The sequence below is a fragment of the Rhizobium sp. BK275 genome, from assembly GCF_014193555.1.
Taxonomy (GTDB): domain Bacteria; phylum Pseudomonadota; class Alphaproteobacteria; order Rhizobiales; family Rhizobiaceae; genus Rhizobium.
The window spans coordinates 573,392-630,694 of the sequence record NZ_JACHZL010000001.1; the positions used below are offsets into that span (position 1 = coordinate 573,392).

Annotated in this window: 52 protein-coding genes and 3 pseudogenes (2 of these 55 only partly in view); 27 read left to right on the top strand and 28 right to left on the bottom strand. The window is 59.9% G+C overall.

Going from position 1 to position 57,303, the window contains the following annotated elements:
- The 4 genes from hutC to FHT82_RS02595 form a co-directional block, all read left to right on the top strand.
- Window positions 1-304: the final stretch of a histidine utilization repressor gene (gene hutC, locus FHT82_RS02580; protein WP_183726033.1), read on the top strand. 440 nt of this gene lie to the left of the window's left edge; the window shows 304 of its 744 coding nt (coding positions 441-744); its start codon lies beyond the left edge, outside the window; its stop codon occupies window positions 302-304.
- Entirely contained in the window at window positions 301-1,242 is a 942-nt protein-coding gene (locus FHT82_RS02585; protein WP_183726035.1) for a LysR family transcriptional regulator, read from the top strand. The genes hutC and FHT82_RS02585 overlap by 4 nt, the downstream gene beginning before the upstream one ends.
- 109 nt (window positions 1,243-1,351) lie before the next feature.
- The gene (locus FHT82_RS02590; protein ID WP_183726037.1) at window positions 1,352-2,707 is read left to right on the top strand and encodes an LLM class flavin-dependent oxidoreductase; all 1,356 of its coding nucleotides are present in this window, start codon (window positions 1,352-1,354) and stop codon (window positions 2,705-2,707) included.
- The gene (locus FHT82_RS02595; RefSeq protein WP_183726039.1) at window positions 2,704-3,243 is read left to right on the top strand and encodes a flavin reductase family protein; all 540 of its coding nucleotides are present in this window, start codon (window positions 2,704-2,706) and stop codon (window positions 3,241-3,243) included. The genes FHT82_RS02590 and FHT82_RS02595 overlap by 4 nt, the downstream gene beginning before the upstream one ends.
- Here FHT82_RS02595 and FHT82_RS02600 read toward each other — a convergent pair.
- Window positions 3,220-4,383: an aminotransferase gene (locus FHT82_RS02600; RefSeq protein ID WP_183726041.1), complete on the bottom strand. Its 1,164-nt coding sequence runs from the start codon at window positions 4,381-4,383 to the stop codon at window positions 3,220-3,222. The genes FHT82_RS02595 and FHT82_RS02600 overlap by 24 nt on opposite strands.
- A 96-nt stretch (window positions 4,384-4,479) precedes the next feature.
- Between FHT82_RS02600 and speB the strand changes: the two genes are divergently transcribed.
- Window positions 4,480-5,535: an agmatinase gene (speB, locus tag FHT82_RS02605; RefSeq protein WP_183727233.1), complete on the top strand. Its 1,056-nt coding sequence runs from the start codon at window positions 4,480-4,482 to the stop codon at window positions 5,533-5,535.
- Window positions 5,536-5,752: 217 nt separating this feature from the next.
- Here the strand turns inward: speB and FHT82_RS02610 are convergent, their stop codons facing one another.
- Complete coding sequence (locus FHT82_RS02610) at window positions 5,753-6,544, bottom strand: GntR family transcriptional regulator (RefSeq protein WP_183726043.1); 792 nt, start codon at window positions 6,542-6,544, stop codon at window positions 5,753-5,755.
- Between the two features lie 170 nt (window positions 6,545-6,714).
- Here FHT82_RS02610 and FHT82_RS02615 point away from each other — a divergent pair, with 170 nt between their 5' ends.
- From FHT82_RS02615 to FHT82_RS02660, 10 genes are all read left to right on the top strand, one after another.
- Window positions 6,715-7,971, top strand: a complete 1,257-nt coding sequence (locus FHT82_RS02615) for an ABC transporter substrate-binding protein (protein ID WP_183726045.1) — start codon at window positions 6,715-6,717, stop codon at window positions 7,969-7,971.
- A gap of 109 nt (window positions 7,972-8,080) precedes the next feature.
- On the top strand, window positions 8,081-9,175 hold the full coding sequence (locus FHT82_RS02620) for an ABC transporter ATP-binding protein (RefSeq protein WP_183726047.1): 1,095 nt from the start codon (window positions 8,081-8,083) through the stop codon (window positions 9,173-9,175).
- Window positions 9,172-10,062 (top strand): sugar ABC transporter permease, encoded by an 891-nt coding sequence (locus FHT82_RS02625; RefSeq protein ID WP_183726049.1) that lies wholly within the window; start codon window positions 9,172-9,174, stop codon window positions 10,060-10,062. Before FHT82_RS02620 ends, FHT82_RS02625 begins: the two co-directional genes overlap by 4 nt.
- A gap of 59 nt (window positions 10,063-10,121) precedes the next feature.
- Entirely contained in the window at window positions 10,122-10,946 is an 825-nt protein-coding gene (locus FHT82_RS02630; RefSeq protein ID WP_246698073.1) for a carbohydrate ABC transporter permease, read from the top strand.
- A gap of 14 nt (window positions 10,947-10,960) precedes the next feature.
- Window positions 10,961-11,464, top strand: coding sequence for a GNAT family N-acetyltransferase (locus tag FHT82_RS02635; protein ID WP_183726053.1), 504 nt, complete (start codon window positions 10,961-10,963; stop codon window positions 11,462-11,464).
- A 547-nt stretch (window positions 11,465-12,011) separates the two neighbouring features.
- Window positions 12,012-12,728 (top strand): GntR family transcriptional regulator, encoded by a 717-nt coding sequence (locus FHT82_RS02640; protein ID WP_183726055.1) that lies wholly within the window; start codon window positions 12,012-12,014, stop codon window positions 12,726-12,728.
- Window position 12,729: 1 nt separating this feature from the next.
- Window positions 12,730-13,515, top strand: a complete 786-nt coding sequence (locus tag FHT82_RS02645) for a transporter substrate-binding domain-containing protein (RefSeq protein WP_183726057.1) — start codon at window positions 12,730-12,732, stop codon at window positions 13,513-13,515.
- A gap of 79 nt (window positions 13,516-13,594) precedes the next feature.
- On the top strand, window positions 13,595-14,266 hold the full coding sequence (locus FHT82_RS02650; protein ID WP_183726059.1) for an amino acid ABC transporter permease: 672 nt from the start codon (window positions 13,595-13,597) through the stop codon (window positions 14,264-14,266).
- Window positions 14,263-14,922, top strand: coding sequence for an amino acid ABC transporter permease (locus FHT82_RS02655; protein WP_183726060.1), 660 nt, complete (start codon window positions 14,263-14,265; stop codon window positions 14,920-14,922). The genes FHT82_RS02650 and FHT82_RS02655 overlap by 4 nt, the downstream gene beginning before the upstream one ends.
- Window positions 14,900-15,625 (top strand): amino acid ABC transporter ATP-binding protein, encoded by a 726-nt coding sequence (locus tag FHT82_RS02660; protein ID WP_183726062.1) that lies wholly within the window; start codon window positions 14,900-14,902, stop codon window positions 15,623-15,625. Before FHT82_RS02655 ends, FHT82_RS02660 begins: the two co-directional genes overlap by 23 nt.
- A 220-nt stretch (window positions 15,626-15,845) precedes the next feature.
- On the opposite strand, the gene FHT82_RS02665 is transcribed toward FHT82_RS02660, so the two are convergent.
- Window positions 15,846-17,807: an elongation factor G gene (locus FHT82_RS02665; RefSeq protein WP_183727235.1), complete on the bottom strand. Its 1,962-nt coding sequence runs from the start codon at window positions 17,805-17,807 to the stop codon at window positions 15,846-15,848.
- 266 nt (window positions 17,808-18,073) lie between these two features.
- On the opposite strand from FHT82_RS02665, the gene FHT82_RS02670 reads away from it, so the two are divergent.
- The 6 genes and pseudogenes from FHT82_RS02670 (at window position 18,074) to FHT82_RS30500 (ending at window position 21,207) form a co-directional block, all read left to right on the top strand.
- Window positions 18,074-18,643 carry a nucleoside 2-deoxyribosyltransferase gene (locus tag FHT82_RS02670; RefSeq protein WP_183726064.1) on the top strand — a complete coding sequence of 190 codons (570 nt, stop codon included), beginning with the start codon at window positions 18,074-18,076 and terminating at the stop codon, window positions 18,641-18,643.
- 69 nt (window positions 18,644-18,712) lie between these two features.
- Window positions 18,713-18,895, top strand: coding sequence for a hypothetical protein (locus tag FHT82_RS02675; RefSeq protein ID WP_183726065.1), 183 nt, complete (start codon window positions 18,713-18,715; stop codon window positions 18,893-18,895).
- A gap of 470 nt (window positions 18,896-19,365) precedes the next feature.
- Window positions 19,366-20,396: pseudogene (locus tag FHT82_RS02680) on the top strand (DUF3991 and TOPRIM domain-containing protein).
- Window positions 20,397-20,399: 3 nt separating this feature from the next.
- Window positions 20,400-20,543, top strand: a complete 144-nt coding sequence (locus FHT82_RS02685) for a DUF4326 domain-containing protein (RefSeq protein WP_183726067.1) — start codon at window positions 20,400-20,402, stop codon at window positions 20,541-20,543.
- A 269-nt stretch (window positions 20,544-20,812) separates the two neighbouring features.
- On the top strand, window positions 20,813-21,073 hold the full coding sequence (locus FHT82_RS02690) for a type II toxin-antitoxin system prevent-host-death family antitoxin (RefSeq protein WP_183726069.1): 261 nt from the start codon (window positions 20,813-20,815) through the stop codon (window positions 21,071-21,073).
- The gene (locus tag FHT82_RS30500) at window positions 21,073-21,207 is read left to right on the top strand and encodes a hypothetical protein (protein WP_281412271.1); all 135 of its coding nucleotides are present in this window, start codon (window positions 21,073-21,075) and stop codon (window positions 21,205-21,207) included. The genes FHT82_RS02690 and FHT82_RS30500 overlap by 1 nt, the downstream gene beginning before the upstream one ends.
- 156 nt (window positions 21,208-21,363) lie before the next feature.
- Here FHT82_RS30500 and FHT82_RS02695 read toward each other — a convergent pair whose 3' ends face one another.
- The 8 genes from FHT82_RS02695 to FHT82_RS02730 form a co-directional block, all read right to left on the bottom strand.
- Window positions 21,364-22,146, bottom strand: a complete 783-nt coding sequence (locus tag FHT82_RS02695) for an ABC transporter permease (protein WP_183726071.1) — start codon at window positions 22,144-22,146, stop codon at window positions 21,364-21,366.
- Window positions 22,146-23,003: an ABC transporter permease gene (locus tag FHT82_RS02700; protein WP_183726073.1), complete on the bottom strand. Its 858-nt coding sequence runs from the start codon at window positions 23,001-23,003 to the stop codon at window positions 22,146-22,148. Before FHT82_RS02700 ends, FHT82_RS02695 begins: the two co-directional genes overlap by 1 nt.
- On the bottom strand, window positions 23,000-24,064 hold the full coding sequence (locus FHT82_RS02705; protein ID WP_183726075.1) for an ABC transporter ATP-binding protein: 1,065 nt from the start codon (window positions 24,062-24,064) through the stop codon (window positions 23,000-23,002). Before FHT82_RS02705 ends, FHT82_RS02700 begins: the two co-directional genes overlap by 4 nt.
- Before the next feature lie 118 nt (window positions 24,065-24,182).
- The gene (locus FHT82_RS02710) at window positions 24,183-25,217 is read right to left on the bottom strand and encodes an ABC transporter substrate-binding protein (RefSeq protein WP_183726077.1); all 1,035 of its coding nucleotides are present in this window, start codon (window positions 25,215-25,217) and stop codon (window positions 24,183-24,185) included.
- Window positions 25,218-25,285: 68 nt separating this feature from the next.
- The gene (locus FHT82_RS02715) at window positions 25,286-26,251 is read right to left on the bottom strand and encodes a 2-oxoglutarate and iron-dependent oxygenase domain-containing protein (protein WP_183726079.1); all 966 of its coding nucleotides are present in this window, start codon (window positions 26,249-26,251) and stop codon (window positions 25,286-25,288) included.
- A 75-nt stretch (window positions 26,252-26,326) separates the two neighbouring features.
- Window positions 26,327-27,148, bottom strand: a complete 822-nt coding sequence (locus FHT82_RS02720; protein WP_183726081.1) for an enoyl-CoA hydratase/isomerase family protein — start codon at window positions 27,146-27,148, stop codon at window positions 26,327-26,329.
- Entirely contained in the window at window positions 27,145-30,657 is a 3,513-nt protein-coding gene (locus FHT82_RS02725) for an indolepyruvate ferredoxin oxidoreductase family protein (protein ID WP_246698033.1), read from the bottom strand. The genes FHT82_RS02720 and FHT82_RS02725 overlap by 4 nt, the downstream gene beginning before the upstream one ends.
- Entirely contained in the window at window positions 30,658-32,046 is a 1,389-nt protein-coding gene (locus FHT82_RS02730; protein ID WP_246698074.1) for an FAD-binding oxidoreductase, read from the bottom strand.
- A 203-nt stretch (window positions 32,047-32,249) separates the two neighbouring features.
- Between FHT82_RS02730 and FHT82_RS02735 the strand changes: the two genes are divergently transcribed.
- From FHT82_RS02735 to FHT82_RS02755, 5 genes are all read left to right on the top strand, one after another.
- On the top strand, window positions 32,250-33,002 hold the full coding sequence (locus tag FHT82_RS02735) for a FadR/GntR family transcriptional regulator (protein WP_183726083.1): 753 nt from the start codon (window positions 32,250-32,252) through the stop codon (window positions 33,000-33,002).
- 40 nt (window positions 33,003-33,042) lie between these two features.
- Window positions 33,043-34,038, top strand: a complete 996-nt coding sequence (locus tag FHT82_RS02740) for an MDR family oxidoreductase (RefSeq protein WP_183726085.1) — start codon at window positions 33,043-33,045, stop codon at window positions 34,036-34,038.
- Window positions 34,039-34,690: 652 nt separating this feature from the next.
- Window positions 34,691-34,936 carry an SH3 domain-containing protein gene (locus tag FHT82_RS30235; protein WP_246698075.1) on the top strand — a complete coding sequence of 82 codons (246 nt, stop codon included), beginning with the start codon at window positions 34,691-34,693 and terminating at the stop codon, window positions 34,934-34,936.
- Between the two features lie 307 nt (window positions 34,937-35,243).
- Window positions 35,244-36,440, top strand: coding sequence for an efflux RND transporter periplasmic adaptor subunit (locus FHT82_RS02750; RefSeq protein ID WP_183726087.1), 1,197 nt, complete (start codon window positions 35,244-35,246; stop codon window positions 36,438-36,440).
- Window positions 36,437-38,386, top strand: a complete 1,950-nt coding sequence (locus tag FHT82_RS02755; protein WP_183726089.1) for a MacB family efflux pump subunit — start codon at window positions 36,437-36,439, stop codon at window positions 38,384-38,386. Before FHT82_RS02750 ends, FHT82_RS02755 begins: the two co-directional genes overlap by 4 nt.
- 291 nt (window positions 38,387-38,677) lie before the next feature.
- Here FHT82_RS02755 and FHT82_RS02760 read toward each other — a convergent pair whose 3' ends face one another.
- On the bottom strand, window positions 38,678-40,906 hold the full coding sequence (locus FHT82_RS02760) for an EAL domain-containing protein (protein WP_183726091.1): 2,229 nt from the start codon (window positions 40,904-40,906) through the stop codon (window positions 38,678-38,680).
- A 174-nt stretch (window positions 40,907-41,080) separates the two neighbouring features.
- Window positions 41,081-42,868, bottom strand: coding sequence for a PAS domain-containing methyl-accepting chemotaxis protein (locus FHT82_RS02765; protein WP_183726093.1), 1,788 nt, complete (start codon window positions 42,866-42,868; stop codon window positions 41,081-41,083).
- Between the two features lie 110 nt (window positions 42,869-42,978).
- On the opposite strand from FHT82_RS02765, the pseudogene FHT82_RS30240 reads away from it, so the two are divergent.
- Window positions 42,979-43,074: pseudogene (locus FHT82_RS30240) on the top strand (helix-turn-helix domain-containing protein); the annotation flags it as partial.
- Window positions 43,075-43,308: 234 nt separating this feature from the next.
- Here FHT82_RS30240 and FHT82_RS30245 read toward each other — a convergent pair.
- The 15 genes and pseudogenes from FHT82_RS30245 to FHT82_RS02835 form a co-directional block, all read right to left on the bottom strand.
- A pseudogene (locus FHT82_RS30245) lies at window positions 43,309-43,508 on the bottom strand (hypothetical protein); the annotation flags it as partial.
- A 404-nt stretch (window positions 43,509-43,912) separates the two neighbouring features.
- Entirely contained in the window at window positions 43,913-44,422 is a 510-nt protein-coding gene (locus tag FHT82_RS02770; protein ID WP_183726095.1) for a hypothetical protein, read from the bottom strand.
- Window positions 44,415-45,725 carry a hypothetical protein gene (locus FHT82_RS02775; RefSeq protein WP_183726097.1) on the bottom strand — a complete coding sequence of 437 codons (1,311 nt, stop codon included), beginning with the start codon at window positions 45,723-45,725 and terminating at the stop codon, window positions 44,415-44,417. The genes FHT82_RS02770 and FHT82_RS02775 overlap by 8 nt, the downstream gene beginning before the upstream one ends.
- Window positions 45,722-46,480, bottom strand: coding sequence for an ABC transporter ATP-binding protein (locus tag FHT82_RS02780; protein ID WP_183726098.1), 759 nt, complete (start codon window positions 46,478-46,480; stop codon window positions 45,722-45,724). Before FHT82_RS02780 ends, FHT82_RS02775 begins: the two co-directional genes overlap by 4 nt.
- The gene (locus FHT82_RS02785) at window positions 46,477-47,529 is read right to left on the bottom strand and encodes an iron ABC transporter permease (protein ID WP_183726100.1); all 1,053 of its coding nucleotides are present in this window, start codon (window positions 47,527-47,529) and stop codon (window positions 46,477-46,479) included. The genes FHT82_RS02780 and FHT82_RS02785 overlap by 4 nt, the downstream gene beginning before the upstream one ends.
- Before the next feature lies 1 nt (window position 47,530).
- Window positions 47,531-48,616 (bottom strand): ABC transporter substrate-binding protein, encoded by a 1,086-nt coding sequence (locus FHT82_RS02790; RefSeq protein WP_183726102.1) that lies wholly within the window; start codon window positions 48,614-48,616, stop codon window positions 47,531-47,533.
- A gap of 825 nt (window positions 48,617-49,441) precedes the next feature.
- Window positions 49,442-49,825 carry a DUF3307 domain-containing protein gene (locus FHT82_RS02795; RefSeq protein ID WP_183727241.1) on the bottom strand — a complete coding sequence of 128 codons (384 nt, stop codon included), beginning with the start codon at window positions 49,823-49,825 and terminating at the stop codon, window positions 49,442-49,444.
- A gap of 18 nt (window positions 49,826-49,843) precedes the next feature.
- Entirely contained in the window at window positions 49,844-51,703 is a 1,860-nt protein-coding gene (locus tag FHT82_RS02800) for an adenylate/guanylate cyclase domain-containing protein (protein WP_183726104.1), read from the bottom strand.
- Window positions 51,693-53,012 (bottom strand): NAD(P)/FAD-dependent oxidoreductase, encoded by a 1,320-nt coding sequence (locus FHT82_RS02805; RefSeq protein WP_183726106.1) that lies wholly within the window; start codon window positions 53,010-53,012, stop codon window positions 51,693-51,695. Before FHT82_RS02805 ends, FHT82_RS02800 begins: the two co-directional genes overlap by 11 nt.
- Window positions 53,013-53,015: 3 nt before the next feature.
- Window positions 53,016-53,489: a DoxX family protein gene (locus tag FHT82_RS02810; RefSeq protein WP_183726108.1), complete on the bottom strand. Its 474-nt coding sequence runs from the start codon at window positions 53,487-53,489 to the stop codon at window positions 53,016-53,018.
- 14 nt (window positions 53,490-53,503) lie between these two features.
- On the bottom strand, window positions 53,504-54,286 hold the full coding sequence (locus tag FHT82_RS02815) for a putative DNA-binding domain-containing protein (protein ID WP_183726109.1): 783 nt from the start codon (window positions 54,284-54,286) through the stop codon (window positions 53,504-53,506).
- Window positions 54,276-55,301 carry a DUF692 domain-containing protein gene (locus tag FHT82_RS02820; RefSeq protein ID WP_183726111.1) on the bottom strand — a complete coding sequence of 342 codons (1,026 nt, stop codon included), beginning with the start codon at window positions 55,299-55,301 and terminating at the stop codon, window positions 54,276-54,278. Before FHT82_RS02820 ends, FHT82_RS02815 begins: the two co-directional genes overlap by 11 nt.
- Window positions 55,302-55,332: 31 nt before the next feature.
- Window positions 55,333-55,602 carry a DUF2282 domain-containing protein gene (locus tag FHT82_RS02825; protein WP_183726113.1) on the bottom strand — a complete coding sequence of 90 codons (270 nt, stop codon included), beginning with the start codon at window positions 55,600-55,602 and terminating at the stop codon, window positions 55,333-55,335.
- Window positions 55,603-55,826: 224 nt separating this feature from the next.
- On the bottom strand, window positions 55,827-56,870 hold the full coding sequence (locus FHT82_RS02830; RefSeq protein ID WP_246698034.1) for a patatin-like phospholipase family protein: 1,044 nt from the start codon (window positions 56,868-56,870) through the stop codon (window positions 55,827-55,829).
- A gap of 59 nt (window positions 56,871-56,929) precedes the next feature.
- Window positions 56,930-57,303 carry the final stretch of a 3-hydroxybutyrate dehydrogenase gene (locus FHT82_RS02835; RefSeq protein WP_183726117.1) on the bottom strand. 457 nt of this gene lie beyond the right edge of the window, so only the last 374 of its 831 coding nucleotides appear in the window; the start codon falls outside the window, past its right edge — the gene reads right to left on this strand; the stop codon is at window positions 56,930-56,932.

Consider the following 57,303-nt stretch of genomic DNA (forward strand, 5'->3'; position numbering starts at 1 on the left):
CTCGTCTGCCAGAACCGAAAGCTTTGCGTCGGTTCCGCCCGGCAAGTGGTTGCTGGACATGGTGCCTTGGTCGAAGGCAAGGCATGTCATTCGCGCCGTTTCGGCCGATGCCGCCACGGCACGACTGCTTGACATCGAGCGTGGCAAGGCCTGCCTGACCCTGATACGCCAGACATGGCAGAGCAGCCGCACGGTCACTTACGTCGAAATCATCCATCCCGGCGACCGTTTCCAATTCGCCGGCGATTTCCATCCAACGGAGAGAGGCATCCCAGATCAACCGCCGCAGAGAGGCTCCTTTTGACGGTAAAACAGGTTATCCGGACAGTGCCGCTCAAGGGCTTGCAGGCGTTCGAAGCTGTCGGCCGCTGTGGCGGTGTAAGCGCTGCGGCCCTCGAGCTGAAGGTTTCCCCCGGCGCGATAAGTCAGCAGATCCGCAAGATCGAGAGCTTTCTCGGCGTCACCTTGCTGGAGCGCAACGGGCGCACTGTCGAGCTCACCCAATGGGGGCGGCTCTATCATCAGGAAATATCGAAGGGTTTCGAGCAATTCGCGCTCGCGGAACAGGTTTTGGAACGGGCGCGTAATGAGAATGCTCTGGTTCTCAGCGCCCTGTCGTCCGTCGTCAACAAATGGATAGGGCGCCGAATCTTCGACTGGCAGGCCCTTCATCCGAACGCTCATGTCAGGATTGTCGGTCGCGACAACGAACCGCGCATGGGCTTCGACGACGTAGATTTCCGCATCAGCTATGGATCGGATGCGCTGCAGCATGAACACTATACCGAGCTGTTCCGCGATTGGGTCGTGCCAGCCTGCTCGCCGGCGCTGATCAAGGGCAATGCGTCCTCCGTCGCTAGGCTTCTCGAATATCCACTCCTGCATGTCGAATGGGAGCGGCATTTCACGCCCTATCCAAGCTGGCGCGAATTTGCTGTTAAGACGGGCACCACGTTCGAGGAGAGCACAGCCGGTCTTTCTTTCACTCTGTCGAGCAGTGCGATTGACGCAGCCGTCAACAAGCGCGGCGTGGTCCTCGCCCAGATGTCTATGATTGCCGACGAGCTTGAGGCACAGACGCTCGTCATCCCCGTCGACACACGCATAGCACTGCGCGAAAGCTATTATCTCGCTTGGGATCGCGCAGCGTTGCAGAAGCCCCATGGGCGCGAATTCCGCGATTGGCTCGTGGCTGTTTCCCGTCTGCAGGCGCTGGCGTCCGCGCCCAAGCCAACACTTTAGAAAAACTAAAACAGAACTCAGCTGCGAAATATTGATGAAATTTTGCGCCTGACGATAATTTGGGCAGTCGGTTTCCCGAATGGCGTGACCGACATGACAGGAGAGCTCGATGGCGCGAACTGACAAGATGAAACTCGGAACTTTCGTCTATACGTTCGGCTTTCATCCCGCCTCCTGGCTGCATCCGGCAAGCGACGTCAACGGCGCCAACGACTTCGCTCATCTGCTCGATGTCGCCAAACGATCCGAGGCCGCCAAATTCGATTTCATGTTCATGGCGGATTCTCCCGCCGCCGCCGTCGGGGATGCGAATGCGCTTGCCCGCATTCCGACCAAGATGAACCGTTTCGAACCCCTCTCGCTGCTTTCGGCTCTGGCGGTCACAACCGATAATCTCGGCCTCGTGGCGACGGCCTCGACGAGTTATTATGAGCCGTACAATGTCGCGCGTCTGTTCTCTTCAATCGACCATCTGAGCAGGGGACGCGCCTGCTGGAACGTCGTCACCTCCGACCACGACGAAACCGGCTACAACTTCAACCGCGAGGGGCTCGACCCGCATGCCTTGCGCTATGAGCGCGGCAACGAATTCGTCGATGTCGTGTTCGGTCTTTGGGACAGCTTCGAGGAAGGCGCGTTGCTTCTCGACCGTGAAACCGGTGTCTACTACGACAAGAGCAAACACCATACGCTCAATCACAAAGGCAAGCACTTCCAGGTTCGCGGCCCCCTCAATATCGCGCGAACGCCTCAGGGCCGCCCCGTCATCGCTCAGGCGGGCGGTTCGGAACCCGGAATGGACATGGCGGCACGCACGGCCGAGATCGTCTTCAGCCTCGCGTCGAATATCGAGCGCAACCGGGCATTCTACGAAAACGTCAAGCGCCGGATGCCGGCCTATGGCCGCGATGCGGACGACCTGAAGATCATGCCGGGCATCGTTATCAACGTCGGTGAGACCGAAGCCGAGGCAAAGGCAAAGGTGGATTATCTGATCGACAAGATGCATCCGGATGTTGGCCGGCTGATGCTCTCCGAATTCCTCGAGGCCGATCTGCGCGACGTGGCCCTCGACAAGCCTTTCCCCATGGAGCGGCTGCCCGCAACGCCAAAGGGGTCACGCGCTCTGTTCGACGAACTGGTCGACTTCGTCACCAGTGGCCACACCGTCGGCGAACTCATCCGGCACTATGCCGAGAAGCATACCGGAAACGGCATGACAGGCACGCCATCCCAGATTGCCGATTTCATGGAGGAATGGTTCGAGACGCGCGCCGCCGACGGCTTCATCCTGATGTTTCCGACCTTGCCGTCCAGCCTCGACGATTTCGTGCGGCTCGTCCTGCCCGAGCTTCGACGCCGCGGGCTGTTTCGCGAGGAATATGAGGGAAGAACCTTGCGCGAGAACCTGGGCCTCTCAATGCCGGCGAACCGCTTTGCCAAAACGCAAGCAGCAGGCCGATGAGTGCCGAAACCTTGATCAGCGAAGCGGACTTCAAGCTTTCGATGCGTCATCTGGCAGGTGCTGTCAGCGTGATCACCGTCGGCGACGGAGAAGACCGTACCGGCTTCACCGCGACGTCGGTCTCTTCACTTTCGGCGGAGCGGCCCTCCGTCATCGTCAGCGTCAACCGTACATCTTCCTCGTGGCCAGTGCTGCAACGGTACGGCTGCTTCTGTGTCAACGTGCTCGCCGCCGATCAGCAGACTGTGGCGCAATCCTTTGCCGGCCTCGATGGACGCAAAGGCGCCGAACGCTATGGCGATACGGGATGGTATCGCCTGAGGACCGGCGCGGCCGTCCTTGAAAGGGCTCTTGCAGTGCTGGATTGCAGGCTTGAAGCCGCTTTCCACCATCATTCCCATGCAATTTTGATCGGGCATATCTGCGCGATCCAAATCCGAGAGAGCATAGGGCCGCTTCTCTATTGGCGCGGCAGTTATCATCAACTTCCGGCAGAGGCTGAGCGCAGCGGCCTAGAAGAGCCGGTCGGACAATAGGCCTATCGATGCGACATCCGCATTGGCAAAGGCAAGCCTGAGATAACGTTCCTGTCCTTCGCCGAAATAGGCGCCGGGTAAACAAACGATGCCGGATTCCCTGGCGAGTTTTTCGGCCACCTCGGAAGACGATCGATCGGCAAAAGGGTGGCGAACAAAGGCGAAATAGGCGCCGATCGCGCCAATCTCCCAGCCTGGCAGCTTGGACACGACCAGTCTCAGCGCATCCGCCCGGCGAGCGATCTCGGCACGGTTGCCGGCCCGCCAGTCGGCGAGCAACGGGATGGCCGATGCAACAGCGATCTGAGCCGAACGCGGTGCGCAGATCTGCATGTTGTCCATCACTTTCGCGATTTCGGCGACGAGTTTGGGGCCTGCCGTGATCGCACCCAGCCTGTGGCCAGGAATGCAGAAGGATTTCGAGAAGCTGTAGAGCAGAACGAGCGTGTCCTCCCAACCTGGCTCGGACAGCAGAGAGTGCGGCTGCCCGTAATCGGCGCCGAGGAAATCGCGATAGGTCTCATCGAGGATCAGCCAGGCGCCATATTTCCGGCAGAGAACAAAAAGCTCGTGAAGCAGCTTCGGCGGGTATACTGCCCCGGTCGGATTGTTGGGTGTGACGACCGCCAGCATCTTCGCGCCGGCCGCAAGTGCCGCCTCGGCCGAACGCGGATCGGGAAAGAACCCGTTGGCGGGATCGCAGTCGACCAATCGCCGCCCGATCCCCAGCATCGACAGCGTCGTGTCATGATTGAAATAGAAGGGATTGGTGAGCGCTACGGTATCGCCCGCGCCAGCAAGCGCGATCGCGGCACACATGAACGCCTGATTGCAGCCGGCGGTAATGTGGATATTGCCGCCGGAAATGTCGACGCCGTAAAGCTCAGCAACATGGGCAGCGTAGGTCTTGCGTAGTAAAGGTTCGCCCTCGATCGGCCCGTACCCCGTCATCGCCTGTTGTCCGGCCGCCTCGGCGAGAAGCCGCAGCATCTCCGGATGCGCGGGATAGCCGGGCACGGCTTGCGACAGATCGATGAGTGGCCCCTTCAGCCCCTTGTATTCGCGGCCCCAGGCGACGACGGATGGAATGGGCGGGGCAGAAAGGCGGGAAACGAGCGAATTGGATTTTGCAGCGGTCATAACGATTTCTCTTTGATCCCGATTGCTACAACGATAGCAATGGCTTTCTCAACCTCTTTGTTGGGCGAGACGAAACTGAAGCGGAGACGCATGCCGATGGTGTGGGACAAAATGCGGCTTGAGCAACTGCGCGCGGAATTTGCGGATACCGATGGCGGCGAGATTTTCGATGAGAAGTTTCGGAAGGTGGCGGAGAAGATCATCTCCAAAAATGGCACGCGACTGGCGCCGTATTCTGGAGTGCCAACTTTCCTCAGCGCACCCTACATGCAGGTGGCTGCCGACGAGCCGGACTTCGGCAATCTCCAGGTTGCAATCACCGGAATCCCGATGGATCTTGGCGTCACCAATCGCCCAGGCTCCCGTTTTGGACCGCGCGCCCTTCGCGCCATCGAACGGATTGGTCCATACAATCACGTTCTCGGCACGGCCCCGGTTTTTGATCTCCGGGTCGCCGACATCGGCGACGTATCGTTCCAGAGCCGTTATCGGCTGGAGCTCAGCCACGACGACATCGAAAAGCGCATTGGCCAAATCGTCGATGCCGGCGTCGCCCCGCTTTCCGTCGGAGGCGATCATTCCATCACCCATCCGATTTTGAAGGCCGTCGGCCGGCAACAGCCGGTTGGCCTCATTCATATCGATGCCCATTGCGACACAAGTGGTGCATTCGATCAGACAAAGTTTCATCACGGCGGGCCGTTCCGCAATGCCGTGTTGGACGGCGTGCTCGATCCGACGAGGACGATCCAGATCGGCATTCGTGGTTCGGCGGAATATTTATGGGAATTCTCCTATAAGTCGGGAATGACCGTGATCCACGCAGAGGAGATCAGCGGAATGGGGATCGCGGCGGTCGTCGCCAAGGCAAAAACCATCGTCGGCGACGGCCCGACCTATCTTTCATTCGATGTCGACAGTCTCGATCCGAGCTTTGCGCCCGGCACTGGCACACCCGAGATCGGTGGATTGACCACGCGTGAAGTCCTTGAACTGATACGAGGACTGAAAGGGGTAAACCTGGTGGGTGGTGACGTCGTCGAAGTTGCCCCGCAATATGACGCGACGACCAACACAGCGCATGCCGCGGCGCAGGTGCTTTTTGAAGTTCTGAGCCTCATGGTGTTCAGCCCATCGATCGGCAAACACTAAGCATTCTGTTCAACGAATGCGAGGTATGCGGGCAAGTCTCCAGGCGAAGCTGTTGAACGCCATTGACCGGTAAAAGCAGCATCGCCAATAAGCAACTTTTATGGCTGAAAAGCTCAAGAGCTCGCTAATCAGATCTACCCTGGTTCTGGCTGACGTGTCGAGTAACTGAATGCGCGCCATCACCCCGAGCGGCATCCTCGGAGCAGGACAGAGTCGCTCAATATTGCGTGAAATCGCCCGATTCCGACTGAAGCAGCGTCAGCGGATAACGTGCAGGATGATGGACCAGCGCCGTCAGGTTGACCGGGCGATTGCGATCGTCGAAAGCGATCTGATCCACGGTGAGAACCGCAGCTGGCGGAGGCAGCTCGAGCATCGCAGCCTCCTCATCTGTCGCAAGGCGCGCGCTCAGCGTTGTCTGCCCGCGTTTCGGATGAATGCGATAGCGCTCGCGAAGCTCGGCATAGAGCGACCGGTTGGCAACCGCCCAGTCGAGATCAAGCAGACCCGGAACGCGGGCCGCCGGTATCCAATCGGTCTGGACGACGGCTGGTATGTTGTCGAGAAGACGAAGCCTCGAGAGCAGAACCACCTCGGCGCCGGGTGCCAGGAAAAGCGGACGGCTCACCTCAAGCGGCGCATGCACGATACGGGCCTCAATCAGCTTATGGCCAGGACTTCGCCCGTTCGCTATCGCGATGCTTGTGAAGCTTTTCAGAACCTGCAGTTCGAAGCCGCCACCACGCTCGGCGACGTAGAGTCCCTTTCCCGGCTGGCTGTGTATCACGCCCTGTTGGATCAACTCGCGTACGGCATGGCGCACGGTGATCCGGCTGACATTGTAGAGATCGACGAGTTCCCGTTCCGACGGCAGCTTGCCGCGCAACGGCAGCTTGCCATCGCGGATGGACGCCAGAAGGGCATCGTACACCTGCCTGTGCAAGGGGCGAGGATCGTTCCGGTCGATGCCGCCCTGTGGCGCGATGAATGATGCCGGAGCTTGCTGCATCTTTAAAATCCGATCCTGTGCTGTGCGGACCACTCTTGCCGTTTTGTATCTTCGACGCAACCGTCGGCAAAGTCCATGTTGACATGACTGGTCATAACCAGTCCTATTGGAAGCAAGGAGACAGAGAGCTCCGCGTAATGCCGAAGCGTTATCAACGAAGGGAACAATCGATGTTGAAGAAAAGCCTTGCCGCATTGGCGATATCTGCAGCCCTGTGGGGTGGCAGCGCACATGCCGAAACCATTTCCGTATTTTGCGCGCCGACGGAATTCGAGCTCTGCACGAACGTTGCCAATGCCTGGAAGGAAAAGACGGGCAATGAGGCCAAGATCAACAAAATGCCGGCGCTTCTGGACGACGCGATCCCGATCTATCAGCAGCTGCTCGCCGCCAAATCCAAGGATATCGACGTCCTCTTCCTCGATGTGATCTGGCTCGGCATGTTCAAGAGCAACCTGCTCGACCTCAAGACAATGATCCCGCAGGCAGACCAGGACAAGCATTTCGCCTCGACACTCAATGCGGCCAAGCTCGACGGCAATCTTATTGCCATGCCTGCCTATATGGATGTCGGGCTCATGTTCTACCGCAAAGACCTGCTCGAAAAATACGGCAAGGCGGCGCCGAAGACCTGGGACGAGCTGGCTGCCACCGCCAAGGAAATTCAGGACAAGGAGAGGGCTGCAGGTTCGGCCGACATGTGGGGTTATGCCTGGCAGGCCAAAAGCTATGAAGGCCTGACCTGCGACGCGATCGAGCTTGTTGCTTCCAACGGCGGCGGTACCATCATTTCTGACGATGGAAAGGTGACCATCGACAATCCGCAGGCTGCCGCGGCGCTCGAAAAAGCGAAGGGCTGGATCGGCTCGATCAGCCCCGAGGGCGTCCTCAACTATGATGAGGAGCAGTCGCGCGCCGTCTTCGAATCCGGCAACGCAGTCTTCCACCGCAATTGGCCCTATGTCTGGGGCACCTCGCATGAAAAGGGGAGCAATGTCGTCGACAAGGTCGGCGTGATGCCTTTGCCGGTCGGCAAGGAAGGCGAAAAGTCGAGCGGATGCCTTGGCCCGATGTATTACGGTGTCAACAAATACAGCGCCAAGCCCGAGGTCGCGGCCGACTTCGTGAACTTCATCACCGGCCCTGATATGCAGAAGATGCGAGCCCTGAAGGCGGCTCTCAACCCGTCGATCCAGGCGCTCTACAGCGATCCGGAAGTTCTTGAGAAGATACCCTTCCTCAAGGATAACCAGCAGGCCTTCGCCGATAGCGCCGTGCGCCCGTCCGGCTACACCGGCACCAGCTACAACCGCGTTTCGCAGGCTTTCTACCGTTCGGTCCACGACATGCTTTCTGGCGGTGCCGAGGTCAAGTCCAGCCTGACATCGCTGGCCGGGCGGCTTGAGAAACTGAAGGAAAGCCGCTGACGCTCTCCGGATGTCCGGCGGCGGGAACGACCCGCTGCCGGAATGCGTCACTGCCTCGCCACCAAACACGGTGGCGCGCCCTCTGCCGTCTCATACCCTCAGGTGAACAATGGCATCGGTTTCGCTCGAATCCGTTTCGAAGAATTTTGGTACGCACACTGTTATCCAGAATGTCGACCTGCAGATCATCGACGGCGAGTTTGTCGTTTTCGTCGGTCCCTCCGGTTGCGGCAAGTCAACGCTTTTGCGCATCGTCGCCGGCCTGATCTCTGCGTCGAACGGTGTGGTGAGGATCGGCGGCGACGACGTGACTGATGTGCCTGCCTCCCAGAGAGGCGTAGCCTTCGTCTTCCAGTCTTACGCGCTCTATCCGCATATGAACGTTGCGCGCAATATCGGCTTCGCGCTTGAGACCCTCGGCATGAACAGGGCCGCTATCAGCGAGAAAGTGCGGTCGGTCGCACGGATGCTGAAGGTCGATCATCTGCTCGAACGCCGGCCGCGTGAGTTGTCCGGCGGACAGCGCCAGCGCGTGGCGATCGGCCGGGCCCTGGTACGCCAGCCCGAAATCTTCCTCTTCGATGAGCCGCTGTCCAATCTCGATTCGGATCTGCGAATGGAGATGCGCATGGAGATCGCCAAGCTCCACGACGATCTGCAGACGACGATGATCTATGTCACCCATGACCAATCAGAAGCGATGACGCTTGCCGACCGGATCGTCGTTCTCAATCACGGACGCATCGAGCAGGTCGGCACACCGAAGGAACTCTACCACAGCCCCGACAACCGCTTTGTTGCAGGCTTCATCGGCAGCCCCCGCATGAACTTCCTGTCGGTACAGGCAACATCAACCAAAGTGACTGGACCGGGCGGTCTCGTCATCGACGCAGGTACCGAGGGCCAAACCATCACCGAAATCGGCATACGGTCGGAAGCGATCCAGCTGGTGAAGGCTGGGGATGGGCGAATGACCTGCGTGCTCGAACGTATTGAGGATCTTGGCCACGAGCATTTCGCCTATTGCCGCATCAACGGCGACGTCATCTGGGTTGTCCGCGTCAATGTCGAGCCGCCAAAGGAACTGATCGGCAAGGAGGTCGGCCTGAATTTCCGGGATGCTGCGATCTTTGCCTTCGCCGCCGACGGAAAACGCCTCATTCTCAATCGCCAGGCAGGCGTGATCGAAGGAGCGCGGCAATGAGTGCCCGGCTCGCCCGCCGCGACCATCGTGCGGCCTGGCTGTTTCTGCTGCCGGTCATCATCGTCATGCTGGTCGTCGCCCTCTGGCCGCTCGGCCGCACCTTCTTCTTCGCCTTCACCGATGCCTATCTTGACGATCCCTCCGTCTATTCAATGACAGGGATCGACAACTTTCTTGAGGTCATCAACGACCGCAGCTGGTGGATTGCCGTCAAGAACACGCTGATCTTCACGGTCATCTCGGTGGCGATCGAGACAGTTCTCGGCCTGGCGATAGCGCTTCTCGTCAATGAAGCCATTCCGGGCCGCGGGCTGGTGCGCGCCGCGATCCTCGTGCCCTGGGCGATCCCGGTCGTCGTCTCGACGAAGATCTGGGAATGGATGCTGAACGACCAATTCGGCGTTATCAATAAAGTCTTCATCGGCCTCGGCCTCATCGATCACGGCATCCCCTGGACGGCGAGCGGATCGCTGCTGATGGGCGTCGTGATCTTCGTCGACGTGTGGATGACGACCCCGTTCATGGTTCTGCTCATCCTGGCAGGCCTGCAGCTGATATCATCGGAGATATTCGAGGCAGCAGAGGTCGACGGCATTCCCGCATGGAAGCGCTTCTGGTCGATCACCCTGCCGATGCTGCGCCCGGCGATCGGCGTAGCGGTCCTCTTCCGCGTCCTCGATGCGTTGAGGATGTTCGACCTTGCCTATGTGATGGCGGCGAGCAACGAGAGCGTCATGACCGTCTCCATCTACGCACGCGACCGGCTGATCAGCTTCCAGGAGCTCGGCATCGGCTCGGCGGCATCGACCTGGGTCTTCCTGCTCGTCGCGTTTGTCGCCATCATCATCATCGGGGTCCTTCGCCTCGACAGAGCCGCGGGGACCTGAGCGACATGGCCGATGCAATCATCCCGAAGACCGTCCGCAAGCCTGCCTCCTACTTCCGGATGCGGCGACGTGTCGTGCGAAGCCTGCAGATCCTGGCCCTTTTGCTCGTCCTGTTCTATACGCTGTTTCCCTATTATTGGGCCTTCGTTTCCTCGACGAAGCAAGGCTCGGCGCTCTATCAATCCGCGCTGATGCCGGCGTTCGACTTCACCTACTATCGCCAGCTGATCGACAATCCTGTTTTCATGGGCTCGCTGCTGAACTCGGCCTATGTCGCGGTCTCAACCACGTTCCTGTCGCTCGTCATCGGGCTTAGCGCCGCTTACGCATTGGGGCGCATCGACTTTCCGCAACGGCGCACAATCCTGATGATCGTGCTGATGATCTCGATCTTCCCGCAGGTCGTTGTCCTCTCCGGCATGTTCGAGCTGATCAACTGGATGGGCCTGTTCAACCGGCCAAGCGCGCTCGTCCTTACCTATCTCCTGTCGACCGTGCCGTTCACGACCTGGATCCTGACGACCTTCATCCGCGAATTTCCGCGGGAGCTGGAAGAGGCGGCGATCATCGACGGCTGCTCGCATTTCAGAATTCTGACGAAGATCCTGCTGCCGCTCATGGGACCTTCGCTCGCGAGCACCGGCATTCTTGCCTTCATCCTGGCGTGGAATGAGTTTCTCTTCGCGCTGACCTTCACCCTGACGGACGAGAACCGGACCGTGCCGGTTGCGATCGGCCTGATCGCAGGTAACACTCGGTACGAATATCCGTTCGGCCAGATCATGGCCGCATCCGTTACCGTGACGCTGCCGCTGATCATCATCGTTTTGATCTTCCAGAGGCGTATCGTTGCTGGCCTGACAGCAGGTGCCATCAAAGGATGACAAAGGAATAAACCATGGACATGCTGGTAAAACTCTACGAACTGAAGGCCGATCCTGAACTCGATGCGCGCATCGCCGAACAGGGTATCACCATCCGGCGTGTTCTTGCGCCGGAGTTGAGCGCTCTGACGGCCTGGATCGAGCCGCGCTTCGGATCCGGCTGGGTCGCGGAAGCGACGGTCGCCACCATGCGCCAGCCCCCCACTTGCTTCATTGCAATCCGGAACGACGAACTCATCGGCTTTGCCTGCCACGACGCAACCGCCAAGGGCTTCTTCGGGCCGACCGGCGTCGATACGGCCGCCCGCGGCAACGGTGTCGGCCACGCTCTGCTGCTGACCACGCTTCTAGATATGTACGCGCAGGGCTATGCCTACGGGGTAATCGGGGGCGCCGGTCCGATGGAGTTCTACCGTCGAAGCGTCGGGGCAATCCCGATCGAAGGCTCGGACCCGGGCATCTATCGCGGCATGCTGCCGCTTGCCCAACCGAGCGGCATTTCGAATTCGGACCACTAGGTCGTCCCCCATGAAGAACGGGTAACGTATTGAATCAGCGTTTTTGTCCAGAGTTCTGCAGTATTGAACGAAGCCGCTTTCGCGGCATTTGGAGCGCGGGATTTGCATGATGCGCGTTAGAGCGAACGCTATTTGACGGAGAATCGTTCGCGGCAGGGCAACTCGTAAATGTCCTGCCGCGTTGGCCCGTGCCGGCAGGCAGCATCCATGTCGGTTTATCCGAAGGCTCAATTCGTTCACCCAAATTTCCGCGTTCGCAGCCACAGAGACACGCGGGACGGCTGCTCACCGGTCGTGATCCAATCGCCAAACCAACTTCTCTCGCTCCAGGGTCAGGTCGCGAAGGCTGGGTTCAGGCATCCGCATCGCGACAGGTGGATTGGCAAGCTGCCGTACCTTTTGGGAGTTAGCTGAAATCGATGATCATATTTTGAGCAGCTCTTACTAAATTGGCGAATTCCCTGTGCTTTTTTGAGCATTCGGGATGTCCGCATCGTGGCCTTCCTCGCGATTTCAAACTGGCATGAAAGCTGCGTGTCAGCTTTGTATGCAAGATGGAAATACACAACAGCCGACGCAGATCAACATCGAGGCGTCCATTGTCTCCGGCATCTTGTCGGCGCGTATTCGTCCCGGCACACGGCTTGGTGAAAGCCAACTAGCCACACTATTCGATGTGTCTCGTACCCGCATCCGCGAAGCTATGATGAGGCTGGAAACACGCGGCATCGTTACGGTGTTTCCCCGGCGGGGTTGGTACGTCGTCGAACCCTCCGCCGAAGAGGCGATGAAGGTTTATTCGGCGCGGCGCGTTATCGAATTCGGTCTTTTACGCAATATGAGCCATCTGCCGGATGCCGGCCTCAAGATGTTATCCGATCACCTTGCCGAGGAGAGGCAAGCGATGGCCGAAGGCGATCGCCAGCGATTGACTGTGCTGATGGCCGACTTCCACATCCGCATTGCTGAAATCGCTGGCAATGAGATCATTGTAGAAACACTGCGTGACCTCACGGCACGCACAATCCTCATCTCGATGCTGTATCAGTCCGATTTTCACGCCAGCCAATCACACGACGGGCACTGCCGCATTTTCGCGGCCATGCAGGTGGGAGACTTCAGCGGTGCCGCCGAATATGCCGTCCAGCACCTCAACGAGGTGGAAACGGGTCTCGATCTGACACGTCGTCCCGATCCTTTGGCAGCCCTGCGCACGTCACTCTCACTTCCCCCATCGAACTGGAAAACCAAGAAGGAACAATAGCATGCTAACGAAACGTCTTTTTATTGTTACCGCAACATTGGCAGCCGGAATTTGCTTCGCCGCCCCGTCCTTTGCCGATGTTCTGAGCGACATCGCCGGTCGCGGGACGATCCGCGTTGCGGTCCCGCAGGATTTTCCGCCCTTCGGTAGCGTTGGCACGGATATGGCTCCGCAGGGATACGATATCGATGTCGCCAATCTGATCGGTGACAAGCTCGGTGTGAAAGTCGAGTTGGTGCCGGTCACCAGTGCCAACCGCGTTCCTTATCTGCAGACCAACAAGGTCGATCTGGTCATCTCGAGCCTTGGCAAGAACCCGGACCGTGAAAAGGTCATCGACTTCTCGACCGCCTATGCGCCTTTCTTCAACGGCGTCTTCGCTCCGGACTCGGTTGCCGTCGCCAAGGCGGAAGATTTGTCCGGCAAGACCATTGGAGTCACCCGTGGCGCCGTCGAGGACCTGGAATTGACTAAGGTAGCTCCGGCCGATGCGACCATCAAGCGCTACGAGGACAATAACGGAACGATCTCGGCCTTCCTCGCCGGTCAGGTAGAAGCCGTGGCGACGGGCAATGTCGTGGCCGCCGCCATTCTCGCCAAGAACCCGCCAAAGCGTCCAGAGCTGAAGTTCCTGATTAAGAACTCCCCCTGCTATATCGGCCTGAACAAGGAACAGCCAGCGTTGCTGGAAAAGGTCAACGCTATCATCGCTACTGCAAAGACCGATGGTTCGCTGAATGCCATCGCGCAGAAATGGCTGAAAACCGATCTTCCGAAAGATCTCTGACCAACCCGTCAATGCACGCGCCGGCCTCGTCTGATCCGGATCCGGCGCATGCTTTGTCCTCCCCGAAAGGAAATATCGGGTGAAATATACATTCGATTTTGGATGGCTTTTCGAATATTATCCGCAGATCATCAGGGGCATCGCCGTCACGCTGGAATTGATTGCGGTCGGCGGGGTTCTCGGTATCGCACTTGGCATATTCTGCGCTTGGGTGCGCGCGCTCGGCCCGAAATGGCTGCGGCCGCCTGTTGCCGCCTATGTGGAACTCATTCGTAATACGCCATTCCTCATACAATTGTTTTTTGTCTTTTTCGGCCTGCCGTCGCTCGGTCTGCAACTGTCGGAACTGAGCGCGGCCAACATCGCCATGGTCGTCAACCTCGGCGCCTATAGCTGCGAGATCATCCGCGCCGGTATTCAGGCGACGCCCAAAGGGCAATTCGAGGCGGGCGCCAGTCTGGCTATGAGCCGCTTCGAGACCTTCCGGCATGTAGTACTAGTGCCGTCGTTGCAGCGCATATGGCCAGCACTTTCCTCCCAAGTGGTGATCGTCATGCTCGGCTCGTCTGTGGTATCGCAGATTGCTGCTGAAGATTTGACATTTGCTGCCAACTTCATCCAGTCGCGCACGTTCCGCGCTTTCGAAGCCTATATGGTTTCTACCGCCATCTATCTTGTGCTCGCAATTTTTCTCCGGCAGGCACTCGGCGTTGTCGGCGGCTTCATCTTCCCGCGCAGGATTGCAACATGATCGAATTTACCACCTGGGATATCCTCAGAAATCTCCTGCTGGCGACTCGTTGGACCGTCCTGCTTTCCCTCGTCTCTTTCATCGGCGGTGGTATCGTCGGGCTGTTGCTGCTCTTCGCGCGAATTTCTCTGAAAAAGTGGCTCCGGACATTCGCGAAATACTATGTCGAACTGTTTCAGGGCACGCCGCTGTTGATGCAACTCTTCATCGCCTTCTTCGGACTTGGCCTGTTCGGTATCGATGTTCCAGCCTGGTTGGCGGCGGGCCTGACGCTGGTATTATGGACGGCGGCGTTCCTGACGGAGATCTGGCGCGGCTGTGTCGAGGCCGTTGCGAAAGGCCAGTGGGAGGCGTCCGCAAGTCTGGCGATGGGCCGCCTTCAGCAGATGCGTTACGTCATCCTGCCGCAAGCCATGCGAGTCGCCGTGCCGCCGACGGTCGGCTTCATCGTGCAGGTGATCAAGGGCACCGCGGTCACCTCCATCATCGGTTTCGTGGAACTGTCCAAGGCCGGAACGGTAGTCACCAACGCCACCTTCCAGCCCTTCGTGGTCTATGGCCTCGTCGCCCTCATCTATTTCGCCCTGTGCTGGCCTTTGTCGAAGAGCAGCCAGATTCTCGAAAGGAAGCTTAATGTCGCTCATCGAAATCACTGAAGTCCGCAAGAGCTACGGCGCGAACGAGGTTCTGAAAGGCATCAACCTCGATGTCGAACCCGGTGAAGTCATTGCGATCATCGGCAAGAGCGGTTCCGGAAAATCGACGCTGCTTCGCTGCATCAACGGGCTGGAGACCATTTCGGCCGGTTCGATTTCGGTCGCCGGGGCGCAATTACTGGAGGACGAGGTTCATCTCAAGGCTCTGCGCCTGAAGGTTGGCATGATCTTCCAGCAGTTCAATCTCTTTCCGCATCAGACCGTGGGCGGCAATGTCGTGCTGTCGCAGATGGTGGTGAAAAAGACGCCGAAGCGCGAGGCGGAAACCATCGCCCGCAAGATGCTGGAGCGTGTCGGTCTGGCGCACAAGTTCGACGCCTATCCGGACGAATTGTCGGGCGGTCAGCAACAGCGGGTGGCGGTCGCGCGGGCACTTGCCATGCAGCCAATTGCCCTGCTGTGCGATGAAATCACGTCGGCACTCGATCCCGAGTTGGTGGCTGAGGTCTTATCGGTGGTCCGCGAACTCGCTTCCGAAGGCATGACCCTTTTGATGGTGACTCACGAAATGAAATTCGCCCGCGACGTCTGCTCGCGTGTCGTATTCATGCACGAGGGAAGGGTGCATGAAATCGGCCCGCCGGAAGAGGTGTTCGCCAATCCCCAAACCCAAGAGCTAAGGCAATTCCTCGGAGTGCATTGAAAATTTCGACATGTTCTAAAACATGTGGAGGCAGAATTTGTGAATAGGCTTCCGTCGTCAGCTCCGATTTTTGGAGGATCAGGCCCTACCTATTGGCATTCTTCTTTTCAGCGCTCGAGCCTTCTCAAATCCTGGAGGCTGCGGTTGGACCAGTGAACTCGATTGACTGCCAAACGACATAAGCCCCATTCTGCGAACGAGCATGAAGTGCGCGAACGTTTCAGTGTGCGACGCCTGGTTCCTCGTGTGCCCTCACGATGGCGTCCGCTTCCTTGCCGTATAGCTCCTCGAAGTGATCGAAGGTCTTGGAAAAATAACCAATGCCCTGAGTCGCAGAGCGCAGCGCCCGCGCCAGATCGTCAAGTGCGCCGCCCGGAATAAGTGCCCGGAAGATGTCCCATCCCTTAGCGGTTTCATCCCGGTCGAAGCCGAGAACCTGACCCTTGAGAGTGGAGACGATCTGGACGAGGCTGCCGGAATAGGTCGACGGAATGTGAATTTCAATGCGGAACACTGGTTGCATCAAAACGGCCGACGCTTCCGAAAGCGCCTGTCGCACTCCCATTTTCGACGCAGTCCTGAAGGCGTGTTCCGAACTGTCGACGGCATGGTGCTGACCATCGAACAGCGTTACGCCGACATCGATGACCTGGAACCCGAGCGGCCCTTTCTCCATCGCTTCGCGCGCGCCTGCTTCGACGGCAGGAATGTAGTTGCGCGGAACGACGCCACCCTTGACGGTTTCGCTGAAGGTGAAGCCCCGGCCACGCTCGTTGGGGCGAATGCTCAGCTTCACATCCGCGAATTGCCCGGCACCGCCGGTCTGTTTGCGATGCCGGTAGTGAACCTCTGACGGCTTGGCGATTGTCTCGCGGTAGATCGGGCTGGGCGTTCGATCGGTTACGTCGATGTGGAAGACGTCGGACAGGGTTCGGCAGAGATCGCGCAGATGTACCGGCCCCTGGGCGCGGACGAGCTGGGCGCCAGTGCCTTCCTCCTGCAAAACGACAAGACCGCGATCCGTTTCGGAAAGTTTTGCCAGCGTTTCGGAGAGCTTGTTTTCATCGCGTTCGCTGCCCGGGACGAGGATCCTTTCAAGCATCGGCGTAGGTGGCTCGGTCCATTCGGGTGGGGCGACCGTCGCGTCTGATGTCAACAGCGACGGGACGGGCAAGTGGTCGGACTTAACCGTTGCGAAGACATCCCCCGGTGCGGGCACGATCGCCGAGCTGGACCGTCCGTTTGCGGGATCCTGCACGGCGCCGAGGCTGGAACCGCCCAGTAATGCGCCTTGCCGCAGTCCCTCACCAAACGCACGCACCAGCACCGTCTTGCCGATATTTTGACGATGATAGGCATGGAAGCTCACGGCGGTCAGCTTATTTTCATCGACATTGCCCGCACGAGCCAGGCGCTGTCGAAGAACCCCTACCGGCGGCGCCTCGTGGCGCAGTGCCTTCATCAGCCTCATCATGCCGTTGCCATGGCTTGCGGCACCGATCAGGACCGGGATAATCCTGTTTTCCCTGAGAACCCGCGATGAAATGGCATAGAGCGCTTCGCTGGGCGGCTCGCGATCTTCGACTAGTTCCTCGAGAAGCCAGTCATCGAATTCGGACAGGTGTTCCAGGAGCTCGCTGCGCGCTTCGTGCTCGCGCTCGGCGGCGCTTTCGGGAATTGCGATCAGCGCCGAAGTCTGGCCTTCCCGATAGCGCCACGCCCGTTCCGAAATCAAATCGCAACTGCCTATGATCTTGTCTCCCTCGCGGATCGGGATCTGGCGAAGCAAAAGCGTGTGGTTGGCGTAGTCTTGAAGCGCGGCGATCACGTCCCTCAACCGCCCTCTCGGTTCGTCCATCCGGTTGACGAAGAGGATGCACGGTGTCCCCGAGGCTTCGACTATCCGCAGATAGGGCGCGGCGAGCACAGCCTCTTCGGGTGCCGATGAAACGCACAGGATGCAGGCGTCGCTGGCAAGAAGCGCGTGCTGTGCATGCGCCAACGCTTCGTTGGGTCCTGGCGCATCCAGCGCACACCACGCCTCGTTTCCAAAGGTGAATTCTGTGATGTTCAATCCATAAGGGGACCTGGATTTTCTCGGCGCCCCCTCCAGGGAGCCGAGCTTTTCCACGACTGTTGATTTTCCGGTCTGCGAGGGTCCAAGCACGGTAAAGCAGCGCATCGGCATTCCTCCAACTGCCTAAACACAATTTTCAGCCATCATAGGATGCCCTGAACCGCTGCAAGGCGCCAGAGGTGTTCAGTTTCACAACGTTTTGACCTGGAGGCGTAGGAGCTGTTCTCGAATTGCCGGCGGGGCTGACCGCAGGGGACGCATCCAAAACGATCCATCCAGAGACTCTTTCGCCCACTGGATCGTGATCCGTCTTCGCTGTACAGCGAGGAAGGTATTTTGGTTGTCGAGCCCATCCCTTTTAGGTGCAATTTATGACAAGAAAAGTTTATCTGGCCGGTCCCGAGGTCTTCCTTCCCAACGCCCGTGAAATCCTCGACCGGAAAGCCGCTCTTGCCCGTGAGGCGGGACTTCTCCCGCTTTCGCCCGGCGATCTGGAAATCCCGCACACGAACTCGAAGCGCGAGCGCGCCGCGGCGATAAACGCGGTGGACGAGAAGATGATGATCCAAGCTGACGCGATCATCGCCAATCTGACGCCCTTTCGTGGCATTGCCGCGGATACAGGGACGGCCTTCGAACTCGGCTTTATGTGCGCAAGCGGTAAGCCTGTATTCGCCTACACGAATGTGGCCCGCGATCACAGCGGACGAGTGAGCGATCTTTATGGCGGGGCCGTCGCGTATGATGCTGAAGGTCGACTGCGAGACCCGAACGGAATTGCAGTCGAGGATTTCGGCCTGGCCGACAATCTCATGCTGCATGCCGGAATTGAGCGGCGCGGTGGCGTCCTCATCATCGGAGACGCGGCGCCGGATGCGCTCTATACGGACCTTGCCGCGTTCAAGACGTGTCTTGCCGTCGCCGTTGAGAAGCTGCGCTAGGGAGGTAGCGCGCCCCTCACCCTCCCGGCCGTGCAACCGGCAACATAGTTGACGCTATAGACCGAGGGCATGGTTGACAGTCTTCGCTGTGTGTTCCGCTTCATGTCGTCCTGGCCAGGGCGACATGAAGCGGCGGAATTTCTTGAAGTGTCGATCGATCAGCCCGAGATCGACGTCGGCGAAGCGGACGCTGAATTCGCCAGCTTCGGTTTCGGCCAGGCCGACCAGTTAGGTATTGAGTTACGCCATTGAAATTCTTGCGAGCGGATTCTTACGATTAGGTACCAAACGACAAGTGGAGAGGCACTTGTCTTCGGTGCGAAGCTTGTTTTGAAACGAGATGAACTCGACGACATCGAACGCGCGCTTACCGCCTCTAAGAACAATGAGGAGGAAGGTCAGCGGGGGTGGCGCCGTCATTTTAGCGATCGGCTTGCATAGCGGCCCGTAAGAAGGAAGTGGGCAACAGGGCAGCGCTCGCGGATGCGAATGGGCTACACGCGCCGACGACCTATCCCGCAGTTCGAATTCGTTGACGATATCGGCATCGATGCACTCGAGGGTGCTGCGCCTTGTCGGTGCCGCTTGCGAGCAAGCGCACGCAAGGGAAGCTTACCCGCGGCCGGCAGGTAGAGCCTGCGGAAGTGTGTTCTCTCTTCGGCGCCAGCCGCGCCCTTGACTCCGCGTGCTCTTCGCGGCCGCCGGGCTGAGTCTCGCGAAATGTGCGGGAAGGCAACCAGGTTCGAAAGGGCTGGCCGAAGGCTGGGAAAGGTAATGCAAAAAAAGAAATAGAGGAGCTACGCGGCAGGGTGCCATGCTCGGCGGTGCTGGAAAAGGCCGGCTGTTCGGTGGATTTGAAAGAGAGCACGCCGCGGGCGGTCAGGTATCGGCGCGACAGCGAGATCATCATCGTCATTCACGAAGGTCAAGGCTGGTTCGACCCACTCTCCGATGCAAAGGCGATGTCTTCTCGCTGGTCGAGCATCTCGACGGGGTCGGCTTTTTGAGGGCCTGCGATCGCGTGGCGGCGCTTGTCGGCTACATCCAGTGAGCCGTCTGGACACGCTCAGTTCAGGAGGACGAAGCGGATCCCGATATTGCCGAGCGGTGGCGGCGCCGGCGCAGACCCTGGCCGGTTCGCGGACATGGCGCTACCTTGTGCAGGAGCGCTGCCTGCCGGCCAGCGTTCTGCGCCTGGCGATTTCGGTAGGATCTCCTGTGCGAAGGTCCGTACGCCAGCATGTGGGCGGCCCATTCCGACGAGGCCGGCGCGGTCGTCGGCTGTGAGGAGCGCGGACCGGACTGGCGGGGCTTTTCAAGTGGCGGCACGAAAGTGCTGTTCCGTCTGGGGCCTGCAGCCGCTTCGCGTCTCTGCGTCACCGAAGCGGCGATCGACGGCCTGAGCCTGGCCGCGATCGAGGACGCCAGAGCCGACAGCCTTTATCTCAGCACGAGCGGGGGCTGGTCGCCATCAACCGTCGAGGCGATCCCCGTACTCGTCTTGAGACAGGGACACTCTCTCATCGCCGCCACCGATAATGACGAGCAGGGCGAGGTCTATGCGGCACGTCTTGAAACGATCGCGGCGGAAGCGGCCTGCGGCTTTGAACGCTTACGCCCTGTGGCCCGCCGAGACCGACGGCGGCTACTCCTTCGTCTGGAACCGCCCGCGGAAGGCGGCCCGATCCGAGATCCGGAGGCCCCGCCACAAGGCAGGGTCCCCATTCACGCAAAATTGCATGAAAGGATGTGATCAATGGCAAAAGTTTTGAACGCTCGCGTCGTCGGCCGGCAGTCTGGGCCGGATCGCCGCTATTTTGGACGGCCGGATATCTTCGGCAATTCCTTTATCATCGGACGTGACGGCACACGGGCGGAGGTCATCGCGAAATACGCCTAATGGGCTCCAAGACAGCCACATCTCATGGCAGCGTTGCCGAACTTGTCGGAAAAGACCTTATCTGCTGCTGCTCGCCAGGGACCCGCCATGGAGACGTCTTGCTCGACATGGTGCGGCAATACGTTTGCGACGAACCCAGCGACATGAAACCCGCACGGGATCGGGCCTGCCTCGAGCATTTTACGGATGTAGCGCTAGAATTACAGCATTTGCGACTTTGCTGTAAATGCTGTATATCACGAAACAACCCTAATCCCAAGGAGATCGCCATGCCCCGTTCCGGTGGTTCCTATTCCACAAGTGACCTGTCCCGCAAGTCCGGCGACATCATTGCTGAGGCGCTTCGCCATCCAGTCACGATTACCCAGCGCAACAAGCCGCGCCTCGTGCTGCTCAATATCGAGGACTATGAACGGCTGATGAAACAGTCCAATCGTCGGGCGACGGGCACCATCGAGACTATGTCCGACGAGCTGTTCGCGGAGTTCCAGAACGCCGTCGAGACCTATGCCGGCGAAGATGAGACGTGATGAGCTACGACCTGATCCAGACCGCAAGCGTGATCCGTTATCCGTACCTGTGGGCGCGTGAGGCCGGACGCGGCGAGACGGAAGGGCGTAAGGAGCGGCCGGTCGCCGTCGGCGTACGTATGGTGCAGCGCTGACGGTGTGACCGGGACTGCCGAGGTCCGCGCAAGGAGATCACCTAATCGTGGCCTGTGCCTGCAATTGCCAATGCTGGACGAAAGCATAGGCGAACATTCTCATTCCAGATAACGTCGGCCCTGCGCCAGTGCCATTTCGCAGGACCGAAAGACCGTTCAAAAACGGTGTATCCGCAGGCCGAACAGCTTTTCGGAGACCACGACCACGACGACCGTCATCACGATAGACAATGTCGACACCGCCGCTGCCTCAGGGGTGAAGTTCGTTCTGAGATAATCGTAGATCTGGATCGGAAGCGTAGCCGTTCCGACATTCTTCAACATGAACGATATAGTGAAGAGGTCGAACGAGATGATGAATGCGAACAGGCAGCCGCCGATGACGCCGGGCTTGATCAACGGCAGCATGATGCGTCTGAAGCGCGTGAATGGTCCGGCACCAAGACTGCGGGCGGCAAGGCTCCACGACGGTTCATAGGCTTCCATCGCCGCAGACACGTTGATGAAGACGAAGGGCAGCGTCATGAGCACATGCCCAATCAGCATGCCAGCCATCGTCGTCGTGCCGATGCCGATCGCATAGACAAAGAACAGAAGCGAGATCGCTGTCAGAACTTCCGGCAAAAGCAGCGGCAACAGCATCACAAGCCGGACACTCTCCTTCCATCGCCCCGCATGCTGCACGTAGAACATTGCCGCCATCGTTCCGATGATACCGGAAATCAGGGTCGAGACGGCCGCGACCCAAAGCGACGTTCGGATGGCACGCCAGAAGACATCGTTATGGAAGAAGACGACATACCACCGAAATGAGAGGCCCTGCGGCGGAAAAGTCAGAAATGCCCCCGCGTTGAAGGAGGCACCGACGACCACGAGAATGGGCAGCAGCAGAAAGCCGTAGATGATGAGGCAATAGCCATTCAACATATGCTTGGACATCAGCTCATCTTCCATTTCATGCGGGTGATCCGCGCGAAAATCACGACGATCACCGCTCCGGTGAGGGAAAGCATTAGCGCCATGGCGGAGCCGAACGGCCACTGGAATGTGTCGATCAGCGCGTCAACGACGCTGACTGCCATCGTCTTCACCCTCAGGCCACCGATCAGGGCGGGGGTCACGTAGGCGCTCAATGAAAGCACGAACACCAGAATGCAGCCTGCCTGGATACCCGGCATGGCCAGCGGCAGGATTACGCGCCTGAAGACTGTCAGCTTTCCAGCGCCAAGCGAGCGTGCGGCCGACGTCAACGACGGGTCGATCCCCTGCAGCGCGCTCATCAACGGCAGGATCATGAAGGGCAGGAAGACGTGGACGAGCGCAATGACGATGCCGAGGGCGTTGTACATCAGCCCGATCGGGCGATCGATCAGACCCAAATTCATCAGCGTCTTGTTGATGATGCCGTTATTCCCAAGAAGGATCGTCCACCCATAACTGCGGATGACAATGCCGACGAGAAGCGGCGACAGCACCAGCCCATAGGCAAGGCCGCGAAACCGCATCTTCTCGCGCGACAGCTGCCAGGCAACCGGAAAACCGAGAATGAGGCAAACAAGGGTCGTGACCAGACCGATCAAGAGCGTGTTCGTCACCTGCTGCAAGTAGAACGTATCGGTCGCCAGCCTCAGGTAATTGCCGACCGTAAATCCGGGCGCATAGGGCGAGCCGTTGGCCGGGTTGCGCAGGCTCATCACCACAATATTGAGATAAGGCAGAACAAGAAACAGCCCGAGAAGCAATGCCGAGGGCGCGATGAGGAGAAGCGGATAGGCGGATCTGGCGCGGTGTATCATGCGATCGTTCCCGGCACCCAGAAACGCTCGCTGTCGACCGTCACCATCACGCGATCACCCGGCTGGAAGCGGCTTCGCGGAAAGGTCTGGACGCTCAGCGTTTCGCCGCTTTCGAGCACCAGCCTATAGTCGATCAGACTGCCGGAATAATAGCTCTGCGAAACCGTTGCGATAATACCCGCGCCCTCATCCCCCGCGGCCGCAAGTTCGATGGCCTCCGGCCGCAGCAATACGGGGATGGAGCCGTCGCTTGACGGCAGGGTACCTTTGACCTTCGCCGTTCCAAGCACGGTTTCGACGACTGACGTCCCGTCATCGTTCCCGCCCTTCAGGCGGCCGGGCAACGTATTCACCTGCCCGACGAACTGCGCGACTTCCAGGCTTGCCGGGCGATCATAAACATCAGACGGGGCGCCATACTGCGCAATCTGCCCGCCGAACATCACGACGATCCTGTCCGACATCGTCATTGCTTCGGCCTGATCGTGGGTCACATAGACCGTGGTAATGCCCACGCGCTTCTGCAGGTCGCGTATGAAGACACGCATTTCGTCACGAAGCTTGGCATCGAGATTGGCAAGCGGCTCATCAAGCAACAGGATACGCGGTTCGATGACCAGCGCGCGGGCAAGTGCCACGCGCTGCTGCTGCCCGCCGGACAATTGGCGCGGATAGCGGTCGGCATATCCGGATAGCTGCACCATATCCAGAACCCTGGCGGTGCGGATCGCGATTTCTGGCCGCGAAATCCTGCGCATTTCCAGCCCGAAGGCGAGGTTCTGCGCCACGGTCATATGTGGGAAGAGCGCATAGTTCTGGAACACCATGCCGATATCACGCTTTTCCGCCGGCACACGCGAGACATCCTGCCCGTCGAAACGGATGGCGCCGGATGTGACGTCCTCGAAACCGGCAATCATCTTCAGCGTCGTCGTCTTGCCGCATCCCGATGGCCCGAGCAGCGAGATGAACTCGCCCTGCCCTATCTTGACGGAAATGCCGTTGACGGCGCGCGAGGCGCCATAGTGCTTGGTCAGCCCTTCGATGCTCACCTCGGTCATGATCGATCTTCCAGATTGTCTGTGCGGCGTACCCGCAAATCTCACTGCGTCAGGGGAGAATGCCGGACCGCCCCAACAAGGCGATCCGGTTGTTGCCGCCTTATAGCGAAGGCAGAGATCATTTCATGATCTTGGCCCAGGTCTCGGCAAAGCCTGCCTGCTTCTCGTTCATGAAGTCCCAATCCCAGGTGAGGATCTTCTCCATCACTTCGCCGGAAATCGGCACGTCCTTCTTCAGATCGTCAGGGACGACAACCTTGGCATTGGTTGGGGAGACGAAGAACTGCTTCATCAGCGGCAACTGGCCTTCAGGTGACAGAAGGAAGTTGGCATACTGGTAGGCCAGATCCTTCTCGGGGCCGTTTGCAAGAATGTTGAGGGTCTGATCGAACATCAAAAGCCCCTCTTCCGGCACGATGACGTCAATCGGAAGGCCCTGGCTGCGCAGACGCGCCACCTCGCCGAAATCGAAGGGAGCGACGACGAATTCGCCGGATGCGATGCCGGTGGAAAGGTTGAAATCGGCCTGGATAACTGGGCCAAGCTTTTCCAGCGCCTTGAAACCGGCATCTATATCATACTGATCCTTGCCGAAGATCTTGGATGCCAGCATCAGTTCCATCTTGCCGGCCGTATTGGCAAAATTGTAGAGGCCGATACGCCCCTTGAACTCCGGGTTGTCCCAAAGATCCTTCCAGCCTTTCGGCGGCGTCTGGACCATGTCCGTGCGATAGGCGAGGCCGATCGGCGATACCATGGCCACGGCACCCCAGCCGTCGGTCTTCTTGGCAAGCGGATAGAGGTCGGCATAGTTTGGCAATTTCGCCAGATCGAGCTTTTCGAAGAAGCCTTCCTTGCGCAGGCTCGATGCGAATGCCTCATTGGTCATCAGGATCGAATATGGCGGATTCTGCGGCCCTGCCGCCCGCAGGTTGGCGCTCCAGACACGCCCGTTGCCTGCATCCAGCATCACCCGCGCGCCGCTTTTTTCAGTGAAGGCCGGAGCCAGCGTCTGGCGCCAGAACTGCTCCCATGCGCCGCCGAGCGTCGGCACGACAAGTGTCTTGGATTGCGCCCATGCCGGCAGGCCAACCATGGCCGCCGCTGTACCACCCATTCCGGCAAGAACCTGCCGCCTGTTCATGTTCATCATTGACGTTCCCTCAAACTGGTTCTGACTTGGTCATGCATTGCGGGCAGGCGGTATTCCGCTTCTTGCCGTCAGGTTTTGCCGAAGGCCTGGCTGGTCTTCAGTGAAATGTAGTCGCCGTAGGTGATCGGCTCGTATTTGGCGGCGCCCTTTGCTGCAAAAGGCGCGAGGCATTCAATCACGGTATCCCTGGACGGATTGAGGAAGAACGGGATGGACTGGCGACGCGTCGTCCCCTTGAAAGCACCAGGCGGATTGGCGACCCTATGCGGCGTAGACAGCCATTCATCGTTGGACCAGCGCATGAAGGCATCGCCGATATTGATGACGTAGGCGCCTTCGACATTCGGCGCATCCAGCCAGTCACCCGCCCGGTTTTTCACCTGCAGTCCGCCCGGAGAGGCTTCCGAACGCAGGATGGTCATGAAGCCGTAATCGGTGTGAGCGCCGGCGCGGAGTTGCCCCGGAAGCGGGCTCTCCTTCTGCTCCGGATAATTGATCACCCGTAGCGCCGAGAGATGGTTTACAAACGCCGGCTCGAAATAGTCCGGAGCGAGGCCTATCGCCTCGCAGAATGCCCGGCGTAAATGGCCTGCAAGCTTTTCCATCTCTTTGAAATAGTCGGCAAAGGCCTGTTCCAGCCCTTCCGGCCTGGTTGGCCACAGATCGCCGGGCAGGCGCGGGCCAAAGTTCAGGCTTTCCTTATAATCGCCCGGGGTCTTGATGCCGAGCGTCGCTGCAAGCGCCTCGTCGGCGATCGGCGAGAAGGCGACACCACCCTCTATCGAGGTGCCCCTTCCCTGCCCGATCTTCCACTCCTGCGGCTCATCGAAGAAATCGCGAGCGAGGTTATAGAGACGGGTTGTCACTTCGGCGCTGACGCCGTGCCCCGTAACGAGGAAGAAACCGGTTCGGCGGCAGGCATCCTCGATGGCGGTGACGACCTTCCGGCCCGCTTCCACGCCTGCGATGAATGGTGCGACATCGATGACGGGTATGCTGTCCTGCACCTCATCCGGTGCTGTGATCGTCTGCATCCTGGAGCCTCCTTCCTTGATCGGCGGTGGCGGTAGCACTGAATGAGTGCCGCCGGGCGATATCGTAAAACGGGGTCAGTCGAGCCCCTTGAACGGGGCATCGCGGAACTCGAGATATTCCTTCAGCGACATCTTCTGCAGATTGCGCATCCACGCCTGCCCGTCGCGACTGACATGCAGTGCGGCGATGGCGTGGACGTTGAAATCGAAGGATGTCATCAGTCCAGCGGCCACCTGCTGGTTGTTGATGGAGGACTTGGCGAACTTGATTGCAGGCACGGGCATGCGGGCCAGCTTGCGTGCCAGGTTCTCGGTCCTTTTCCTCAATTGATCGGCGGGCACGATCTTGTTGATGAGGTGCATGCGCAAGGCTTCCTCGGCATCGACCACATCGCCTGTATACATCAGCCAGCGCACGTCACGGGTGGCCAATAGCCAGGGCATGAACAGTGCCGGCGGGCCGGAATTGTGCCGCACCTCCGGCTCGCCGAACTTCGCATTGTCGCTGGCAATGGCCAGATCGCAGGCCATCATCAGCTCAAGCGCACCCGCAAGCGCATAACCGTTCACGGAAGCGATGACCGGGATCGGTGCCTTCCAGATGTTGAGGAGCGCCTGGGCGTTCTCCGACATGTCCGCATGCCAGTCCTCGATATCGACATCATAGTCGGCGCCCTGAAGATCATAGCCGGACGAGAATGCGCGGCCCGCCCCCGTGATGATGAGCGCGTTGACCTCCTTGTCGGCGACAGCCATGGCGACGGCGCAGTCGATTTCGCGCACCGTCGTCTTGTTCATCGCATTGAGCTTTTCCGGACGATTGATGGTGATCGTCGCGAATTTATCCTGGCTGTCCTTCTCGTAAAGGATCGTCTCGAAGGTCTCGGAAGTGCTCATATGCTTTTCCTCTTATCCGCGTCCCGATCCGGCATCGCTGTTCGTTTCTCGTCATTGGCCGGCGCTGCAAGCAAGGCCGCCATCTTGTTTTCGAAGCGCCCGATCGACGCCATCTTGACGGGGCCGAACCCCTTGATCTCTTCCGGCAGCCGGGCAAGCGCGACGGCATGGCCGTGCGTTTCGACGGAAAGCTGTCTCGTGAGATCCTCGATCATCGCCTGATAGTCGGCGATCAGGCGCCGCTCCATCCGGCGCTCTTCGGTATAGCCGAAGGGATCGAGCGCCGTGCCGCGCAGGAAGCGCAGCTTTTCCAGAAGCGCGAAGGCCGGGCCGATCATTTTCTGGGGGATGGCGATCTTCGCCGGGTTTCCGGTGCGTTTGTCGATCCGCCGTGACAGGATTGGTGGCGCCAGATGATGCTTGATGCTGAAGTCGCCTTCGAACTGCGCTTCGATCGCAGCCTTGAAGCTCCGGTCGCGGTGCAGACGCGCCACCTCGTATTCGTCCTTGTAGGCCATCAGCCTGAAGGCGTTTTTGGCGACGGCCATTGCAAACTCCTCGCCGGCCATGAGCCTGTTTTCGACCTGCCGCGCAGCATCGACCAGTGCCCGGTACCGGCGCGCATAGGTGGCGCTCTGATACGCGGCGAGAAAAGCCTCACGGCTCTCGACGATCGTGTCGAGTGTCTCGACGGGCTTGACCTCGGTCAGATCAGCTCCGGCGGCGCTGGCGACGATATCGGGGGAGACCGCCGAGCGACGGCCCCAGCCGAAGGCGGCACGGTTCATCGCAACGCCGGTTCCATTGAGGGCAATCGCCTGATCGATGGAGGCAAGGCTGATCGGCACCAGGCCGCGCTGCCATGCATGACCAAGCAGGAACATGTTGGCTGCAATCGCATCGCCCATCAGCGCCGCGCCAAGCTTGGTCGCCGAGACGAGGTGAACAGCATCCTCGCCGGCGGCACGGCGCAGCGTTTTCAGCGTCGCTTCCTGCTGGAAATCGATCGCCGTGTTCTGGACGAAAGACGCCGTCGGCGCGAAGTGATTGTCGAGAACGGCGCGCGTGCGGCCAGCTCCAAAGGTCGACAGCGCATTGCGACCGGCCGACACCACGATGTCGAAGCCGAGCACCACATCGCTTTCGCCAACGCCGATCCGGACCGACGACAAAGCACCAGCCATCCGCGCCACGCGAAGATGCGAAATGACAGCCCCGTTCTTCTGCGCAAGCCCCGTCTGGTCCAGCGTCTGCACAAAAAGGCCATCGAGATGCGCCGCCATGGAGAGAACAGCGCTGACGGTAATCACCCCCGTCCCGCCGATACCGGCCAACAGCATGTTATATGGCTGCGCTCCGATATCCGTCAGAACAGGTAGCGGCATATCATCGAATATCGCTTGCTGAGCTTTCGCAGCCGGCTTTCTGATCTTTCCGCCCTCAACCGTCACGAAGCTCGGACAGAAGCCCTTGATGCAGGAAAGGTCGGTATTGCAACTCGATTGGTTGATCTTGCGCTTACGGCCAAACTCCGTTTCCTGCGGCTCGATCGAGATGCAGTTGGAAACGGCCGAGCAATCGCCGCATCCTTCGCAGACCAGTTCGTTGATGAAGGCTCGCTTGTCCGCGACCGCCAGCGCCCCGCGCTTGCGACGCCGGCGCTTCTCTGCCGCACAGACCTGATCGTAGACCAGCACCGTCACCCCGTTGATCTCGCGCAGTTCACGCTGCACCTGATCGAGTTCGTCGCGATGGTTGACCGTGACATTGCGTGGCAAGCGGCCCTGCCAGACCTCCGGCCACTCGGCGACGACGGCCACTCTTGCAGCCCCTTCGGCCAGCATCTGGCCGACGATACCGGGAACAGAGACCTCACCGTCGTGCTTTTGACCGCCGGTCATGGCGACGGCATCGTTATAGAGGATCTTGTAAGTGGCGTTGACCTTCGCGGCGATCGCTGCTCGGATCGCAAGCAGGCCCGAATGAAAATAGGTGCCGTCGCCCATATTGACGAAGATATGCTTTTCATCGGTGAACTGAGAAAGCCCGATCCATGCACCGCCCTCACCCCCCATCTGGGTAAAGGTCGAGGTGTTCCGATCTTCAAGCCCGATGACCATCATGTGGCATCCGATACCGGTCGACGCACGGCTTCCTTCGGGCAGTCTGGTCGAGACACTGTGCGGACAGCCGGAGCAGAAATACGGATCGCGCCTGAGTGCCGGACTTTCCGTCACGCTGGCTGCAACAATTGCCTCCATCTCCCGCGACCGGCTATCGAGATCATCGGCCTGCGGCCCGAGCACGGCAAGGATGGCCCTCCCGACGGCCACCGCATCGATCTCGCCGACGGCGGACAGAAGCGGCGTGCCCGCCGGCCCGAGTTTGCCGAACACTCTCGGCCTGTCATCGGATGGCATGTTGAAGAGCAGAGCTTTGATCTGGTCTTCCATGATCGGACGCTTTTCTTCGATGACCAGCAGCGTCTCGACGTCGGCGGCAAACCGTGCGATCCCCTCCGGCTCGATTGGCCAGACAAGGCCCACCTTGTAGAGCCGGATGCCAAGCTCGCCTGCACGTCGCTCGTCTACGCCGAGGCGCGAAAGCGCGCCCATCAGATCGAGCCAGGACTTGCCGGTCGAGACGATGCCGAGACGCGCCTTGGTGTGCTGCCCCTGCCAGATGCTGCGGTCGAACCCGTTGTGACGGGCAAATCTATGGACGGCAGAAAGCTTGTCTTCCAGCCGGCGCTCCATCGCATGCGGCCCGTCAGGCCAGCGAAGCGACAGATTGCCTTGCGCATCCGGATAGACGATCGCAGGATGAGCCGGATCGAGATCGACGGTTGCCGTGCATTCGACAATCTCCGTCTGGCACTTGAAGCCGATCCACGCACCCGAATAGCGGCTAAGCGCAAATCCGAGCAAACCGTGGTCGATATATTCGGCGACGCCGGCAGGCGACAGCAAAGGCACCATGGCCGATATCAGATTGTGCTCGCTCTGATGCGGCAAGGTCGATGAGACGGCTCCATGATCGTCGCCTGCGAGCAGCAGCACGCCACCATTCGGGTTGGTGCCGACGGCATTGGCATGCCGGATCACATCCATGGTGCGATCGACGCCCGGCCCCTTGCCGTACCACATCGAGAAGACACCGTCATAGCGGACGCCGGAGAACATCGCCGTTTGCTGCGTTCCCCATATAGCGGTCGCCGCCATGTCCTCGTTGAGGCCGGGCTGAAAGCGGATATGGTTCTGGTCGAGATAGGTCTTGGCGCGCGCCATCTCGCGGTCGAAGCTTGCGAGCGGCGAACCGCGATAACCGGAGACGTAACCGGCAGTGTTGAGGCCCCTTGCCAGATCGCGCTGTCGCTGGATCATCGGAAGACGCACCAGCGCCTGTGTGCCCGACACGAGGATTTTTCCATGATCGACCGTATAGCGGTCATCAAGGCTCGGGCCTTTTTCAGTGGGCAATGCGCGGACCATATCGGACAGGTTCTGCATCTACGCACGCTCCGGCACGCCCGGCGACGGCATGTCGAAAACCCGGCCGGGATTGAGAATATTGTTGGGATCGAAGGCGGCCTTCAGGCGGCGCATGGCATTCATCTCGGCGGCACTTCGCCCGAGAGGCAGCCACTTCTTCTTCTCAAGGCCAATTCCGTGCTCGGCAGAAATCGCGCCATCGGCACGGATCACGGCAGAAAGAGTTATGTCGGTGATCCGCTCAGGATGATGAGTGCGGACAAGAAAATGCAAATTGCCATCGCCGAGATGGCCGAAAATATAGATCTCGGCATTCGGATCGGCGGCCGCGATCTCGTCGCTGGCAGCATCAAGGAAGGCCTGTACATTGGACAAGGGCAGGCTGACATCGAAACCGGAGACGTGGTCCATCGAGAAGATGAATTCACTGGCAGTCTCGCGAAGTTTCCAGATTGCGTGATACTCGCGCAGCGACCCCGAAACAGCCACGTCCGTCACGATTCCGCTTTCGTAGCAAGCCATAAGCGCTTCGGAAAAACGCTCCTGATCGCCGGCCTCGTCCTGCCCCTGCATCTCCACAAGGGCGTACATCCCGGCACCTGCCGCAACAGGTGGCCGAGCACCGGTCAGCGACAGAACCCCGTCATAAACATTCGGAAAGATCACTTCGAAGGCCGACAGCGACGGGCCGAGTGCAGAGCGCAAATGCTTCAGAAGGGCAATAGCGGCACTTAACGACGGCAATCCGCAAAAGGCATTCGCTTGCGACCGCGGCTCAGGATGCAGCCGCAAACAGGCCCGCGTGACCACGCCAAGCACACCTTCGCTTCCGACGAAGAGCTGGTTGAGATCGAAGCCCGAATTGTCCTTGGGCAATCCCTTCAAGCTCGTCAGCACGGAGCCATCCGCCAGCACAACCTCGAGCCCCAGAACCTGGGACCGATACATGCCATAGCGCAGGACACGAATACCGCCCGCATTAGTGGCAATATTACCGCCAACCGTGGACGTGCCGCGCGCGCCGATATCGACGCCGAAAAACAGCCCGCAGCCTGCCGCAGCCTCCTGTACGGACTGAAGCGTAACACCGGCCTCTGCGATGATGGTGGCGGCATTCTCATCCACCGGCGACAGGTTCACCATTCGCTCAAGCGAAAGCGACACTTCGCCGACATGAGGCCTCGCCCCGCCCGCAAGGCCCGTCCTGCCGCCTTGGACGACGACGGGCTGACCCAGACGATTGCATTCTTCAAGGATAGCGGACACTTCCGCCGTATCGGCGGGCCGGAAAACGATTATCGGGCGCTCACCGCGCTCATCGGTTGCGTCACCACGATAGCCGTCGCCGACGTCGTCGCCAGCGAGAACGGCCTTACTACCGATCCTCCCGTTCAGACGGCGCAGCAATTCTGCATGCCCGCCGACAGGCGCACAGGCATCTCGGGCGATCTCCGCCCGACCAGTCGATCCGCCCAATTTCGTTCCCCTTGGTTATCTGGATCCAGGGCAGGTTATCGTCTATCCGATATTTGTCAAACCTATATTCAATTTTCAGTAGCGTTTTCGAAGCGGCCATGGCATCTATGAAATCGAGATAAGGACGACAATCGATGACGTTGAAATTTGATGAGGTCGTGAGGGCTGGCATCGCCAAGCAGGTTGCGGAGAACATAAAGTCCGCGATCATGGATGGCCGCCTGAAGATCGACGAGCGGCTTCCCACGGAAGAGGATCTCGCGAGAAGCTTCGGCATATCGCGGCCGACCGTGCGCGAGGCGCTGAAACGTCTGGCAGCGCAAAACCTCATCCATTCAAGGCGCGGCCCGCTCGGCGGGAACTTCGTCAAACGGCCGGATCCGGAAGGGCTTTCCAACGCGATCACCGCAGCAGCAACCCTGCTTGTCGGCATCGGCGCCTTCGATATCGACGAGATCATTACGGCCCGCCTTGAGACGGAGACGATCTGTTGCAAGCTCGCCTGCGAAAATCACGGCGCTGCCGATCTGGAGCGAATGGCGGCGGAGATCGAGATCCAGCGCGACGAGGCGATCAGTGACGAGGACTTCTGCGCATCCGACGTGCGCTTTCATCGCGCGCTGGTGGATTCCACCTGCAATGGTCCGCTGAAGCTGATGATGTACACAGTGATCGAGTCCTTCATCCCCATCACCAACATGATCGTGTTCCGGGTTCGCGAGCGCCGCAAGGTCGCTGGCTTTCACCGGCAGATCATGGAGGCCGTCGCCAAGCGCGACACCGAGACGGCGACAAGGGCATTGGCGGACCTGCTGGCCTACATTCGCAACAGCTACGCAACTGCGATGGACGCACGCGACAGGATGAAGGCCCCGCCGCAGACCTGACAAGGCGAACGGTCGATTTCAAGTGTAAGAAGGGGGACGCATGTCCGATACATTCCAGGCAATGGTCATCGACATGGCCGATGGCAAGCCGCAGGCTGGCTTCAGCCAGCTTTCACTCTCCGATCTGCCGGATCATGATGTTCTCGTCGAGGTTCACTATTCGACCGTCAATTACAAGGATGGTCTGGCCCTAACCGGCAAAGGACGGATAGCCCGGCGTACTCCCATGGTCGGAGGTATCGACCTTGCCGGAATCGTGGTTGAATCCCGATCGGACAAATGGGCGCCCGGCGACAAGGTCATCGTCAACGGCTGGGGTCTGTCTGAAACAGAATGGGGCGGATATTCGCGATTTCAGCGCCTGAAAGCGGAATGGCTGATCGCGCTGCCCGAAACCTTCAGCCTTTCGCAGGCAATGGCAATTGGAACGGCCGGCTACACGGCGGCGCTTTGTGTCAATGCACTTGAGGATTGGGGCACGATCGCCAACGATGATCGCGAAATTCTCGTGACCGGTGCGGCGGGCGGTGTCGGCTCGGTCGCGATCAGTCTGCTTGCGGACAAAGGTTACAAAGTAACCGCATCGACCGGCCGCCCGGAAACGCGGGACTATCTCGGATCGCTCGGCGCGAGCGATTTCGTTGACCGGGCATCGCTTTCAGAAAAGGGCGGCCCTCTACAAAAGGAGCGCTGGGCCGGCGTGGTTGATTCCGTCGGCTCCACGACGCTCGCAAACGCACTTTCACAGACCGTCTACGGCGGAGCGGTTGCTGCCTGCGGCCTCGCGGCAGGCGCAGACCTGCCGGCAACGGTTCTCCCGCATATCCTGCGCGGCGTGGCACTGCTTGGCATTGATTCCGTTATGGCACCGATACCAAAACGGATCCGTGCATGGCAGACCCTGGCCCAACACCTGAAAACAGAAAGGATCGGGACATTGGCGAGGATCGAGCCCTTCTCCGAGCTTCCGAGCCTCGCTCAGGATATCGTGGAGGGCAAAATCAGGGGGCGTGTCGTGGTGGAAATCGCACCGTAAGGCTGCTCCACCGCCGATGACCACCGCTTCGCCGCCCGCTCGCTACGGCGCTGTTGAGGGCGCGCTCGCGAGCGGCTTCGCTACCGCCGACCTACACCACCCGGCGGGACACGATCATGTCTCAGTGTGTGATCGATCAGGCGCCGTGCGATGTTCATTGATTTCACGGCTGGACAACACAGGCAACTCGGAAGCAGCACATCTTCGATCGTATCTCGGCCGCATTTTGTAACGGGCGCTGATCGCGCGTCTTCCTGTCAGCTTTGTCCATGCTGCCATCAATAATTCATGCTGGTAGTTCTTTGGAACCGCTGCGCTCGCGCTACCCATTTATCCCCGTCTCCGGCCACTGCTCTCGCAGCGGCGATGCTTGTCCTTTACGATCCTCACCCATATGCGAAACCCACGGGCCGTGGCCATTTGAACGTGGATACGACCTCCACACGATCTCGACCGGCGCGAAGTTAGTGGATGCTCACAGGTCGTCTTCGCCAGACCGAATGCTGGCTGATGACGAATGTTGTCCATTAGGCGTACCGACAAGAGGTTTTTGATGCGACGGATAGTCATTCACGCGGTAGCACTTGCTTGCGCAGCTTTCATTGGAAAGCAAGCCGCACATGCAGGTTCTTATGCGGCCGCTGAAATCAACATGTGGGCGGGTCCCAGTACTCGTTATCCCTTCATTGGCAGTTTGCCGGAAGGGACGTCCCTGCATGTGTTTGGTTGCACAAAAAGGTTCAGGTGGTGCGACGTGGAAGGGGGTGGACGTCGGGGATGGGTGTCGGCGGCCTACATTGATGTCGCGTACGATACGCGGCGCGTCCGCGTGCCCATGTACGTGCGTGACGTGGACGCGCCGATGGTGCCGACAATTTCTTTCAATATCAGTACCTAGTCACTATTCGAGTTGTGACTTCTACGAAGACGTCGACACTTGGGACGATCTCGATTGGGAAACCGACGCGCCGCCGCCAGGCTGGGAACCTGATTGAGACGAGTAAAACTCCAACCGGATTAATTTCGCACCTGCTTAAGGTGCCGTTATCAGTGAGGGCAAGCCGTGTACGGGCGACACTCCATGCTCACCTGCGTCGTCTTCGCTGCCCTCACGCTCTTGTCAGGGCGACGGTCGCTTCGGATGTCAACCAGCATTTGCAAACGATAGTCCAGCAATCGTCAATCCCTTAACGTCCGCCGAAAAAATGGCCCAGAAATTCGCAAAAAAAAGCTTCCTACCCGTCACTATTACCCTCGCTGTTGCCGTGATCGGTTTTGCTTCTGCTCGCTCCCTCTTCAGCGGTCCGGACCAGCCACCCGAACTTTCCCAGCGGGTTGTTCTCGGTACGATCGAAGAAACGGTCGTTGCCAGCGCGGTTCTGGAACCTGCACGTCTGGTCAATGTGGGCGCACAGGTTTCAGGTCAGCTCAAGGCGCTTCATGTGCAGCTTGGTAAAATGGTTCAGCAAGGCGATCTGATCGCCGAGGTGGATTCCACGCCGCAGACCAACGCGCTGCGTATCGCGAAAGCCGCGCTCGCCAATGTGAAAGCGCAACGTCGCGCGCGCGGCATCCAGCTTCGTCAAGCCGAGCAAACTTATCACCGACAGCGTGCACTGAATGCACAAAACGCTGTGTCTTCTGCCGATATGGAGACCGCGGAGGCGGCCTTCAATACGCTTCAGGCAGAGGTAGAGGCGCTCGACGCTCAAATCTCGCAGGCTTCGGTCGAGGTTGAAAATGCCGAGGTAAATCTCGGCTATACAAAAGTCCGCGCACCGATGGATGGCACTGTGGTCGCCGTCGTAACAAAGGCTGGCCAGACCTTGAACGCCGTTCAGGCGGCACCGACGATCGTCGTTCTCGCGCAGCTTGATATGATGCGCGTCAAGGTTCAGATCTCGGAAACGGACATTGGACGTGTTCGCCCAGATCAGGACGTCCGCTTCACGATCATGGGGAATCCGAACGATCCGGTTTCAGCAAGGCTCGAGCAAATAGAGCCGGCGCCGACCACGATCGCGACGGATTCCGGATCGGGAACAGGGACGTCTGCCACCCCGATCCAGGGCTCACAGGCTGTTTATTACAATGGCTTGTTCAGCACACCCAACCCGGATGGCCGCTTACGCCCGATGATGACTGCCTCCGTCAGGATCGTAGTGGGAAAAGCTGAAAAAGTGCCTCTGGTGCCGTGGCCAGCGTTGACCGCTCGTGACGCGCAAGGGCGCTATCGTGTGCGCCTACGTCTGCCTTCCGGCGACACTGTCGAACGGCTTGTGGTCGCGGGATTGACCGACAAGATCAACGCCCAGGTCATTGATGGCCTGTCGATTGGCGACGAGGTCATTATTCCAGCCGACGGTGAAGTTTCAACTGATTCCGACGTGGTGTCGATGTGAGCGCGCTGATACAGATCGAAAATGTCTCCCGAGTTTTTAAGGCAGGAGATGAAACGGTTACCGCGCTGGACGGCGTCAGCCTCTCCATAGAAGCCGGGGAGCTTGTGGCAATCGTCGGCGCCAGCGGCTCGGGTAAATCGACGCTGATGAATATTCTCGGTTGTCTCAACCAACCGAGTTATGGCGAATATCGGGTCGGCGGGAAGAGCGTCTCGGGCCTGTCGGTCGATGAACTAGCCGCGCTGCGGCGGGAACATTTCGGCTTCATTTTTCAGCGCTACCATTTGCTTGGAACCTTGAGCGCGGCTGGGAACGTCGCCATGCCGGCGGTTTATGCCGGGCTGAATTCCAACGTCAGGCGTCAACGTGCAAAAGCGCTCCTTGGGCGCCTCGGCCTTGGTGAACGTCTCGACTATCGGCCGGGTCAGCTCTCGGGTGGCCAGCAGCAGCGGGTGTCCATCGCCCGCGCATTGATGAATGGTGGCGAAATCATCCTTGCCGACGAACCGACAGGAGCGCTCGATAGCGTCAACGGCGAAACCGTTCTTGAGATCTTAAAGGAACTGCATGCCGACGGCCACACGATCATAATGGTGACTCATGACATGCAGGTGGCCGCAAACGCCGACCGAATTATCGAAATACGCGATGGAAAGATTCTTTCAGATCGGCGCTTCAGAGAAAGACAGAACGGCACCGGCCCTCGTCCAGTCGATCGTAAGCAGCCGACCGGTCGGTTTGTCGGGTTCCAGCGTCGCCTGACGGATGCCGGGCCGATGGCACTTCGTTCCATGGCGGCGCACCGAATCCGAACTTTTCTCACTATGCTCGGGATCATCATCGGCATTGCAGCGGTGGTTTGTGTCGTCGGCCTTGGTGAAGGCTCGCGGCGAAAGGTGCTGGCGCAGATGAGCGAATTGGGTGCCAGCACACTATCCATCTACCCGGGCCGCGACTGGGGTGACGAGCGTGCGGCGAACATTACCACGCTTGTGATTGCCGACGCAGAGGCGCTGTCAGCCCAATCCTATGTTAGCGGGGTAACCCCGCTCATATATGCTTCGGTACGGGCACGTTCCGATCACGCTTCGCTCAACGCCAACGTCAACGGCGTCGGTCTTGATTACTTCGAGATCAACGGCATGACCTTGATTGCCGGCAACGGCTTTTCGGCCGAAAGCGCCGCAGGGCGCCGCCTTCAGGCGGTGCTCGACGATCGCACCGCTGCCGCACTATTTCCCAATGGGCAAAAGCAGTTGGGGCGGACTGTCCTGCTTGATCGGATGCCGGCTATGGTCGTTGGCGTGGTGAAGCGGCCTAGGAGCGCGGCAGGCGACAAGAGTTTGCAGATCTATGTCCCACATACAAGCGTGGCGGGCCGGGTATCAGGAACGGCTGCAAGTCTCGGCGGACTGACCGTTCGCGTCGCTGATGGTGTCGACACCGGTGTCGCTGAGCGCGCCATAGTGAGCCTGATGACCAGGCGACACGGGACGAAGGATTTCTTTGTCTTCAATAGCGACCAGATACGCAAGGCCATGGAGAAAACGTCGCGCACAATGGCACTTTTGATCTCCTGTGTCGCAGTGATTTCTCTAATAGTAGGGGGTATCGGTGTAATGAACATCATGCTCGTTTCTGTCACCGAACGAACGCGTGAGATCGGCTTACGCATGGCCGTCGGTGCCCGGCGTCTCGATATCATGTTGCAGTTTCTTATCGAAGCGGTGGCGATCTGCGTCGCAGGTTCGCTTATCGGTGCCGGGCTGGCATTCGTGATCGCTGCGGTCCTGGGCGGCGCTCAGGGAGAGATTCCGATGATCATATCGCTGAACTCGGTTCTGGGTTCCTCTGCAGTCGCCTTCCTTATCGGGTTGACCTTTGGCTTTTTGCCGGCCCGCAACGCCTCACGTCTCGATCCGGTCGACGCCCTTTCAAGAGAATGAGGAATGTTGAAAAATCTCCTTCCTTGGCGACGCCCGCTGTTTTGCGGACGACACAGATCTTTCGACGCCCTATGAACGGCCGGGCCTGAATTTACGCGGACCTTTTTGAGTGCTGAAGTCAATCCGGCACTTGACCAGGTTTGATCCGAGAGATCGCTCCTAGGGAGCTTGAGGAAACCTGCGATTCCGCGATCGCCAGTGGCCAGCGGATCGCGGTAGCTGGTGCACGACTTCGAGCAGCGCCCTTTCATCGCCGTGAACGCTAAGTGAGCCCGTCATGCACGGGTCGACTTAAGCATGCGCTTGCGACAGCCACGGTTGATCCTGCGCCCGTTCGGGGTTCTCGATGAGATGTGGTTTCAAAGCAGTTAAGTATTTGACGACGTGTTCGCGGTCCATCGGCTTGCTGAACAGATAACCTTGGAGTGTGGTACAGCCCATTTCCAGCAAGCACATTGCCTGTCTGTGGGTTTCCACACCTTCCGCGGTGACCTTCATTTTAAGCTTCTGCGCCAGATTGAGCACCAGGTCAACGATTGCGAGGCTCGATTCATCGTCAAGCATGGTATCGATAAAGCTTTTGTCGATCTTGATGATATCGACGGGCAGGCTCCGCAAATGTGTCAGTGACGCATAGCCCGTCCCAAAGTCATCGAGCGCTACAGCCAGACCTTTTTTCCGCAAACGCTGCAGCGTTGTTGCGACAGTGTCTTCCAAGCCCTGCAGGAACACTGTTTCAGTCACTTCAAGTACCAGTTTGTCCAGCGGGATGCCTCGCGACGCAAACGCGGCAACAATCCTCATTTCCAGATCGCCCCTCATGAAGTCGGAGGCGCTGACATTCAGCCCGACCCGCCCGAAATCCAGCCCGCGGTCCATCCAGTTACGGATATCTGTCGCAACATGCTCCAGCATTTGCGTCGTGATGTGATGAGACACGCTCGAGTCCGTGAATGCCTCATGAAATTGCGCCGCCGACACGATTGAGCCGTCCGGGCGCTGCATTCTCACAAGCGCTTCAAACGCCCATACCTGGCCGTCAGCACAACGAACGAGCGGCTGGTAATGTGGCACCATCCGATGTTCCGTGAGTGCCTGTTCCACCTCCCGGACGATCTGAATGCGATGGGCGATCGTCGAACGCAGGCTGGGCTGATAGTGGATATAGCTGCCGCGCCGTGTTTCCTTGGCATGGTAGAGCGCAAAGTCCGCGTTTTGCGACAGTGTCGCCGCATCCATTTCACCTTCTGAAATCGCACCGCCCAAGGTTATCATCGGATTTATCGTCGACCCACCGACCTCCAGCGGGCGGCCTATATATTCGATCAGATGTCGCGCCAGTGAACGCATGCCCCGCGCGTTTGCGGGTGCTTCCAGGATGACGCAGAACTCGTCACCGCCGAGGCGAAATACCTTTCCACGCTTCCCGAGGCGCTCGTCCAGGCGTGACGCCACACCTTTCAACAGCAGGTCACCGGTTGCATGGCCGAGGGTGTCGTTGATTTGCTTCAAACGATCGACGTCGATCAGCAACAAACCGATGGAAGAGGCGTCCGCCGCTGCGAGTCTCTGCATATGCGCATTGTAGGCCGCCCGGTTTGCAAGGCCGGTAAGGGGATCGGCGTTTGCTGCCCGGAGCAGACGTTGCTCATAGCGCACTTTTTCGGAAACATCCTGAACGATGCCGAACAGACGTCTTGGCTCACCATGCAGGTTTTCGATATCGCTCACGACGCGAATCCATCGTTCCTCGCCTTCTGGCGTGACAATGCGATATTCTTTGTCAATGCCGGCGCCTGCGCCATTCAGGACGTCGCGGATCCTGCGCCTGACGCTGTCACGTTCTTCGGGAGCATAGCAGCCAATCACCTCCTCCGAAGTCATGCGTTTGCCGATCGGCAATCCCACGGTGCGGTATATCTGATCCGACCAGACGATCGCACCGGTGCTAAGGTCCATCTCAAAACCACCGACCTTGGCAGAGCGCTCGGTTTGTTCGAACCGCGCCTGCTTCAACTCCAGTTCACGTTGCTGCTCCTTCAGCAGGCTTTGCTGACGATGCTCCCGGACAAGGCCCATGACGACGCTCGCCAAACTATGGAGCTGTTCGAGATCCCGATCACTGAAGCGGCGGATCTTGGTGTCGAGGACACAAAAGCCGCCGTAACACGTCTCCCCTTCCGAAAGCGGAACCCCCGCATAGAACTGGACGGAACAGTCTCTGACGAAAGTGTTTCCGCAAAAACGGGAGTCTGTGCTGGCATCTTCAACGACGAGCGGAGAACCTGTTTCCACGACGTAGCCGCAAAAAGAATGCTCGCGCGGCGCCTCTTTCAAAGGAAAGCCTTGCCGGGCCTTGAACCATTGCCGATGCTCATCGACAAACGAAACCAACGCCATCGGCATATCGAACATGCTGCAGGCAAGACGTACGATAGCGTCGAATTCCGTCGTCGGCGGCGTATCGAGAATGCTTGCTTCGTAAAGAAGGTTCAGCCTCTCGTCTTCTGCCTGTGACATGTGACCTTACTCCTCGCAGTGCCGAGTGAGTGGGACCCTTCATGGATCGTAGAAGCGGACGAACTTGCCGCTGACGGGGTGTAAAATTGCATTATCTCATGGCCGAATATCGCACCGGGACGTTCGTAGGCGCCTTGCCACGAGCTTTCATACCGATCCAATTTCCTGTGATGATCAGAATTCTTCCCAATCAGATTTCAGTGCGACGGCTGCCGAGCCGCGTTGGGTGGATGTGGCGGACGAGCTACGAACGACTTTCAAAGCCGTCGGTGGAACAGGGTGGCGATCCGCCTGCGTAGACGAGGGCCTCGATCTCGAGGTATCGTCAAAACGGAACTGTTCAAGAAGCTCGAAGAGGGCTGCAGCCTCTCGTGCGAGGCCATGGCTGGCTGCGGTCTGCTCCTCGACCATCGCGGCGTTCTGCTGCGTTCCCTGATCGACGGTGTTGATGGCCTGGTTGATCCCGCCAAGTGCAGTCGATTGCTCGCGCGCCGCCTCCACGATCGCAGCCACGTTGGTGTTGATTTCGTGAACCTGACTGGCGATCTCCCGGAGCGCGGATCCGGCATTCGTGACAAGGCCGACGCCGTTTGCCACGTGGGAACCGGACGCCGTAATCAAGCTCTTGATCTCTTTGGCAGCTTTCGCGGACCGCTGAGCCAGTTCGCGAACCTCTTGGGCAACAACGGCAAAACCCTTGCCGGCCTCCCCTGCCCGTGCCGCCTCTACGCCGGCATTGAGCGCCAAAAGGTTCGTCTGGAAGGCAATTTCATCGATGACACCGATGATATTGGAAATTTCGCGCGACGAGGTTTCGATCTGGTCCATGGCTCCTATCGCGTCACGCACGACCTGGCCGGAATGCTCAGCGTGGTCTCTGGCGCGCGCCACGAGCCGACCGGCCTCCTCGGCACGCTGGCTCGAATCCTTGACCGTCGTTGTGATTTCCTCAAGGGCCGCCGCCGTCTCTTCGACGGATGCGGCTTGCTGCTCGGTGCGCTTTGCCAGATCGTCGGCTGCGGTGCGAATTTCATTGGAGCCGGCTGAAATCGCCTTGGCGTTTTGAGCCACCGTCGCCATTGCGCCCTTCAGCTTTTCTGAGGCGCTGTTGAAGTCGGTCCGCAGCCGTTCCAGCGAAGGAATGAAGGGCTTTTCGATCGTCTGCGACAGGTCCCCGTCGGCAAAATTGGTCAGGCAACGGGCAAGTTGCTCGACATTCTCGACGCGCCCCGTGACATCGGTCGCAAACTTCACGACCTTGAACACCCTGCCGTTCAGGTCGAAGATCGGGTTGTAGGAAGCCTGGATGAAAACCTTCCGGCCACCCTTGCCGACACGCATGAATTCGTCGGCGACGAACTGGCCACTTGAAAGCTTGCGCCAGAATTCCTTGTAAGCGTCCGACCTTGTGTAGTCTGTCTCACAGAACATCGAATGATGCTTGCCCTGGATCTCGGCAAGCGAATACCCGAGGGCGCTGAGGAAATTGTCGTTCGCGGTCAGCACTTCGCCCGCTGGCGTGAATTCGATGATCGCCTGTGCGCGGGACAACGCGTCGATCTTGCCCGCATCCTCGGCAGACTTCAGCTTCTGCGTCGTGATGTCTGTTGCAATCTTGATGACTTTGACTGGCTTTCCACGCCGGAACACGGGATTGTAGGACGCCTCGATCCAGACCTCGCGCCCGCCTTTTCCAATCCGCTTGTATTGCTGTTGATCGAATTTCCCGGCCGACAGCTTAGCCCAGAAAGCCTTGTATTCTGCCGAGGATGCATAGGCTGGCTCGACAAACATGCTGTGATGTTTTCCGACGATCTCCCTCAACTCGTAGCCAAGCGCCCTGCAGAAGTTTTCGTTAGCCGTGAGGATCTTGCCCGACAAGTCAAACTCGATCATTGCTTGCGAATTCGACAGAGCGGCAAGTACCGCGACAGCATTTCCACCACGATCAAGAATACTCACCCGCAATCCTCCACAGGTTTCACTGCTGCCGATCCAGTCACGCTATCAATATTCACACATGATCATTAACGCATATTTAATTATAAGATTGACGCGACAGAAGGGCGCAAGGCGCGTTCGATGATGACGCTCAAGCCGCCGACCTCATCCAGAAATACGAAGCCCGCATCGCCGCGCTGGGACGTCTTGTCGGCAAACAGGCGCTGACCGAACACCTTCCATACTTCATCAAGGATGATTTACAACAAACGCAGACTTTATTTGGCGCTTCATTATCTGGGACCCGCCGCAATCCGAGGATCAACACATCCGGAAGATTGGCAAAACAGCGGCGTGATCATTGTCCACCCTCAGGCGCGCACTCCAAAAAGGGGGCAACATTGCATGCTTAAACACAAACGAGCCGTTCGCATCGTGCTGGACAACGAAGCCAAGCATCCCTGCGCGATATCCGGATCATCAGCAGAGCCGACGTAACGACGTTTCGTATCACCATGCCTATCTGGATGTCGAAGTACCAGTACTTGCGCCCCTTGATGTTAGCCGAGGTGAACCGACCTTCCGGGGGAAAATCGGCCGTCCAAGCGGGTCGAGCGAGCGCTGACCCAGCTCGGCGGGCATCGCCCGATATGAGGTCGATGGACTTCAAAAGCTCGACTTCGGTGTTATACCGTTTTTCAAAAACAGTATAACGATCGAGAGGATAGGGTGCTAGCTTATCGCCTTGAACCGATACAAACCTACGACACCTCGATCCACTCTGTCGTTATCGGGACCAGGGATTGATCACTTCCAGCCCGGCAGCTTCGTAACTCCGTAGCGACTGGCCCCGCGCTGCTGCGAGAAGGTCCGCCTATCATGCCTCGAGGGAGCCCAGCTGCGCCAAGGTCGTGGTCGAGTAGCTATGCCATTCGACCGATTGATCAAGGCCCTGACGGAAAGCCCGCTGCTCGCGGGCAACGTGGAACAGCATGCAGGAAAAGCTTACAAACTCTGACCGCAGTTATTCACACACGATACGTTGGATCCTCAGTCCGGGCCGGATCAAAAGGTCCTGACGCCATACACCTCGTGTGCAGGGACAGGCAGCAGACGATAGGCCATTTCCGCCTTCAACTCCTCGTGGCGGGCGACCTCGTCGGGCGTCTTGTCCTTCTTAGCGCCCAGCGTGACGAACTCTTCCTTCACGTGCCCGGGCTTGATTACGGCTTCAGCGGTGCGACCGCGATAGCTGAAGCGGAACACGTAAGGTCCGGGCGGATCGGTGATGATGTCCTTGCCGCCGATCGACTTGTCGACGGTCAGCCGTCTCTCGGTCAGCGCCCGGGTCACCATTTCCAGCGCGTCGCGTCCGCCGGGACCGGAAAACGCCGTCACAATTGTCACTTCGCGCCGTTCCAGCGGCGTGTCGGACAGTAGCGGAAACGCCGCCTGCATCGCCTTCAGCGCATGCGCCACGCCGCCGGGAAAACCGCCGCCGTGATAGGCGTTGATGCCGTCGAAGGTGAAGCTGATCGGGTGGCCGTTGTCGAGCACGGTAATGGCATTAGACATCTGCGAAGGCTTTCAGGTTGGGAACGAAGCTGTCGAGGAAAAGGGTCGTGGCCGGCATGAAATGCGAGCCGTGGTGGAACATCGGGTCGAGCGAGGAGAGGATCATCGTTCCCTTGGTCGAGACCTTGTCCTCGTAGAGGATCGCCCGGCCTTCACCGTCGCGGGCCAGCACCGTGGCGCCGACCGGCGGGACAAACCAGCCATGCAGGTGCCAGGTCGCCTGCCTGTCGCCGATGCCGGCCATCAGCGGATGGCTGGCCGCGGCCTCGGTGACGCGCACGCCGAGATCGGCGGCCGGATCGAGCCACCACCACCAATTCGTCGGCGTGCCGGTGTAGTCGACATGCGGCAGCCAAAGATCGGAACGACTCTCGCCGAGCGCCACCACCGTGCCGCCGGCGGCCAGATGGCGCGCGAGCACGGGTTTCTGGGCGATCATGCGCTGCGCCGGCGTGCGGCACGGAACCCAGAGAATGTCGTCGGGACGCAGTATGTCGGCGAGATGTTCGGGCGCGCAGATGACGTCGAAGATCTGGGTGTAGCGCGGTCCTTCAAGGCTGCGGATGTTGTAATAGGTGCCGGACGATGGCGCGACGAAGCGCCGTCCCGTTCGGCTCGACACGCGCATGCCGCCATAGGTTTCGGGCGCGGCAAGCGGCAGCTCGGCCGCCGGCGACGAGGGTGCCGAGGGCCAGGGGTCAAGGCAGGGGCCGCCAAGCGTCCAGTCGATCATGCGCCGCGTCAGCTCGCCCGACAGGTTCCATTCGAGCCCCATCGAGCCGAGATCATTGCCGGCATGGGAAAAGATCCGCCCGCCCCTTGGCCGCTCCCAGACCCAGTCGACCGGCACCTGCGCCGCGCCGAGACCGTTGACCGCCACCGCGCCTTCGGGTGGCGGATTGCAGCCCCGGCCGTAAAAGCCCGCCACACCCTTGTTGGTCTCGATCTTCGCAAGCTCGATGCCGGAAAACAGCGGATGGGCGTTGACCGAGGAAAGGTCGAAATCGGCGCGCTTCGGCGCCTCGATCGGCCGGTACTGGCTCATGCCGTCGACCAGCGGCCGCACCATGTGGCCGTTGAAGAACCAGCGGCCGCCGGCATCGAGGAATGCGGCGAGCGCCTCGCGCATCAGCAGCATGGCGTTCTGGTCGAACTGGTTGCCGGTGATCAGGCCCTTGTGGGCCAGAAGCATGTCGGCGGTCAGCGCCGGCTGCTCGACGATCGTCACCAGACCCTCTGCCGCGGCCGCCTTCACGGCCTCGGACGGGTCCTCATAGGTCGATTTCAGATAGATCGCGCTCATGCTGCCTCTTTTCCGGCGAAAGCCGGCAGGATTGCCCGGCGCGTCTCGCCCGTCGGTCCGGTTACCTCCACCCAGCGCATCGCCACGCCGTAGAGCTCGGAGAGTTTGTCGGGCTCGATCATATCGGCGACGGTGCCGTGGATTTCGCGCCCGCCCGGCATCATCAGCAGCACGTCGTCGGCCGCCGCCAGCGCATGGTTTGGGTCGTGGGTGGTGAACAGGATCGCCTTGTCGCGGCGAAGCCGGAGCGAATTGAGGAGTTCCAGCGTGCGTGACTGGTTACCGAGATCGAGCGCCGAGGTCGGCTCGTCGAAGATCAGGGCCGGCGAACCGGTGGCGATGGCGCGGGCGATCAGCACCATCTGCCTCTGGCCGCCGGACATGCGGTCGTAGCGAAGCTCGGCGAGATGGAAGGCGCCGACCTCGACCAGCGCTTCCTCGGCCGCCGCGCGGTCGTCCGCCGAGGGCTGGCCGAAAAGGCCAAGCCTCGCCGCCCGACCCATGACGACGACGTCGAGCCCGGACAGCTTGGCCTGCGAGGCACCGTGCTGCGGCACATAGCCGGAGATTTTCGGCGCGCTGCGGCGACCCTTGGCCAGCGGCTGGAAACCGAGCAGGGCGCGCAGAAGCGTGGTCTTGCCGCGACCATTGGGACCGAGCACCGCCATCGAACGGTCGACCGGCACGGTGAAGCTGATGCCGGAAAACAGCGTGCGGGCGCCGAAGGAGACGGAGGCGTCTTCAAGGCCGATCATGTGCGGTTGGTCTCCTTGAAATGGCGGCGCAGCAGGTAACCAAACACCGGCGCGCCAACCAGCGCCGTCAGCACGCCGAGCGGGATTTCGGCCGCCGTCAGGGTGCGCGCCATGGTGTCGATCAGCGTCAGATAGGCGGCGCCGAGCAGGGCCGAGGCCGGGATCAGCGCGCGGTGGTCCTCGCCGACCAGGATGCGCGCGGCATGCGGCACGACGAGCCCGATCCAGCCGATGATGCCGGCTACCGCCACCGAGGTTCCGGTCATCAGCGAAATGGCGACGAAGATATACCAGCGCTCGCGATCCGGATTGACGCCGAGCGACCGCGCCTCCTGCTCCTCGAGCGCCAGCAGGTTGAGCCGGTAACGCAACAGCCAGACGGCGAGGAGGCCAAGGCCCATGCCCGGCACGGCGAGCCACAGGCGTGGCCAGGTGGCGGTCGAAAACGAGCCCATCAGCCAGTAGACGATGGCCGGAAGAGAGGTGTTGGGGTCGGCGACGAACTGCACGACGGACACCAGGGCCGCGAACAGCGCGCCGACGATCATGCCGGCGAGGATCACCGTGATCACCTCGGTGCGGCCGTTGATGCGGGCGAGGAGCCCGACCAGGAACAGCGCCGACAGGCCGAGCAGGAAGGCCATGCCGAGCAGGACGAAGCCGGAATAGCCGAACAGGATGGCGAGCGCGCCGCCGAAGGCGGCACCCTGGCTGATGCCGAGCACCTGCGGCGAGACCAGCGGATTGCGGAACACGCCCTGCAGCGCCGCCCCGCCGACGGCGAGCGCCGCACCCGACAGCGCCGCCAGAAGCACGCGCGGCAGACGCACCAGCAGCACGATGCGCTCGTCCATCTGGGTCGGCGCGGCATCCGGGTTGAGGATCGCCGCCAGCAGGATCTCGCCGATCCGTGGCACGTCGACGGAAAAGCGCCCGGCGCCTATTGAAAACAGCATGGCGGCGATCAGCGCCAGCACCATCAGCCCGAACGCGCCAATCCTGAGGCCGATCAGGCTTCGGCGCCCGCTTTCCGCCGCCGCCATCGCCATCTTACTTCGCCTTGAACTGGGCGTAGTCGGTGGCGTCGCCCTGCATGCCGACCCACAGGATGCCGTCGATGTCCTCGTCGGTCAGGTCGTAGTCGTAGAGCGTCTTGTAGGCCTTTTTCATCTCGCCGCGCAGGTCGTACTGGAAGATGTCGGGATGCATGAGATTGGCAAGCCACATCCAGGTCAGCGGGCTTTCCTGGTTCGGCGGGTCCCAGCGATAGCCGCCGAGCGGCATCTTGTAGACGCGCTTGTCCTGGGCGGCCTTGGTCAGCGACAGGATCGGGTCGTCATAGATCCGCTCAAGGCCGAGCTTGGCCTCGAAACTGTTGAGGAGAATGACGTCGGGGTTCCATTCGGCGATCTGTTCGGGGCTGATCGTCGTGCCCTGGCCCTCAAAATTGGCCGAGACGGAGACGGCGCCGGCCAGATTGACATAGAAGGCGGCGTAGTTGCCCTTGTCGCCGGAGGCGGTCAGGCTTTCCAGCGCGCGGCCGAGATAGAGGATGCGCGGCTTCTTCTCGGCCGGAATGTCCTTCGACTTGGCTGCCATTTCAGCGGCCACCTGGTCGCGCCAGCCGTTGATCATCTGCGCGCGCTCGGGCTTGCCCATCGCGGTCGCCACCATCGCCTGGTACTGCTTGGTCTTCTCTTCCGAGCCGTAGGAGATCAAAAGCGCGGTCAGGCCGGCATTGACGATCGGGTCGACCAGGTCCGGGCCGCGATCGGCCCACTGGATTACCAGTTCGGGATTGGTGGTTGCCAGGTCCTCGACGTTCGGAATGAAGTTCGGCGCGGTGATGTCGGAGGGAATGTCCTTGGCCTCGGGGAAGATCTTGCCGAGCACGCCCTCGACGATCGCCGACTTGGCGGTCGGGTTCATGCCGACCAGCTTTGACGTTCCGCCGTCCATGGCGATGATGGTCGAGGCCATCGGAATCGGGATCGAGGCGATCCGCTCGACCGGCTTTGGCAGTGTGACGGTGCGCTTTTCATGATCGATGATGGTGATCGGATCGGCGGTTGCGGCGAGTGGCTGAGTGAAAACCAATGCAACTGTGATCGCGAGCTCGTTCCGTCTGAAAAGCATAAAAACCCCTCAAAAAATTCAGTGACGCACATCAATTCGTAAATATGATTTCTTTTGTCAAGATATTTGAGGTGCCTGTCATCACACGAGTGGTCGTCCCAAACATCGTGAATTGCTAGGGAGCTTCTGACAGCAACAACGTGGTCGCATCAGAGGCCTTTCGACCATGGAGATCAGAGAGGACTGTTTTGTACCTCAAATCCTCTTTCGGAAGAGGTCCCGATACCGATCCCGAGGCTATTGAATGAACAGGATCGAGCGTAGCAACCATGCCACGCCGAGTATTCTGATCTCAGGGATCTTGAAGGGAAGTCAACCAACGGCAGCCCTGCTGCTGTATCGAACGAAGTGAACAAGCCCGCGAAGAGCGCCAAACGGAATCTTCAAAAGCGCATCGCTTCCGCAGTCGAAGTGCTAAACGAAGATGATCTCGCGAGGATCGCTATCATGTTGGATGCATTGGCCGCTGCTCGATCGTAACCAAGCTCTGCAACCGATCAAAATGGCCGCATCCAGGCAGTTGATGGGATTGGAACCGACGGGCACGTAGTTTTGACCTTGGCCAAACATTCATCAGGGCAGCACCACAGGGCTATCTTATCTCTCGGCATACCGGAGTCGGCTGCCGAATATGATTTTCGTCTCAGGAAAAGAGGCTTGGCAGGTTTCGGCGACCGAGCTCGCAGCAGAACACTATGGAAGACTCATCACTCGGATGGACGAGGGCGGTTCGAAGTCTCTCCTACCTACGGCCAGCTTTCGATTGCGACCACGTGGAACACTTTAAAATTTCCGCTGGTCGAGAGTCGACCTGCCGTAGTCGCTTCATCTCGTCAAGAAATCACCATTGCACACCATGATCGCCAAAATCGCCGAATACGTGAGATGATGAGCCAGTTGATCGGCGCCATGCAGCATCCAAAATGTGCGCGTGTTGATAGGGTGCGGTCGACGATGACCGTAGATGGCCTTTATATGATCGATGAGGAAATGGACCAGAAACTCACCGGAGGTAATGGCCAATACCCACATCGGATCCGTAATTGACACCAAAAGGGCCGGCGCAGTGGCGACAGCGTGGATGCCGGCGTGGACATAGGCTCCAGGCTTCCTGAAGTTCCCTTTGCCGCTAATCATCCATTCGGGTTGCAGCACATAGTCAGCCACGAAATGCTTTAACTGCAACCAAATCAGCGTGGTGAGCAGCATGGTCAAGTCGCACCCCCTTCAACCCGGAACAGTTGGGTCGATCGTGTGTACGCGGACCGGCGCGATCTTCCCCCGTATCCGGACGCAGCCAAGAAGCCTTGCGTCAAGAAGGCCACGCGATCGTCGATGCGTTTCGTCGCTCAGCGCAATCTCCACGCCCTTGTCCTTGGCCACGCCAACGAGCCGGCTCGCCAAGTTGACGACGTCGCCGATCGCGGTATAGCTAAGGCGTTCGGTCGACCCGATATTGCCCACTAGCGCCACGCCGGTGTTGATACCGATCCGCACGCGAATCGCATCGTGCTTGGGTGCTATCGGCGTCATGGCATGCATCGCGTCGCGGATCGCCGCTGCGGCGCGGCAGGCGCGCAATGCGTGATCTAGCTCATCGCCAGGGGCATTCCAGATCGCCATTACCGCATCGCCGATGAATTTGTCTACCGTGCCGCCCTCGGCATGAATCGCTGCAATTGAAAGGGTCAAAAAGCGCGTCAGGCTTGGTTCAACGTCGGCACCGAGTTCTTCGGTGAGTTCCGTAAATCCCGGCAGATCGGCAAACAGCACCGTTATCTCCCTAAGTTCGCCCCCTGGACGCGGCGCGATACCGCCATCGACAAGGGGACGAACGACCTCGACCGGCATGAAGCGGGCAAACGCGGAAAGGCCGCTCGACATCCGCTTGAGAGCGGAGGAGAAATCGTCGAGTTCGGTCAACAGCGCCGGGCGATGCTCCACCGCGTCGAGTTCGAACCTCTCGATCAGGTGCAATTGTTCGGCAAGGCGCGAGAGCGGCCGGGCAAAGAGGATTCTGGCAAACAGGACCGCGGTCACGGCCGCAAGCGTGGCGATGCCGCCGATGATGAAGATCAGCCGCTTGGTACTGGCGTCGATATCACCGGCAAAGGTCGCCCGCGGTATCGCGGTGACCAGCCGCCAGTCCTCGAACGGCAACTTGCCCGATGATACAAAAACCGGCCCGAGCGCCTTGCTTGCCACCAGCGTCCTGAACCCCTCGGCCTTCTCGCGGCTCGCGGCCAGGGCGACTGCCACGGCCAGGGCGTCGGAGGCGGCGAAATCCTTAAGATGAGCAGCCACCATACCGTCGGATGGTTCGGACGTCGCCAGCACCGCATCGTCCCGCGCCAGAACGAAGGCCTTGCTGCCTTCCGGCATCTTGAGCCCTCTGAGGATGGCCGACAGACGATGCAGGCTGACCGCCACCATCACCACACCCTCGAAATGCCCGAAGACCTCGACCTTCTTCGAGACTACAATCGCCGGCTCGAAGCCGTTCGGAAGGATATTGACGAAACTCCAGGCCGCTTCCGCGCTGCTCCGGCCGAGTCTGTACCATGGCGAACCCTCCGGAACGTAGACGCTCTCGGCCTTCAGGCGATTTTCGAAGAAGATATCGCCGGGTATCGGCTTGTAGAGATCGCGGCGCAACGGGCGCGGCTTGCCCGGCGCTGCCTGGCCGATCTCCACCATTTCGATCTCGCCGTTCGGCAGAGCGTGCGCCCCGAAGAAACCGCCATCCGGGAAGCCGAAGCCAATCCAGGCGATCGCCGGCTGTTCACGCAGCAGCGACAAGAACAGAAACTCACGCTTCACCTCGTCGTCTGGCCTGATCGCCCCTTGAAAGAAGATCGATCTGACGATCTCGGCACTGCTCGAAACCAGAGCCAGGTTTGAAGCGAGCTCGTTGCTGACCGCAGCAGTGCTCTGAGCATCGAGGCTGGCGACCACCGTTTCGATGTTCTGGGTCGCAGCACGATACCAGACGAAATGAACGAGCGCCGCCGTCGACAAGACCGCAAACAGTAATAGTGCGGTGACCGCACGCGCCATTTTCATTCGTGGGAATGGTCTAGCGTTCATGGCGATCGGTAATCAGACGGGCGGCGCGGTCATAGCAGACATAGGCCAGCGCCCAGTCCACGAACACAACGGCGCGATTGCGGAAACCGACGAGAAACCAGAGATGGGCGATGTTCCAGACCAGCCAGGCGGAAAAACCCGAGAGCCGGATGCGCCGGAAATCGGCGACCGCCGCCTTGCGCCCGATGGTCGCCAGATTGCCGAAATCGCGATAGCCGAACGGGCCGATGGTCCGGCCATCGAGGCGGGCGAGAATGGCGCGGGCCACATGCTCGCCCATCTGCTTGGCGGCCGGCGCAACTCCCGGAACCAGCCTGCCGTTCTTGTCGGTGACCGCAGCGGTGTCGCCGATCACGAAGATATCGCTGCTGTCCGGTGGGTTGAGGTTCCCGTCTACATGGACACGGCCGGCGCGATCGGCCGGTACACCTAGCCATTTCGCCGCCCTCGAAGCCATGACGCCGGCCGCCCACAGCACGCAGGATGACCGGATCTGACCGCCGCCGGCAAGCCCGACGCCCTCGGCATCGCAGCGCGTAACCGCTTCCCCGAGCGACACTTCGACGCCAAGCATCTCCAGGTGTCGCCGGGCTTCCTCGGACAGCGCCAGTGGCATGGCCGGCAGGACGACATTGCCGGCTTCGACAAGCACCACGCGCGCCGACGACGGGTCGATGCGCCGAAAGTCACGGATGATGACCTTCCTTGCCAGTTCGGCGATGGCGCCCGCCAGTTCGACGCCTGTCGGGCCGCCGCCAACAACGACGAAGGTGAGAAACCGCTCCCACTCGGCCTCGTCCTCGGTTGCCTCGGCGCGCTCGAAGGCCGAGAGAATCCGGGCGCGGATTTCGGTCGCATCGGCGATCGTCTTCAGGCCGGGTGCGGTCTCTGCCCATTCTTCCTTTCCGAAATAGGCGTGCCTCGCCCCGGTGGCGACGACGAGATAGTCATAGGCGATGCGCCGGGCGGTGGTCTCGACGATCCGGCTCTCCTTGTCGATCCCCTCGACACGCTCCATCAGCACCCCGACATTGGATTGCCGGGAAAGAATGCGACGGATCGGCATGGCGATCTGCGCCGGCGAAAGCCCGGCCGTCGCCACCTGATAGAGCAGCGGCTGGAAAAGATGATAGTTGCGCTGATCGATGACCGTTATATCCACGTCCGCACGGCGGAGCCCCCTGGCGGCGGCGAGGCCGCCAAATCCGGCTCCAAGGATGACGACCCTCGGACGGCGAACCACCGCCTGACGTGCCTGCGGATCCATGAGGGGCGAACCGCCACGCGCTTCTTCGATCGCGGCGCGCATGGCTCAGCGCCCTCTCGGAAACAAGCGAGCCGCCAGATAGTCGAGCGAAACGGTGCCGGCCCCGCGCGCCAGGATCAGCAGCAACGGCGCCGTCCAGAGCAAATGGTCCGGCCAGTTCTGCGGGTAGACGAGGAGCTGGATCGTCAAGATGACGCCAAGCAGCATGAGGGCGGCGGGGCGAGAGAACAGACCGAGAAAAATCAGAACCGAGCCGCTCACTTCGGCGGTCGTCGCGAGCACGGCGGCCACGCCGGGATCGATGACGGGCAGCTGGTATTCGAGCGTGAACAGCTGGATCGTCGCCGGCCAGGAGGCAAGCTTGCTCTGCGACGACTGCCAGAAGACCTGAGCGACCGCAAGGCGTGAGACGAGCTGCACGAGCGAGAGCGGCACACTGTTCAACCGCTCCAGAGCGGAGACATAGAACCCGGCAATGCCGCTTCTGTGGCGTGTCGAAGAAGGAGACATCATGGTCATGATTTCCATCCTGTTCAATGGGTTGCGAGCGTTATGTGGCGAATGCGGGTGACGAGGCCTTCTGCGAAGAGGCCGCCGAACGCACCGGCAAGATCGAAGCCGGGAGCACGGGCGAGGACGCGGCTGACGGCCACCTCCAGGCCTGCACGCCTTTTCAGCGCATGCAGGAAAGCGAAATGCCCCGCATCGAGGCGCAGGAACCGCATGCTCTCGTTGCAGCGCCAGAGCGCGATCCGCTCCGGCCTGCGGCTCAGCTTCGCCAGGGCTTCGACATTTCCGCCGGCTTGATGTACCGACCATATTTCCAGCGCTGGCCAACGGCAGACGAGCAGGCGCAGCGAGGGCTGAAGAAAAAGCTCAGGAGCGGTATCGGCTTCGCCGTCACCCAATTGCTCCAGGCTGCAGCCAGGCAGCGCCGGCGCGTCGAGCGCCTCGGCGATCATCCATTCCAGCCGCGCCGTCTCGGCAATGAAGGGCATGGAGCGGATGTCTTCGAAGACTGCCAGAAAGCGGGAAAAATTGCCGCCATAGCGGACAAGCCGCGCCTCCTGCGGCGGATTGTTGCGGATGAAAACGCCGGCAGCGTAGCGAAAGTAGTCCTCGCCCAAAAGCCTCAGCGTGACCGGAAAGACCGCGATCAAGGTCGCCGTTAGCGAGGCGAACGTATTGTTGCGATAGATGTTGAACCGACGCAAAGGGTCAAAAGCCCCTTTCGCCAGTACTGGCGCGAGATCACCGCCATCGTTGCGGAGGATGGCTTGGGCGATCCTCGACTGCAGGGCGCAACTAGAGAGCATGGCCAATCCTCCTTGCGCCGGAATGGTTGGCGAAGACGGACGGCTTGATCGTCGCAAGCGCGGCGAGCGCCGGCATCGGTCCCTTCGGACTGTCGGGCCGCAGGGGCAGGATCATGCCCTCAAAGCGGCTCGTCGGGGGTGCCGGCCTTTCCGCCAGCATCCGGTCTTCGAAGGCAATCGATTGCGCCAGCATATCGGCCCACATGGCTTCGCCGAGCAGGACGTCGAGGGTGGGCACATCCGTGTCCCATTCGATGAGCGTCGGACGCGGGCCGATCTTGCGGATCACATAGGCATAGAGCGACCAAACCGCCGGCGGAACGCGCGAACCGTGGTCGTCGATCAGCACGATATCGCCTTCGACCTCGTTGACCGCGTGCCCCGCAAGATGAATCTCGCCGATGGCGCGCGCGGGGAGCTGGTCGATGAAGGCCTTGGCGTCGAAGCCGAGATTAGAGGCCGAGACATAGACATTGTTGACGTCGAGGAGCAAGCCACAACCGGTCAGGCGCACGAGTTCGGTGAGGAATTCCGCCTCGGTCATCGTCGATCCCTCGAAGGCGACATAGGCAGAGAGGTTTTCGATATAGACGCGCCGCTGGAGCGTATCCTGCAGGCGCGAGACATTGGCGGCGACGATGCCGAGCGCCTCGGCATCGTAACACAGCGGCAGAAGATCATTCAGATAGGCGCCATCGGCGGCGCTCCAGGCGAGATGCTCGGACACTAGGCTTGGCTGGAAGCGCAGGCAGAGCTTTCGCATGCGCTCAAGATGATCGCGGTCGAGGCCGGAGTAGCTCCCGAGTGAAAGGCCGACGCCATGAATAGACAAGGGATAGCTTTCCCGCAGCCGCTCGAGCGCGTCGACGGCCGCAGAGTCGCCCATGTAGTTTTCCGCGTGGACTTCAAGCCATCCCGCCGACGGGCGGCGAGACAGCATTTCGCCGATATGCTGGGAGCGAAGACCGATGCCCGCCGCGGTTGGCACCGGATTGCTCGGAAATATCTTGGACATCGATGACTCCTTTGGTTGAAGCAGAGAAAGGTCAGGCCTTGGGTTCGTTACTTCCGCCGGTGATCTTGGTGCAGGTCCCGGCCGGCACGTAGATCCACGAGTCCTTGGCGTTGTCAGCGGTGGACGTACCGGCGCAGGAGTGGCTGGCCGTCTGGCAGTCGTTCAGGCCGGCCTTGACAACGCCGAAGCACTTTTCAAACGAGAAATCCGGCTTGGCAGTCGGGCCGGCAAAGGCGCTGCCTGCTGCCACGGAGGCGGCGGCGGCAAGGGCCGAGCTGATGAGAAGACGGGTGGCATTCATGAGAAATCTCCTGGGTTGTTGCGTGAGGTCAAACCGTCATCGGCTCGACTGTCCTGAGCTTCCCAGAAGCGAGCCTTCACCTGAAATGCTGTCTCTGCATGGTTTCGATACGCCGCCTCTATGCGTCGACAGTTGGCGACAAGAAGAAGCCCTCCGCAGCTGAACGGAGGGCTCAAGGTGGGCATTTGCGGCGGGAGGCAGAATTTGTGCAAATGCCAAAGGGATCAGAGATAGCGCTCGCGGATGTCCACCGTCGAACGTTTGCCGATGTCCTGATAATTGACCTGCAGCCATAGGTCGGCGCATTGCCGGCCGCGATCCCTCAAGTCCACGAGCGCGCCCCAGTCGGCATTCAGCTTGCTCGAAACACTGAGGTTTTTCATCGTCTCGTCATCGGAGATACCGTGCACGAAAATCCGCTTCAGATTGGGCGGCGGTTCCGGCGCCGCGTCGATCAGCTGCGTGACGAACGCCACCGCGCGCATCTCTCTCAGCAGCGATGAATTGAAGCTTATCTCGTTGATACGGTTCAGGATTTCTCCAGCCGTGCGCGGCAGGTCCGCTCGCTCGATCGGATTGATGTGGACCACGATGACATCGGGGGTGTTGCAGCCATAGATCAGCGGAAAGATGGCGGGATTTCCCATATAACCGCCATCCCAATAGGCTTCTCCGTCGATCTCAACCGCTTGGAACAGGAAAGGCAGGCAGGCGGATGCCATAACGGCATCGATAGACAATTCGTCATTGCCGAACACCTTGACCTTGCCGGTCCGCACGTTGGTGGCGCAGACGCTGAGCTTGACGGGGCAGCGCGCCATCCGGATCGCCTCGAGATCGATCGACTGTTCCAGTACCCGGCGCAGCGGGTTGAAGTTGAACGGGTTGAACTGGTAGGGCGACATCAACCGGGTGACCAGGTCGAACATGATGAATGCCGGCGAGAACTCAAGCGATTTCGAGCCGGTAAGGCGATCGAGCAAGCTCGGCTGCAAAGGTCCGGATGCGGCCGCGTGGCTGACGCGGCGCCAGAAATTGGCGAGCGCCGTCTGCGCCCCGCTTCGACCGCCCTCGGCCAGACCGTAAGCCATGACCGCGGCATTCATCGCGCCGGCGCTGGTCGCCACAATGCCTTCAAATGAAAGGCTGGGCTCCTCCAGCAGCCGATCGAGCACACCCCAGGTGAAGGCGCCGTGCGCACCGCCGCCCTGAAGGGCGAGATTGATCGTCCGGGGCTCGCGCTTGGCGGCCGAAGATTCGAGCTGCATTCCGGGCCGTGTTCCTACATGCTTATTCATGATTGCCACCCTTTTCTCGAATGATGGGTTCAGTGCGCGGTCCAGCCGCCATCGACAGGGATCGCTGTGCCCGTAATCGATCCGGCAAGATCGCCGCAGAGGAAGACAGCAAGCGCGCCCATTTCTTCAACGGTGGCAAACCGCCTCGTCGGCTGGTCTTTCAGGAAGACCTCTCGGATCACCGCATCCCGCGCGATGTTATGCGACTTCGCCTGATCTTCGATCTGATGTTCGACAAGCGGCGTCCAGACATAGCCGGGGCAGATCGCGTTGCATGTCACCCCATATTCCGCCCCTTCGAGCGCGATCGTCTTCGTGAAGCCGACAATGCCGTGTTTGGCCGCCACATAGGCGGATTTGAAGGGTGACGCGATCAATCCATGGGCCGAGGCAATGTTGACGA

Bases quoted from the DNA above. Each gene is read 5' to 3' on its own strand.
- FHT82_RS02705 (WP_183726075.1), bottom strand. From the start codon at position 24,064: ATGACCGAGGTGAGCATCGAAGGGCTGACCAAGCACTATGGCGCCTCG.
- FHT82_RS02780 (WP_183726098.1), bottom strand. From the start codon at position 46,480: ATGATCGGCCTTGAAGACGCCTCCGTCTCCTTCGGCGCCCGCACGCTG.
- FHT82_RS02660 (WP_183726062.1), top strand. From the start codon at position 14,900: ATGTCGCTCATCGAAATCACTGAAGTCCGCAAGAGCTACGGCGCGAAC.
- FHT82_RS02770 (WP_183726095.1), bottom strand. From the start codon at position 44,422: ATGTCTAATGCCATTACCGTGCTCGACAACGGCCACCCGATCAGCTTC.
- FHT82_RS02675 (WP_183726065.1), top strand. From the start codon at position 18,713: ATGGTTGACAGTCTTCGCTGTGTGTTCCGCTTCATGTCGTCCTGGCCA.
- FHT82_RS02795 (WP_183727241.1), bottom strand. From the start codon at position 49,825: ATGCTGCTCACCACGCTGATTTGGTTGCAGTTAAAGCATTTCGTGGCT.
- FHT82_RS02815 (WP_183726109.1), bottom strand. From the start codon at position 54,286: ATGCTCTCTAGTTGCGCCCTGCAGTCGAGGATCGCCCAAGCCATCCTC.
- FHT82_RS02775 (WP_183726097.1), bottom strand. From the start codon at position 45,725: ATGAGCGCGATCTATCTGAAATCGACCTATGAGGACCCGTCCGAGGCC.
- FHT82_RS02690 (WP_183726069.1), top strand. From the start codon at position 20,813: ATGCCCCGTTCCGGTGGTTCCTATTCCACAAGTGACCTGTCCCGCAAG.
- FHT82_RS02725 (WP_246698033.1), bottom strand. From the start codon at position 30,657: ATGCAGAACCTGTCCGATATGGTCCGCGCATTGCCCACTGAAAAAGGC.
- FHT82_RS02620 (WP_183726047.1), top strand. From the start codon at position 8,081: ATGGCATCGGTTTCGCTCGAATCCGTTTCGAAGAATTTTGGTACGCAC.
- FHT82_RS02590 (WP_183726037.1), top strand. From the start codon at position 1,352: ATGGCGCGAACTGACAAGATGAAACTCGGAACTTTCGTCTATACGTTC.
- FHT82_RS02760 (WP_183726091.1), bottom strand. From the start codon at position 40,906: ATGTCACAGGCAGAAGACGAGAGGCTGAACCTTCTTTACGAAGCAAGC.
- FHT82_RS02785 (WP_183726100.1), bottom strand. From the start codon at position 47,529: ATGGCGATGGCGGCGGCGGAAAGCGGGCGCCGAAGCCTGATCGGCCTC.
- FHT82_RS02715 (WP_183726079.1), bottom strand. From the start codon at position 26,251: ATGCAGACGATCACAGCACCGGATGAGGTGCAGGACAGCATACCCGTC.
- FHT82_RS02645 (WP_183726057.1), top strand. From the start codon at position 12,730: ATGCTAACGAAACGTCTTTTTATTGTTACCGCAACATTGGCAGCCGGA.
- FHT82_RS30235 (WP_246698075.1), top strand. From the start codon at position 34,691: ATGTGGGCGGGTCCCAGTACTCGTTATCCCTTCATTGGCAGTTTGCCG.
- FHT82_RS02665 (WP_183727235.1), bottom strand. From the start codon at position 17,807: ATGCGCTGCTTTACCGTGCTTGGACCCTCGCAGACCGGAAAATCAACA.
- FHT82_RS02735 (WP_183726083.1), top strand. From the start codon at position 32,250: ATGACGTTGAAATTTGATGAGGTCGTGAGGGCTGGCATCGCCAAGCAG.
- FHT82_RS02800 (WP_183726104.1), bottom strand. From the start codon at position 51,703: ATGAACGCTAGACCATTCCCACGAATGAAAATGGCGCGTGCGGTCACC.
- FHT82_RS02830 (WP_246698034.1), bottom strand. From the start codon at position 56,870: ATGCAGCTCGAATCTTCGGCCGCCAAGCGCGAGCCCCGGACGATCAAT.
- FHT82_RS02825 (WP_183726113.1), bottom strand. From the start codon at position 55,602: ATGAATGCCACCCGTCTTCTCATCAGCTCGGCCCTTGCCGCCGCCGCC.
- FHT82_RS02640 (WP_183726055.1), top strand. From the start codon at position 12,012: ATGCAAGATGGAAATACACAACAGCCGACGCAGATCAACATCGAGGCG.
- FHT82_RS02610 (WP_183726043.1), bottom strand. From the start codon at position 6,544: ATGCAGCAAGCTCCGGCATCATTCATCGCGCCACAGGGCGGCATCGAC.
- speB (WP_183727233.1), top strand. From the start codon at position 4,480: ATGGTGTGGGACAAAATGCGGCTTGAGCAACTGCGCGCGGAATTTGCG.
- FHT82_RS02700 (WP_183726073.1), bottom strand. From the start codon at position 23,003: ATGATACACCGCGCCAGATCCGCCTATCCGCTTCTCCTCATCGCGCCC.
- FHT82_RS02655 (WP_183726060.1), top strand. From the start codon at position 14,263: ATGATCGAATTTACCACCTGGGATATCCTCAGAAATCTCCTGCTGGCG.
- FHT82_RS02720 (WP_183726081.1), bottom strand. From the start codon at position 27,148: ATGAGCACTTCCGAGACCTTCGAGACGATCCTTTACGAGAAGGACAGC.
- FHT82_RS02810 (WP_183726108.1), bottom strand. From the start codon at position 53,489: ATGACCATGATGTCTCCTTCTTCGACACGCCACAGAAGCGGCATTGCC.
- FHT82_RS02615 (WP_183726045.1), top strand. From the start codon at position 6,715: ATGTTGAAGAAAAGCCTTGCCGCATTGGCGATATCTGCAGCCCTGTGG.
- FHT82_RS02820 (WP_183726111.1), bottom strand. From the start codon at position 55,301: ATGTCCAAGATATTTCCGAGCAATCCGGTGCCAACCGCGGCGGGCATC.
- FHT82_RS02710 (WP_183726077.1), bottom strand. From the start codon at position 25,217: ATGATGAACATGAACAGGCGGCAGGTTCTTGCCGGAATGGGTGGTACA.
- FHT82_RS02685 (WP_183726067.1), top strand. From the start codon at position 20,400: ATGGCAAAAGTTTTGAACGCTCGCGTCGTCGGCCGGCAGTCTGGGCCG.
- FHT82_RS02670 (WP_183726064.1), top strand. From the start codon at position 18,074: ATGACAAGAAAAGTTTATCTGGCCGGTCCCGAGGTCTTCCTTCCCAAC.
- FHT82_RS02635 (WP_183726053.1), top strand. From the start codon at position 10,961: ATGGACATGCTGGTAAAACTCTACGAACTGAAGGCCGATCCTGAACTC.
- FHT82_RS02750 (WP_183726087.1), top strand. From the start codon at position 35,244: ATGGCCCAGAAATTCGCAAAAAAAAGCTTCCTACCCGTCACTATTACC.
- FHT82_RS02740 (WP_183726085.1), top strand. From the start codon at position 33,043: ATGTCCGATACATTCCAGGCAATGGTCATCGACATGGCCGATGGCAAG.
- FHT82_RS02625 (WP_183726049.1), top strand. From the start codon at position 9,172: ATGAGTGCCCGGCTCGCCCGCCGCGACCATCGTGCGGCCTGGCTGTTT.
- FHT82_RS02805 (WP_183726106.1), bottom strand. From the start codon at position 53,012: ATGCGCGCCGCGATCGAAGAAGCGCGTGGCGGTTCGCCCCTCATGGAT.
- FHT82_RS02695 (WP_183726071.1), bottom strand. From the start codon at position 22,146: ATGTCCAAGCATATGTTGAATGGCTATTGCCTCATCATCTACGGCTTT.
- FHT82_RS02790 (WP_183726102.1), bottom strand. From the start codon at position 48,616: ATGCTTTTCAGACGGAACGAGCTCGCGATCACAGTTGCATTGGTTTTC.
- FHT82_RS02630 (WP_246698073.1), top strand. From the start codon at position 10,122: ATGCGGCGACGTGTCGTGCGAAGCCTGCAGATCCTGGCCCTTTTGCTC.
- FHT82_RS30500 (WP_281412271.1), top strand. From the start codon at position 21,073: ATGAGCTACGACCTGATCCAGACCGCAAGCGTGATCCGTTATCCGTAC.
- FHT82_RS02595 (WP_183726039.1), top strand. From the start codon at position 2,704: ATGAGTGCCGAAACCTTGATCAGCGAAGCGGACTTCAAGCTTTCGATG.
- FHT82_RS02600 (WP_183726041.1), bottom strand. From the start codon at position 4,383: ATGACCGCTGCAAAATCCAATTCGCTCGTTTCCCGCCTTTCTGCCCCG.